We start from the raw sequence: 57671 nt of genomic DNA, 5'->3' as shown, positions 1-57671 counted from the left end.
GGTGCATAGTATACATTTTCTGCGGTATCTTTTTTAGCCAGGGCGGCTAATTGCGGAATTACCTTTACCACCAGGCTTTTAGGCAGTACATAGCCGGTAGCGATGCCCCTGCGCATATTGGCGATAGCGGTATCTGCCCATACGGAGAAGCATTCCATACGATGCATGAAGTGATGATAATCTTTTGCTGTTTTAAAAGGCTGGGTAGAAGAGCCGGAGCCGTACTGGGCCAATGTAAGGGGTACGCAGGTAAATTGTTGTACAGGCATCAGGTAGTCATGAAAGGTGAGGCCTTCCCGGTTGATGCTGAATTCCCGTTGCAGCATATCGTAGGTAATGCGGTCGTTGCCGGAAAGTACGGTACTATCTATCCCTTTCAAGGCTTGCTGATAGGCTGCGTAAAATGAATCTTCCCGCGCCCTGTACGCTTCGCTGATATCAATGGGCAGTTGATCGTTATATTGGCTTTCTCCATTTTGGGTAGCCTGTAATGGGTTCAGGGCCATGCTTTCATTATAGTAGCGGGCTGCCAGGCGGTGCAGGGAATCCTGCATAGCCGAAGGGAGCCCACTACTGCTTTTTTGCTTGCAGGCGCTTACCAGTAAGGTCCCTGCGAGAAAAAGGGATACCGTGTTTTTCATGTAATAACGTTGATTTTGATGCTTTGTACGATGTGCGAGGTGCTAATGTGTTGATTTGGTTTTACGTAACTAAGCTAATAAAATATCATCAGCCATTTTGTATGGCGGTTAAAATCCTTGGAAAATCCTCTGTAATCCGGTCGTGTTTAAAGAGGACAGGAGCAAATAGGTGTTTTGTCCATAAAAAAAGCATTCCGAAGAATCGGAATGCTTATTTAGAACAGTGAACAATGAAAAAAAAGATAAAAAAAATATGTTCGAAATACTTTTTAAAAACTATTATTAAGTACCTTTGTGTCTCACTTGAGTACTTTTATCCGGATGCTCTTGAAGGAAACTTCGTTTCCATGGTCCTGTAAAAGGATATGGCCTTCCGGCCACAAACCAAAGTTCTTCCAGTTTTTATATTTGCTGATGGCTATCAGGTCTTTAAAAGATTGGGAGCCGCGCTCATATTCCAACACTTTAAACCCATTTAGCCAATGCTCCACATGGTTATTTGGATACACAATAATACGACCTTTGTTCCATTCTCCAATAGGGGTAATAGCACGTTTTTCTTGTTTTCTTGTCATGAGGTCGTAAAGACTTGCTAATGTTCGGTTTCCATCGCGGCCTAATTTAGCGTCTGGATGTCTTTCGTCGTCTAATACTTGGTACTCCAGTCCGATGGCTGATTTACCGTTGGTTTCATATCCTTCTGTAACAAAGTATTTGACCCCGCTATTTGCTCCGGGCGTAAGTTTAAACATGAATTCCAATTCAAATGCGCTGTATTGTTTGTCGGTAATAATGTCGCCGCCGCTGCCTTCTTCATCTCCTGTAGAATTACCAATGGTAAGCACGCCGTTTTTAATGAACCAGCCTTCAGCCGGGAAGTCTTTTTGGTACACGCCTCTCCAGCCTTTGGTGGTTTTACCATCCCATAACAGTTGGTAACCGTTTTGTTTTTCCTGGCCGGAAATGGTGTTATCCACATTATTCACCACGTAGATGTTGTCGTAGGGGGAATATTGGGAAGGCGCCGGATTTTCTATGATACGGATATTTTTCCAGTAGATGTTTTTATTGTTATCGGTAGTGTTGTTGCCGATACTATGTACTTGCAGGGCAATAAAGCCTTTAGGTAATGCGGTATCCACCAAATGGGCGGCGGGTACGCCGTTTACCCAGGTACGCATTTCATTGCCCCGGCATTCGATCCGGTATTTATTCCAGCCATCTTTCTGAAAGGCTTGCTGGCCGGGAGGATTCAATTCCATAGGATATTGCCAGCCCCGGCGGCCTTCTTCGTATATGCCACCGCTCCATTTACGGTCGGATGGATCTATTTCCATCTGGTAACCGAAAACACGCCCGTTTTGGTAGTCTGCTTTGCTTTGGCTGCGGAATTGTATCCCGGAATTAAATTCTTTTCCGAGCTTAAATTCCAGTTCCAGGATAAAGTCGCCGTAGTCTTTCTCTGTGGCCAGGAAAGAGTTAGGGGTATTTAACACGGTGGTGCCAACCATTTCACCGTTTTCTACATGATATTGGGCTGCGCCTCCCAGTTGTTTCCAGCCTTTCAGGTCCTTCCCGTTAAAAAGTGGATGCCATGGGGTTTTCTGGGCAGAAATACCTCCATATAAACATAGTAGCGCGCTACATAAAAGAATTGTTTTTTTCATAAAAAAACGGAATAAGATGTCCAAAATAATCAATGAAAATGATTTGTACAACCGATTGCATATGATGTACTGTAATTTTTAATAGAAGCTAATTTTTTCAATTAGCTGAAAGCCATTTTCCGGAAGTACTATCCGGGATATAGGAAACGTGGGCGGTGGTAAGCTACCCGCTAAATGCCTATCTTTATAAGGCTTTTTTAACTTAAAACTTTCATTCCAATGGCACAGCAAAAAATTTTGTTACTAACAGGAGATTATGCGGAAGACTATGAAACCATGGTTCCTTTCCAGATGTTGCAGATGGTTGGTCATGAGGTACATGCCGTATGCCCCGACAAGGCAGCCGGCGATAAAATTAAAACAGCTATCCACGATTTTGAAGGCGACCAAACTTACAGCGAGAAGCCGGGACATGGTTTTGTGCTCAACGCTACCTTTAATGATATCTCTGGAGCAGATTATGATGCATTGGTAATGGCTGGTGGCCGCGCCCCGGAATACCTCCGGCTCAATAAAAATGTAATTGAACTGGTGAAGCATTTTTTTGCGGAAAATAAACCGGTAGCTGCTGTTTGTCATGCTATCCAGATCCTCACTGCCGCTGATGTGGTAAGAGGCAAAAAACTAACGGCTTATCCGGCGGTAGCTCCGGAAGTAACAGCTGCTGGCGGCACCTATGTAAACGTAAATGTATATGAAGCAGTGGTAGATGGTAAATTGGTAACAGCGCCTGCCTGGCCTGCCCATCCACAGTGGATAGCTGCATTCTTGCAGGTATTGGGAACTACTATTACGCTTTAAATTTTAGTTATTTGTAACTAATTGATTGATAATGTTATAAAGAAAATTTAAATTATCTTTCCACGGATTATTTAAATTAACGGGCCATTGCTTACCTTTGCAGCCAAATTCAGGAGGCTATCCCTGCATTTTAATTGATAATTCGTAATTCGTAATTGATTTTTATATATGTCCGGACAGCTTAAAGAAGTTCGTAACCGAATCAAATCTATTCAATCTGGTCAGCAGATCACTAAAGCCATGAAAATGGTAAGTGCTGCTAAATTAAGACGTGCACAGGATGCAATCCTGTTGATGCGCCCCTATGCGGTAAAACTCCAGGAAATGTTGCAGAATATTGTTTCCAACAGCGAAGGCAATATCGACACGCCACTGGCTGCACACCGCCAGGTTGAAAAGGTATTGATTGTGGTAGTTACTTCCGATAGAGGTTTATGCGGCGCTTTCAACTCTAACCTGATCAAAACTACTAAACGCCTTATCCGCGAAAAGTACCAAGAACAGTTTGAACAAGGCAATGTAGAACTGCTGCCTATCGGTAAAAAAGGATACGATCACTTCGTACAGAACGGATATAAAGTAAATAGCGCATTCTGGCAGCTCTTCTCCAACCTCACTTTTGAACAGGTGAAAGAAGCCGCCAGCATAGCCCTCAACGGCTTTATCAATGGCACTTATGACGCAGTGGACATTGTATACAGCGAATTCAAAAATGCAGCTACCCAGGTATATGTAACTGAACAGTTTCTGCCTATCGCTAAAGTGGAAAATCAGGATAAATCTAGTCTGAAAGCAGACTTTATTTTTGAACCGGAAAAAGATACGCTGATCGGCGAACTGATGCCTAAGATCCTGAATACCCAATTCTTTAAAGCCGTGCTGGATAACCACGCTTCTGAGCATGGCGCCCGTATGACTGCTATGGATAAGGCTACAGAGAATGCAAGTGAACTGCTGCGTAACCTGAAGATCTCCTACAACCGTGCCCGTCAGGCGGCTATCACTACCGAACTGACAGAAATCGTGAGCGGCGCTGCTGCATTGGCTAACTAAGCATTTTAAGTCAATTTTAACACTAAGTCAACAACTGAATAATATTTTCAAATTAGGGTCAAAGACTGTATTTTCGGTCTTTGACCTTTTTTGTAAATTGGAACTTCTATTATCGTATGGAAATATCACAGATCATCCCACACGTGGAAGCATTAATTTTTGCAGCCGACAGGCCCTTGCCTTTGCAGGAAATAGTGGATCTGCTTAATAATGCATTGGCATTCCTGGAAGACCGGACTACTCTGGACCAGGTAGAAGCCGCTATAGAAGCTATTAAAGAAAAATACAGTTCCGAATTTTACGCTTTTGAAATACGTAACAGCGGCGGCGGATACCAGTTCCTGACCAAGAGGGAATATTATCAGACGGTAGCCCAACTGAATGGCGATAAATTCCTGAAACGCCTGTCTACTGCTGCATTGGAAACCCTGGCTATTATCGCTTACCGGCAACCTATTTCTAAAGGCGAAATTGAATATATCCGTGGGGTTAGCACCGACTATTCTATCCAGAAACTACTGGAAAAGGAATTGATCGTTATTTCCGGCCGGAGTGAAGATCAACCTGGTAAGCCGCTCCTGTATGCTGTGTCCCGCGCTTTTATGGACTATTTCGGTATCAACTCTGTGGCAGACCTACCCAAGCTCAAAGAGCTCTTTGATGAGGAAATGGTACAGCCTACCCTTATCAACGACGATACAGCTACCCTGGGCCGCGGAGAGCTTAGTGCGGATGCGCCGGAAGATCCTCCCTCCCTCATGGTATCAGAAGATGGAGAACTCCTCGATCCAGACCACCAACTGGATCATATCGCCGGTTCTGTAGAGGATATAGAATATCCTGCTTCAGAAGATGAAGAAGTAGAACCAGACGATGAAATTGTAAATTTCGACGGCTTCATAGAATCTACCAGCGGAATAGAAGACGAAGATCTATATAGCAATCTTCCGCAAAATTTGGTGGGCAATGTTATAAATGAGAATGAGAAAGAAGAAGATGGGGAAAAAGACGAAGACCCGGATGATATTGTAGAAGATGCCATCACACCGGCATCGGAAGATGATGAGATAGGGGATGAAAATGATGATGAAAATGAAGAGGATAGCGATAAAGAAAATAATGATATTTAAAAAAGGGGCATCTGCGGATGCCCCTTTTTATTAGTTGCCTTACGGGCAATTATTTATGGTTCCAGTGTTACCAACTGGATGTTTTTCCACCTTACTTTAATGCCTCCGCCGGAATGTATCTGTAAGGCAATCTGTCCGTTGGCAGCACCTATTTTGTCATCTTTCAGGGTAATCATTTCATGGCCATTCAGCCAGGTGGCCACGCTATCGCCCGAAACACGTATTTTCATAGTGTTCCATTCTCCCATTTTCAGGTATTGTTCTTTTTCTTTACCGGGTTGTACCAGCCATCCCCGGCCGTAAGATTCATAGATACCACCGGTATGTAGTCCCGGGGGAGCTACTTCTGCCTGCCATCCGGTAATTTTAGTGCCTTCCAAGGAAGAGTGGAAGAACACCCCGCTGTTGCCATTGGCCTCCTGTTTAAATTGCAGGGTGAGTTCAAAATCTTTATATTGTCCGTTTGTACCAAGATAGCCGTATGCTTTATCTGGTCCGCTTTCACATACTAATTCTCCGTGGTCTGCATACCATTTTTCGGTACCATAGATTTTCCAGCCATCCAGGTTTTTTCCATTGAATAAAGCGGATACTTTTTGGGCAGAGGTACTGTTGGTGTTCAGTAACAGGGTGCTGCCCAGCAGGCAGGCGAATAAGGTTTTTTTCATAACACTGTTTGAAGTTGATTGATGAACAGGCGGGAAAAGCCTTCACAAAAAAGTCCCCTGGTATATCAACCAGGGGACTCGAATATAAGGTCTAATTGCGGGATTTTTTTACCGCCGGTAATTATCTTGCAATGTTGACCGCTCTCTTTTCACGGATTACGGTTACTTTAATCTGACCAGGATACTGCATTTCTGTTTGTATCTTATTGGCGATTTCGAACGACAAGCGGTCGGCGTCTCCATCGGATACTTTATCACTTTCTACAATGATACGCAGCTCTCGGCCGGCCTGTATAGCATAGGCTTTTTCAACCCCTTCATGAGATAAGGCCAGGTTTTCCAGGTCTTTGATACGTTGCAGGTAGCTCTGCATAATTTCACGGCGGGCGCCAGGACGGGCACCGCTGATCGCATCACAGGCCTGAACAATCGGAGAGATCACATATTGCATTTCCATTTCGTCGTGGTGCGCACCAATGGCGTTCACTACAGCAGCATGTTCACCGTATTTTTCAGCGAGCTTGGCGCCCAGCAAGGCGTGGCTTAGTTCAGTTTCTTCGTCGGGCACTTTACCAATATCGTGTAACAGGCCGGCACGTTTGGCCAGTTTAGGGTTGAGTCCTAATTCTGCTGCCATTACCGCGCAAAGATTGGCGGTTTCTTTGGAGTGCATCAGGAGGTTTTGTCCGTAGGAAGAGCGGAAACGCATTTTACCTACCAGGCGTACCAGTTCTTTATGCAAGCCATGGATACCCAGTTCAATCACGGTACGTTCACCGATATCCATTACCTGTTCTTCCAGTTGTTTCTTGGTTTTTTCTACCACTTCCTCAATACGTGCCGGGTGTATACGTCCGTCTTGTACCAGGCGCTGCAGTGACAGGCGCGCAATTTCACGGCGCAATGGGTCGAAGGAAGACAATACAATTGCCTCAGGGGTATCGTCCACAATCAGGTCTACACCGGTAGCTGCTTCGATGGCCCGGATATTACGACCTTCACGGCCAATGATCTGGCCTTTGATTTCATCGCTTTCCAGGGTAAATACGGTAATGGTATTTTCGATGGTTTGCTCTGCGGCGGTACGTTGGATAGATTGTATGATGATTTTCTTGGCTTCCTTGTTGGCCTTTAGTTTAGCGTCCTCAACAATTTCTTGTATGTGGGAAAGTGCCTGGGAACGGGCTTCTTCTTTTAAGCTTTCCACCAGTTGGTGTTTCGCTTCTTCTGCGGTTAAACCAGCTACTTTTTCCAGACGGCGGATATGTTCTTCCTGGTGTTTTTCCAGTTCGGTCCGCTTAATGGTTACCAGCTCCATCTGACGGTTCAAAGTATCCTTGATGGCTTCGTTTTCGTTTAGCTGTTTCTGGAGCTGTTCGTTTTTCTGGTTTAAAGCTTGTTCTTTTTGTTTGATGCGGTTTTCTGATTCCGCCAGTTTCTGGTTACGTTGCAGTACTTCTTTGTCGTACTCACTTTTTAATTGCAGGTATTTTTCTTTTGCTTCCAGCAACCGGTCTTTCTTGAGATTTTCTGCACTTATCTGTGCATCCGCAACGATCTTTTTAGCTTGTAGTTCAGCTTCATCTATTTTATGCTGCGTGCTTTTGGCAAAAATCACTTTACCTAGCAAAATCCCAACGATCAGTGCCAATAATGCTGCAGCTATTGTTAGTGTAACATCCATATGAATTATTTATACTTTATTTATGTGGTATCCTCCTACCCTGGTTGCTGCTAAAACATAACAGGGGCGAGAACTGACCCGCGAAAATACAAAAAAATAGCAGTTAAAGCGTCTTTGATACGTGATAATTAGCCAATTAGCTAATCCTTAACTAATCTGTTGTTAAGCAATGGGTAACGTGGTCAACCCAGTGCCTGGTTGATAATTTCTTCCAGTTTTTCCAGTTTCTCCTGTAAAAAAGGAGCGGTATTGGCTTGTGCCTTTCCGCCACTGGTAACGGGGTGTGTTGCATACATGATCAGGGCCATAGCGATATAGTCCTGCAGGTCTTTGCCTGCATAGGATGCTTTAAAATCGACAATCTTCTCATTCACTTCTTTCATAATACGGCGTACTTCTGCCTCTTCTTCCGGTTTTATTTTTATACGGTAAGAACGGTCAGAAACGACTATATTAATAGGAATGAGGTGCTCCATACATATGATTTTTATATCAACTGTTTAGTAAAGCAATGCAGCGGTCAATTTCTTTGATATAGTCGTTGATCTTGCTGCGGATCTCTTTCTTGAAAGCGTCATCTTCTGCTATAGCAGTACCTCCCTGGGTGGTGGCTGCAATTTTCATCAGTTGCAATCTTTCTTCCAGTCCCAGGATCGACTGCTGCTGTTGTTGCAGTGCCTGCTGTTGTGCTTTTACTTCTTCTTTCAGCAATACATTCTCCGCCTGCACCTGTTGTAGCTTTTTCACCAACAGATGCAGTTTTTCTTCTACGCGTTGAATGTATTGCTCTAAGACCATTAAATGTGATATATTTTTATTGCCGGAAAAACCAGTACCAGCGACGTTTTATTTTCTTATTTCCGCTTGTAGCTGGGTTTCAAACGTTTTGATAAGTTTGTCCATTACACCATCGATCTCTTTGTCGGTAAGGGTTTTTTGCGGGTCCTGGAAAGTGAAGCTTACAGCGTAAGACTTTTTCTGATGTCCCAGTTTTTCGCTCTCGAATACGTCAAACAGATTTACTTGTTGTAACAGACCGGATTTCACGTTGCGGGCGGCTGCTTCTACGGCGGCGAACTTTACCTGTTTGTCAAGTATCAGTGCCAGGTCTCTGCGAACTGCCGGGAAACGTGGGATTTCTTTGTAAAAGTTATCACTTTTTTGCAAGAGTCCCAGTATTTTATCCCAGTTAAAGGTAGCATACCATACTGGCTGACGGATATCAAACTGCTTCAACTTAGTAGGGACAACGCCTCCGAGGGTTACTACCACCTGGTTTTTTATTTTGATTTCCCAGGATGGTTGCAAGCCCGGTGCTGTACTTTCGGCCCAGGTAAGTTGGGTATAGCCTAGCTGACGGAGTATATTGATGACAAAGCCTTTCAGGAAGTAAAAATCAACAGGGCTGGATTTATGCATCCAGGTTTCCGCTGTTTGTTTACCGGTGAGGTATAATGCCAGATGGTTGTTTTCTCCATAACCTTTTTCCAGTATGCGGTAGGTTTTCCCGAATTCAAAGAACAGCAGGTCTTCGTTTTTCCTGTTCAGGTTATGCGCAATGCTTTCCAGGCCGGTTTCCAGCATGGAGGGGCGCATAATGTCCAGTTCCACAGTAAGGCTGTTGATCATTTTCACCGTATATTCCAGTACTTCCGGCGTGTAGTATTTACTGTTGGTAATGGAATTGGTGAAAATTTCGTTGAAACCATTACCAGCCAGGTAACTGGCTATTTTCTCCTTGATGCTTTCTGCATCTGGCTGGGCTGCCAGGGCAGGGGAGATGGCCACTTTGGAAGGGATTTCGATGTTATCCAGGCCATCGATACGCATTACTTCTTCCACCAGATCGGCCGGCAGACTGATATCCGGTTTACTGAAAGGTACGGATACGGTAAAGCCTTCCGCTGATTCGGATAAAACATCGAAGCCCAGGCTGCGCAATATATTCAGGATCTTATTTTCCGGGTAATTGCTGCCGCTGAGTTTGCGTATATAGCTGTAGGTGGTTGTTACCTCTGTTTTTCTTTTTACAGAAGGATATACATCGATGATAGCTGAGGCCACTTTTCCGCCACCGATCTCACAGATCAGTGCTGCAGCGCGTTGCAGCGCAAATACCACATTGGAGATATCCACTCCCTTTTCGAAACGGACAGCTGCGTCTGTACGCAGTCCATGGCGGAAAGAGGTGGTACGGATAACGCCAGCGTTGAAAAAGGCGCTTTCCAGGAAAATATTTTGTGTAGTATCGGATACGCCGGAGTGCAGACCGCCGAATACGCCGGCAATGCACATGCCTTCGCCGGCGCCATTACAGATCATCAGATCGGTGGCGTCCAGCTTTCTTTCTTTTTCGTCTAGGGTAACAAAAGGCGTATCCTGGGGCAGACTTTTCACCACAATGGCATTGCCCTGTACTGCTGCTGCGTCGAAGGCATGCAGCGGTTGGCCGGTTTCATGCAGCACAAAATTGGTGATATCCACAATATTATTGATCGGGCGTACTCCAATAGCTGTGAGCTTAGCTTTTAGCCATTCCGGGGAAGGGGCTACCTGCACGCCGGTAATGGAAATACCACTGTACCGTGGACAGGCGTCTGTATTTTCGATGGTAACGCTGATGGCTAAGGGGGTGGCTGCCTGCGGCAACGCCTCTATTGCTGGCAGCTGTACCTGGTATTTGTGCGTATGCTCAATATTATTCAGGAAAGCGCAAACATCTTTGGCAACGCCAATATGGCTCATGGCGTCCATCCGGTTAGGGGTAAGGCCTATTTCAAAGATGTAGTCCTGCGCAGGTTTAAACACTTCGCTGGCAGGAGTGCCTGGTTGCAGGGAAGCAGCTAATACCATGATGCCGTCGTGACTGTTGCCTAAGCCTATTTCATCTTCAGCGCAGATCATTCCCTGGCTTTCTTCTCCACGGATCTTGGCCTTTTTCATGGTTAGCGGCTCACCGCCTGCGGGGTAAATGATGGTGCCAATGGGCGCCACTACTACTTTCTGCCCTACTGCTACGTTGGGAGCGCCGCATACAATGTGCAGGGGCTCGCCCGCGCCAATGTTTACAGTAGTCAGTCTTAACTTGTCTGCATTGGGGTGTTTTTCTGCCGTCAGTACTTCACCAATCACTAATCCGGCCAGACTTCCCTTCACAGCTTCAAATTTCTCCAGGCTTTCTACTTCCAGGCCAATTCTGGTTAATATAGTAGATAGTTCCTCCGGTGTAGGCTTTACCGGTAAATAATCACATAGCCAGTTGTATGAAATCGTCATTTATCTGCTCGGTTTATATAAGTGCGTAAAGTTAAGAACTATTTTCTCTCAAAGAAGCAAAGAGGCGGCGCCTATAGCGGATTTTGTTTTGCTGCAAGGTTGTGGTACGGTGAAAGTCTGGCTGGGAAAGGTTTTTCTTTATAAAGTACACTTTGTCACTGTACAACGCCCCTTCGTATATGGGCGTAAGCGTACTTTTATTGGTTGTGAATAAAATATCGGCTGAAACTATTGTTAATGCGGTGTTTTTTATTTTGTGGAAAAACTTTTTACACAATGTGTGTGAATAATCAGACCTTTGCTTGGGAATTCTGGTTTTTCGGTGGATAACTATGTTTTTTCGGTGGATAACTGACGTTGTGCTTGTGGATAACCTGTGTGTGAAGCTTAATAAATTTAGTGACGAAAGGGAAGTGGTTAATCGAAAAAATGCCTTTACCTTAGTTTGTACGGCTTGCAAAAGTTTACAATTTCATAAAAGTAGCTATCACTCCCTGGTTGAATGCGGGAAAATGCAGATATCGATTGTAAAAAGAACTGGAAAGGCCCATTGACAGTAACCTTTTATTAATTTTATTTAATACACTAACCATAAATGGATCTCAATCTTAAGAAAGACCGCAATGTGCGTAGGAAACCGTCCATTGATGTGTCATCCTTGGTGTATGGCAAGATACCGCCACAGGCTAAAGAGTTGGAAGAAGCTGTTTTGGGAGCCGTAATGCTGGAAAAAGGTGCATTTGACACCGTTATTGAGATATTAAAAGGAGAGTGTTTTTATGTAGAAGCACACCAGATTATATTTAATGCCATGACCCGGCTGGCAGGTAAATCTATGCCAGTAGACATCCTCACTGTTACGGAAGAATTGAAGTCCATGGGTTCTCTGGAGCAGATTGGAGGGCCCTTTACGGTGATGAAGCTTACCAATATGGTGGTGTCGTCTGCCAATATTGAGGCGCACGCCCGTATTATCCTTCAGAAATTTATTCAGCGGGAACTGATCCGCATTTCAGGGGAGATTCTCTCCGAATCTTATGAAGACACGGCCGATGTATTTGACCTGTTAGACAGTGCTGAATCCAAATTATTTGAAGTTACCAATAACCATCTTCGTAAAAACTACGATTCTATCGATCGCGTATTGGTGAATACCATGAAGCGTATTGAAGACCTGCGTAATAAAGGCGATGATATTACCGGCGTGCCTTCCGGTTTCCCATCGCTAGACAAAGTCACCTATGGCTGGCAATCTACTGATCTGATCATTATAGCTGCCCGTCCTTCTGTGGGTAAAACCGCTTTTGCACTTAACCTGGCGCGTAATGCCGCCCTGCATCCCCGTTTTCCCAAAGGAGCAGCGGTATTTTCATTGGAAATGTCTGCCGGCCAGATCGTACAACGTATCCTCTCGGCCGAGTCAGAAATAAAGTTGGAAAAAATTTCCCGCGGTAAGCTAGAAGAATATGAGATGAAGAAGCTGATGACCCACGGTATTGAACGCCTGGCCAAAGCGCCTATTTTCATCGACGATACGCCAGCCCTCAACATTTTTGAATTGCGCGCCAAGTGCCGCCGCCTGGTGCATAACCATGGTGTAGGCGTTATCATCATCGACTACCTTCAGCTGATGAGCGGTAGCGGCGATGGAAAAGGTACCAATCGTGAGCAAGAGATCAGTAAGATCTCCCGGGATCTGAAAGGATTGGCAAAAGAGCTGCAGGTACCGGTAATCGCCCTCTCCCAGTTGAGCCGTGATGTGGAAAAGCGTAAAGATGGCAACAAAATGCCGCAATTGAGCGATCTCCGTGAATCCGGCGCTATCGAGCAAGATGCCGATATGGTAATGTTCCTCTACCGTCCTGAATACTACGAAATCAATACCAATGAAATGGGTGAGTCCAATAAAGGAGAAACCCATGTTCGTATAGCCAAGCACCGTAATGGTCAGCTGGATACCATCAAACTTAGGGCCGTACTGGAATTCCAGCGCTTCGAAGACGATGGTAGCCTCGAAAATCCCGGTGGTGGCAACCCATTTGCAGGTATGCGCCCACAACAAGGTGGCGGCGGTGGCAATGATGAAGCCAAGCTGTATATCCAGAAAGGGTCCAGGATGAACGATATGAATTTTGATGAAGGATTTGAAGACGCTCCTTTTTAACTTTTAGCTACTGGCTAAAAAATTAAAAGGCAAAAAGACCTAGCGGGATAGCCTGCGCCAGCCGCTAAAATGCCAACAATAATTAGTCAGGCGGTTAACCTTTAGCCGCCAATAGCTTATGAGGTATCTGTACTTAAAATATAAAGCCCATTACAAAGATAATTTCCAGTTAGCCTATCCTGTAGTGATTTCCCAGCTAGGACACACCCTGGTGGCATTATCTGATAGTATTATTATTGGCCATACCGGTAAGGTGCCGCTGGCAGCGGTATCATTGGGTAATGGCTTATTCTCTATTTTTATGGTGACCGGCATTGGTATGTCGTACGGACTTACTCCGCTTATTGCCCAGGAAAACGGGCGAGGCAACAAAAAAGCCATTGGGCATCTATTGAGCCATAGCCTGGTTATTAATATAATATTGGGCGTATTGTTATCCACAGCCATTTACTTTGGCAGTAATTATTTATCCTTCCTGCATCAGGAAGGAGATGTAGCCACGCAAGCGCGGCCTTTCCTGCGTTATCTTGGCCTGTCTTTTATTCCGATGATGTTGTTTTTGTCATTTAAGCAGTTTGCAGAAGGGCTTGGATTTACCCGGCAGGCGATGAATATTAGCATTATCGGTAATGTGATTAATGTGTTTCTTGGCATTACCCTGGTATATGGTTTATTTGGCTTGCCCCGCATGGGAGTGGTGGGCGTAGGTATTGCCACTTTTACCGACCGTTTTATTATGGGCATTACGATGGCCATATATGTATTGCGGGCGCCCCGTTTTAAACCTTATCTGCAAGCCTTTGGGTTTAAACAGCTGCAGGCGGCTACCATCAGGAAAATATTAGGTATTGGTACGCCGGTAGCTTTACAATATATTTTTGAAGTGAGCGCCTTCAGCGGTGCAGCCATTATGGTAGGTTGGATGGGAGCGGCAGAACTGGCGGCACATCAGATCGCATTAAGCCTGGCAGCCATGACTTATATGATGGCCAGCGGTATTTCCGCGGCCGCCGGTATTAAAAGCGGTAATTATTTTGGCCGTAAAGATTTTCATCAACTACGTTTTTCCGCTATCGCCAGTTATCATATGGTGCTCTTGTTAATGGGAACTACTGCGGTGTTGTTTACTTTAGGGAACCACTTGCTTCCATCGTTCTATATTCAGGATACTCAGGTGATCGGGATTGCTGCCCGGTTGCTCATTATCGCTGCCTTTTTCCAGTTATTTGATGGTATGCAGGTAGTAGGTCTTGGTGTTCTCCGTGGCCTGGGAGATGTACGTATACCTACCCTCATTACTCTACTGGCCTATTGGGTGTTGGGTATTCCGCTAGGTTACCTGCTCGGTATTAAAATGGGCTATGGGGTGGAAGGCATATGGTGGGGGCTGTCGATAGGCCTGGTGGTGGCTGCTTTGTTACTGTTTTTACGTTTCCATAAATATGATTTACGGGATTTATCCGATAAGGCTGATGAGGGAAGGCATTTGTGATCTTTGCTTATATCTTTGCACATCAGGATAACTAAACAATCAAAATAATCACGTTTATTAATGAGCTACATACTCTTTTATGCATCCAATATACAGCCAGATGCAGTTAGCTACACGATGAATGAGGATACTTCCAAGTATTGTATCCAGGTATTACGTCATGAGCGTGGCGACCAGGTTTGGCTAACAGATGGCAAGGGGCATAAGTTTGTTACGGAGATTACGGACGATAACCGGAAAAAATGCGTAGTGAAAGTGCTTTCCTGTGAAATGGTGCCGCCGCCGGTTTGTGCGCATCGTTTAGCCATTTCCTTTACCAAAAATGCTTCCCGGATAGAGTGGTTATTGGAGAAAGCAACGGAAATAGGTATTCAAACTATTATTCCATTGGTAAGTCAGCGTACGGAAAAAGAAAAAATAAAAGCCGAACGGTTACATAATATATTGGTATCTGCTATGTTGCAATCGCAGCAGTTTTATTTGCCCGATCTGCAGGAACCGCAGGCGTTTGATAGGCTGGTAAAACAGAATAGAGATGCCCAGAAGCTGATTGCCCATTGTTTACCGGAAGAGAAAAGGGATATGTTGCAGGTAATGGAGCCTGGGAAAGACACGATTATTTTAATTGGCCCCGAAGGCGATTTTACGCCTGATGAAATAAAATGGGCACTAGACCATGGATTTGAACCGGTATCCCTCGGCAATACCCGTTTGCGTACAGAAACAGCGGGATTAGTAGCGGTAACCATTATGCAGCTAAAGGCCAATAGTTAAGTAGATGGACGGGTAACAAGCCGTTGGCGGATGGCAATTAACGGCTTGTTACCTGTGCCGGCTAGTTGCTGGCTATAAGTCCTTCGCAAATGTTCTTCACGATAGTAGGTCCTTCATATACAAAACCAGTATATACCTGTACCAGGGAAGCGCCGGCATCCAGTTTTTCCTGTGCATCTGCTGCTGTGAAAATACCGCCAACAGCGATAATAGGAATAGTGCCCTGGCTATTGGTGTGGATATAGCGGATCACTTCTGTGGCTTTCCGTTTTACAGGCAAGCCGCTTAGTCCTCCGGCGCCGATATCGGTTACTTCTGTAGCAGGCGTTTTGAGCCCGCTTCGGCTGATAGTGGTGTTAGTAGCCACAATGCCTGCTAGCTGGGTTGCTTTTACAATTTCTATGATATCGTCTAGTTGCTCCGTAGTAAGATCGGGTGCAATTTTGAGTAAAATAGGTTTAGGCGATGGTTTTTGCTGATTAAGCACCTGTAGGTGGTGCAGCAATTGCTTTAAAGGCTCTTTTTCCTGTAGGGCACGAAGATTAGGTGTATTGGGCGAGCTTACATTTACTACAAAGTAATCTACTACTTCGTATAGCGCATGAAAGCATTTTTCATAATCGCTCACTGCTTCTTCATTCGGTGTTATTTTGTTTTTCCCGATGTTACCGCCAACAATAATATTGGATTTTTTCCGTCGCAGCCGTTTAGCTGCGGCAGACGCCCCTTCGTTATTAAAACCCATGCGGTTAATCAGGGCTTTATCGGCTGGAAGACGGAATAGCCGCGGTTGTTCGTTTCCGGGTTGTGCCAGCGGTGTTACCGTACCTATTTCTACAAATCCGAATCCCAGGCAGGCCAGTTCATCAATATATCTGGCATCTTTATCGAAACCGGCAGCCAATCCTACGGGATTGGAGAATTTCAGGCCAAACACTTCCCGTTCGAGCCTTTTATCCTTTACACCGCAAAAAGCGGTCAGCACAGTTTTGCCCAGTGGCAGGGAACAAATTGTCTTTAAACCACGCATAACGCTGTGGTGAATGTTTTCCGGCGGATACCGGAAAAGGAAATTTTTGATCAGGTTGTACATTGCGCCCACAAAAGTAAGGTGATTTAAGTAATTTTTTTGATTGTCATAATGAAGTGTTGTGGTAAAAAGAATGAAACATTCACGCTATCCATAAATAATAAAAATCAGCCATAAGTGTTAACAAATACCCAAAATTCATCATTCATCTATCAAAAAAATCATCTTGCACAATCATTTTTAAAAATATCCGTTCATGAGGCAATCAAAAAATCAACAAATCATATTACTAAATCACATTACTTTTGTGACTCATCATGCTTGAGCTCCAAACATTTGAAGCATTATTCAGGGAAAACCACGCTCATTGCCTGGCCTTTGCCACTCACTACACGGGAGATGCCCATGTAGCAGAGGAGATTGTACAACAGGTATTCCTGCGCCTTTGGGAGAAACGGGATACCATTACGATCACAGGTCCGGTGAAAGCATATTTGTTTTCAGCCGTCCGTAATACCGCCATTAGTCAATGGAGGAAGGATGCCGTGCGCTCGGAAAAGGAGACAGGCTACAGCAGGATGAAAGATATAACGCTACCGGCCGGCGAAGAGGCGAAAGAACTGGAACGGCTGTATCACCAGGCGTTGGAAATATTGCCCGAACGTTGCCGGGAAGTATTTGTGCTGAGTCGCCAGCAGCATATGAAATATGCGGAAATAGCCGCTGTGATGAATATTTCTGTTAAAACTGTGGAGAACCAGATGGGGAAGGCGCTGAAGATACTGCACCAGGAGTTGAAGGAGTACCTGCCTTTAATGGCTGGGTGGCTGTTTTAAAAATATTGATGGCCGCATGGGGGCATCAGGGTTTTCCATGCGTCTTAATTATATATACCGCTTTGGGCGGTGACTGTAAAACTTACAACAACGGATGATACCATCTTTTCCCAACGAGGCAATGCCTGAGGAGGCACTGTATACATTGCTCTGCAAGTACCTGCTTAATGAAGCGGATGCGCAGGAGCGTGCATGGGTGGAAGATTGGAAAGGTATAGATCCTGGCAATATTGCATTGCTTAACTCTTTGGGTGAAGTACTGCATACGGTGGAGGCAGAGGAAAAGGTAGCCGTAGCCAATACGGATGCGGCCTGGCTACAGCTCTATGAAAAAATGGGTTGCCCGGAAGATAATCATGCCAGCCATTCTATAACAACTACTTTGCCCGTAGCTATACCTGCCAGAACGCCGGTACGCTTTACCTGGCTAAAGGTGGCGGCTATGCTATTAGTGGTATTGGGCGCCGGATGGTGGTACTTGCATGCTAACCGTCCGCAGGCCATATATACCGGACCAATAGCAGCTACCTTGCTAGATGGCAGTAGCGTACAGCTGCTGGCAGCTTCCCGGCTGGAAGTGGCTCACGGCTTTAACGAAAAGAACAGGAAGGTGAGCCTGAGCGGTACCGCCTCATTTGATGTGCGTAACAATCCGGCCCATCCTTTTATCATTGTGTTGGGGCATACTGAGGTAAAGGTATTGGGTACCCGCTTTACGATAGCCTACCAACCTGGGGGAGCGGCGCTCAAAGTACATGTTAGCAGCGGTAAGGTAATAGTAATTGATCATGCGCAAGCCGATAGTGTAGTGCTCACAGAAGGGATGCTGCTACAAGAAGATAATAACAGGCCTGTATTCCGTATAGCCGCATATGTAACCGATATGGATAAAAAATCACTGTCGTTTCACGATGTGTCTCTGGAAGAAGTATTACATACGGTGACCGAGGTATATGATATAAAAGTGGAAGTAACCGATACCGACCTATTGAAATTGCCTGTTCATGCCGATTTCGCCGGGGAATCTACTGAAGATGTTATCAAATCGCTGGCGCTTATGTTGAATGCCAACTACGAGAAGATAAATGAAAGGCAATACAAATTAAACCGGCCAGCTGATTACTAGTTCCGTTACTAGTAGCTAACTGTAAAATGCTTAATTATATAAAGGTCACTGTTTTTAGCTGCTGTTAGCCAGCCGCTGAAGCCTGTTACCAAAGTCGCACTTCAATTTAATTATATTATGTCGTTAGCCGGAAAACTGCTGACGGGAATATTAATATTATGTTTCCCACTGAATGTTTTGGCGTGGGATTGGCAAACAAGAGTAACAATAGCCGTGAAAGACCAGCCTATATCGGCGGTTTGCACGCTACTGGAAAAGGAATATGGCATCCATTTTTCATATAGTAACGAGCTTGTTAGCCTGTCACGGAGAGTTACGTTAACCGCCCAGCATCAGCGATTAAAAAAAATATTGGATGAACTGTTCGCACCTGATGAAATAAAATATATCCGGGTGGGCGACCAGGTTGTGCTATTACCTGCCCAGCATGTAAGCCATACTATTAGCGGTTATGTGAAAGATGCTAACAGCGGAGAGAATTTGATTGGCGCTACCGTATATGCCCCTGCGTTAAAAGAGGGCACTACCACTAATCAATATGGTTTTTTTAGTTTAACCACTGCAAAAGATACCGGTCGCCTGCTGATTTCTTATATAGGTTATCAGCCTCAGTGGCAATCGCTGTCAGGTAATGGGAACCAGTTCCTGAATATTACTTTGCAACCTGTAGGCAGCTTAAAGGAAGTGGTAGTGAGCGCCCGTGAAAACACAAAGCTGCAGGAGCAAACCCAAATGAGTAAGGTATCGCTTTCTCCTTCCGAACTACAGGCTATGCCGAGGTTGCTCGGAGAAGTAGATGTAATGCGCACTTTACAGGCAATGCCAGGAGTAAGCAGCGGTATGGATGGCGCCGGCGGATTATATGTTCGGGGAGGTGGCCCGGATCAGAACCTGATCCTGATGGATGGAACTCCGGTGTTTAACTGCTCACATTTCTTTGGCGTGTATTCTTTGCTGAACGCCGACGTAGTAAAAAATACCGATCTGTATAAAGGTGCTTTCCCTGCCCGTTTTGGGGGAAGATTATCGTCTGTGGTAGATATAGCCATGAAAGAAGGCGATATGAAAGCCTTCCATGGCAACGCCTCTATTGGGCTTATTTCTACCAAGTTTAATATAGAAGGGCCTATTATAAAAGATAAAACCTCTTTTATATTTTCTGCCCGCCGTTCCTATCCTGATCTGTTGCTGAATGCTGCTTTACAGGCCCATAACACTTTGGGCGTCGGTGGGGAATTTCAAGCCTATTTCTATGATGTGAATGTAAAAGTGAATCATATTTTTTCTCAGAAAGACCGCATTTTCCTGAGTTTTTATAAGGGAGAAGATAACCTGTTGCTGAAGCAAATGGCGAACGACAGCACCAGTACTACCCAACCGGCCAAATATTATGGAGAAAGTAGCAAGTTCCAGTTAGGGTGGGGGAATACAATTGCTGCCCTGCGGTGGAACCATATTTATGGGCCACAGTTATTTTCCAATGTTACGCTCAACTTTTCCCAATATGCCTTTTCTACCCAGTATGAGCATAAATATATGATCCCCATTTCTGGGGAGAGATCGGATGTATATGGAACGTATCGCTCGCGGATGGAAAACAGCGGAGGAAGGATCGATTTTGACTATCGCCCTGATCCCCGGCATTCGATACGTTTTGGTGGCATTATTACCATGCATTATTTTAAGCCGGGCGGTTCTTCTTTTGAAGATAAAGATAGCCCGGTGAAGCCTTTGGATACCCTGGGCTATCCGGTGCGGATTACCGGCGCGGAGGTATCCTTGTATGCAGAAGACGATTGGCAGGTAAACACTAACTTATATGCCAACTTGGGCGTACATGCGTCAGCGTTTATGGTGGAAGGAAGGTGCTATTATTCCCTGCAGCCCAGGTTGGGGCTGCGTTACCTGTTGCCTCACCATTGGGCCGTGAAAGCGTCTTACACGCACATGAACCAGTATATTCATCTGTTGTCCAGCAATGGCACCACCTTGCCTACAGACATCTGGGTGCCTTCTACCCAACGGGTAGCGCCTATGTTTTCTAAACAGGTTGCTGTGGGCATAGGTAAAACTTCCCTGAATGGGAAATACGAGTTTACCCTGGAAGGTTATCTCAAATCTATGTACAACATGATCGAAAACAAGGAAAGCAATATGTTGGTGAACCAGGATGTAGGACGGTGGGACGAAAAAGTAACCGTAGGAAAGGGTTGGAGCTATGGTTCGGAACTGATGTTACAGAAGAAAAAAGGCAATACCACCGGATGGATAGGTTATACCCTGTCGTGGTCTACCAGGCGTTTTCCGGGCATCAACAACGGAGAGATTTTTCCTTATAAATACGATCACCGCCACGATATAGAAGTGATATTGATGCAACGGTTGGGCAAGCACTGGGATATTTCCGCATCCTGGCACTATACTTCCGGGATGCCTATTACCTTACCGGTGTCGAGTTACAACGGTACCGATAATGCTTCGCCCTATGAGCCTGGCACAGGTAATACAGCGATAGACCGTTTTGATAATTGGTATAACTACCGTACCAGCGATGTACACCGGTTGGATATGGGCATTACTTACAGCAAACAGAAAAAACATTGGGTGAAAAGCTGGAACCTCAGCGTGTTCAATGTATATAACCGGAAAAATCCTTTCTTTTATTATATAGGAGAAGATCCGGAGGCAAAACAAAGGTACCTTACCCAGGTAACCATTTTGCCTATTTTACCAAGTATTACTTATGCTATTAAATTTTAACGGCAAAACCGATGAAAAGGAAGTTTGTAGGTATGATATGGCTAGGGCTTTTTCTCTTTGCATGTGAAAAGCATATGGATATCCATTTGCCGTATGAAGGCGATAAAATAGTGGTGAATACACTAATACAGCCGGATAGTGTGATCTATATCCGGGTAACGCGTAGTGTGCCTACCAATGTGTATGATGAAAGTGGCTATAAAGATATCCGGAAGGCTTCAGTAACCCTGTTGGAAGATAGCTTGCCCATAGCGCCTCTGCAGGTACAGGAAATAAGCGGCCTTTTTTATTTTGTAACTACTCAGAAGGCTATACGTGGAAAAAGGTATACTGTAGAGGTGGCAGCGCCGGGATTACAGGCTATAACGGCTACGGATACACTTCCTTTGCTGCCGGAAGTAAATAATGCTACTGCGCAAAAGAACAGCAACCGGGTACAGTTCACTTTACGCGACCGCCCCGGCGCTGCGGATTACTATCGTATACGTATTATGGTTACCCATACAGATGAAACAATATCCTGGTTGCTTTTCCGTTTAGATCCTGCCTTCAATAATAACCTGGTAGACTTCTTTACCAGTGGTACTTACAATAGCCTTGTCATGAGTGATGAGCGTTTCAACGGTAAGGAAATTAACTTTGTATTACAAACAGCAGATCTTCTTACCGACGTTACAAGGGTAACTGTAGAGGTAAGCTCCCTAACACATGATACCTATCAATATTTTAGCACAGTGTTAGCTCAAAAGGAAAATACGGGCATCATCATAGGTGCTCCGGTACGCGTTTTCACAAACGTGGTAAATGGATATGGTATAGTTGGTGGTATCAACACAAAGAAGATGTCTTTTAAGTTAGAATGAGAGCCAATACCTAAAAAGCGACATAGCTGTTATTATACCCCCCCCAAATGTGGTTCATTGAATAGTGAACTAATGCCTTAGAATTTCCCGGTTTGTCATAAAATTTCCCGATTTGATTATTTGATTACATTTTTATGACGTAAGTTTGTTCAGCAAAATTACTCCGCTAAAAAAATAATTGCATAGTCTCTTCATTAGCCATGATGCAGATTGTGTTTTCGTCACCTTATTAACATTATCTGATAAAAAGATATGGGTAGCCGCTTTTTAAAACAGCGTATACCCGGAGGGATACTTGTGTCCTTCCCAGCTTAACCTGCAGGAGCATGGCGGAGTAAAGATTGTTCCTGCGGGCCATAGTTGCCCTATCCCGGGTAGGGCAACTATTTTTTAGTACCATCTCTTTGCTTGTTGGCGACAACAGGACTACTACAAAAAAATACAGCTATTTATGCAACTTAATTTACGGTGGAGCACCGTACTGCTCTTGTTATGTTTTCAGGTAAGCGTTTGCGTTAGTGCGCAGTCTTACAAAAGGATTGTGTCTTTAAATGGCACTGTTACAGAAATAGTGTGTGATCTGGGCTTTCAGCAACAGATTGTAGGCGTGGATGTAACCAGTACCTGGCCGGCAGACATGGATAAAGTGCCTAAAGTTGGCCACAACCGCAATATTACTGCAGAACCGGTGTTAACCCTGCAACCAGACCTCATCCTGTCTACCACCAATTTTCTGAGTCCTCCTGTTATAGCGCAGTTCAAGAATGTAGGTGTAAAGCAGGTGATGGTAGACCAGGAGTATTCTATAGCTGGTACCAAAAAACTGATTACAGAGATAGCCGCTGTTTTACAGGTGCCTGAAAAGGGTGCTGCGCTTTGTAAGCGGTTAGATGAAGAGCAACAGGCATTGCATATTGCTTCTCAGCATAAAAAGGTTTTGTTTATATACGCCCGTGGTGCCGGCACTATGATGGTAGCAGGAGAAGCTACACCAATGGATAAAATGATCAACCTGGCGGGGGCCAAGAATGCTGTTAGTGGTTTCAATGATTTTAAACCGTTGACGGCTGAGTCATTAGTAGCAGCAAATCCGGATGTGATCCTACTGTTTGATACCGGTTTACAAAGTGTGGGAGGGATAGACGGCCTGCTGAAAATACCTGGTGTAGCGCAAACAACAGCGGGTAAAAACAGGAAAGTGATCGTAATGGATGGGCAGTTGCTGTCTGGTTTCAGTCCACGTGTAATCGGTGCTGTGAAAGAACTATCGCAAAAGATTAATGGATAAAGGAGCGGCCTTGAAGAAGATATTAACATATGCCGGGGCGCCGGCGCTATTAACTGTTATTTTGATAGTAGTAGTGCTGGTGGCCACTGGTACTGGCGCGATGCACGTTTCACCCTTACAGGTATTGGCCATCCTGTTGCAAAAAGTACATATTCATTTACCGGTAGTCTGGAACGGGAATGCGGAAGCAGTATTGTTGGTGATACGTTTGCCGAGGGTGGTGTTGAGCGTGCTCATTGGCGCCGGCCTGGCATTGGCGGGAGCTGCTTTGCAGGGCTTATTCCGCAATCCTATGGCCGATCCCGGATTAATAGGGATTAGTGGGGGCGCCTCGCTGGCGGCGGTACTGGTTATTGTTTTCCAGGCAGCCTTGCCTGTATGGTTCAGTGTAGGCTGGATACATTACTATGCAATGAACATCGCTGCATTTGCCGGCGCTTTTATTGCCGCCTGGCTGGTAATTCGTATAGCCCATACAGATAGTGGATCGGCAGTAGCTGTTATGTTGCTGGGGGGTATTGCTATCAATGCTTTGTGCATGGCTTTTACCTGGTTACTGGCTTATATATCCACCAACGAACAGTTGCGCAGCATTGTTTTTTGGACAATGGGAAGTTTGGGTGGCGCCACCTGGCAAACAGTATTGGCGGTATTACCTTTTATATTGATACCGATAATATGGCTACCCCGTTTATCTGCTGCACTAGACGTATTCTCTCTGGGAGAACAGGAAGCAAGGCAAATGGGAGTGCCTGTACAAAGCCTGAAAATAAAGCTGTTATTATTGTCTACCATGGCCATTGCCGCCGGAGTGGCAGTAGCTGGCGTTATTGGTTTTGTAGGTTTAATTATACCACATATAGTACGGCAGTTTACCGGACCTTCTTATACGATATTGTTTCCCTGTGCAGCACTGGCAGGAGCCATTTTGCTTACTGTTGCTGATCTCTTTTCCAGAACAATAATAGCTCCAGCAGAATTGCCTGTGGGGGTGGTAACGGCTTTATTGGGAGCGCCATTTTTTATATGGTTGATCCTGAAAGAAAAAAGTGCTATCAGGATATAGTACACAAAAGATTACACGAAAAGAATACCCATGCTGGAAATACATCATTTGTCGTTGTCATTGTCTGGACGGCCGATACTGGAAGATATTCATTTGCAGGCGTCTCCGGGTGAACTATGTGTGTTGATGGGTGCTAATGGCGCAGGAAAGTCATCTTTGCTACAAGTAGTAGCGGGGAACTATACCCATTATACAGGGCAAGTTCGTATGGCTGGCAAATCTTTGCGGCAGCTCACTATATCTGAACAGGCGCATTGCCGTGCCGTGCTCTCGCAACGGGTAAACCTGCACCTGCCTTTTACAGTAGCAGAAATTGTAGCTATGGGGCGTTATGTGCATACCCGGTCCTTATTAACAGACAAGCATATTGTAGAGTATGCCATGCAAGTGATGGAGGTAGATGCCTTTAAAGACCGTAGCTGGCTCACTTTATCGGGTGGGCAACAGCAACGGGTACACCTGGCCAGGGTATTGGCGCAACTGCTAGATGCCCCAATGCTGGAAGATTATACCGGTAAGAAAATGTTACTGCTAGATGAGCCTGTAACGGGTATGGATATACGGTATCAGCAACTGGCATTACAACTGGCTAGGGAACTAACGCGGTATGGCATATTAGTAATAGCCGTACTCCACGATTTTCAACTGGCTGCAGCCTGGGCCGACCGCATCTTTATGCTACACCGCGGGCAACTTTTCGCAACCGGCACGCCGGAAGCAGTATTAACAGTGGAGGGCATCCATCACTGTTTTGGCATCCATGTACAGGTACTGGATCATCCATCTTGTAATTACCCGATCGTTGTTACCGCTAATCATCATCATCATTCAAAAAAAATACTTACTGATGGAAACAATTATTTCTCCGCTTAAATCTCAATGGATAAACTATCAACAACAGCATCCTAAAGTGCGTATACGGGATGCAGCTAAAGCATTACAGGTAAGTGAAGCCCAGCTGGTAACCGCTTGTGTTGGGCCGTTGGTAAAGCACCTGCGTAAAGATTTCCGTACTCTCTTGCACCGCTTACCAGCACTAGGCCGGGTAATGGTACTCACCCGTAATGAAAGTTGCGTGATAGAAAGAAAAGGAATATTTGAAAATATAAATACAGATAATCACCATGTAGCCCTGGCGGTAGGCAAGGATATCGATCTGCGTATGTTCATCAATAAGTGGGCAATGGGTTTTGCCCTGGAAGAAGATGAAGCAACTGGCTTTAAAAAATCTTTGCAAATATTTGATGCGGCAGGCGATGCCATCATCAAAATATATGCACAGCCAGAAACGGCTTTGCATGCCTGGGATCTGTTGGTGCAAGAATATACGGATACAATGCAACCAGATGAGATCACTGTAACGGCTACACCAGTGGCTCCTCCTGCCGTATCGCATATCAACAAGGAGCAGTTCCTGGCCGATTGGGCTGCATTAAAGGATACCCACGATTTCTATCCTATGCTCATGAAACACCGCGCTGGCCGTATACAGGCGCTGGAAACTGCAGAGGGTTCGTATACCCGGCGGGTGCCTAATAGCTGTGTAAAAACTATCCTGGAAAGTGCAGCTGCTACCGGACTTGAAATAATGGTATTTGTAAGCAATCCGGGAAATATAGAAATTCATACCGGACCTGTGCATAAGATATTGGAAATTCCAGGTTGGATCAATGTAATGGATACTGATTTTAACCTGCACCTGAAAACAACGGATATTGCCCAATGTTGGGTAGTAAATAAACCTGCAGAAGGCGGTGTTAACTCCATAGAAGTGTTTGATGCAAATGGGGAGATGATTGTACAGCTGTTTGGAAAACGCAAGCCTGGTATACCAGAACAGGAAGCTTGGCGCCATTTATTACAACAATTGTAATTACGGATTGCGTAATATTTTTTCCCGATCCGATCTGTTTGTTTGTAAAGGTAATTTTATTTTTGCCTTGCTTTTTTACTCCGCTCGTAAATAAACTCGAATCAAGTTTTTACTTAAAAACTGTAGGCAATACCGTATGATAAATCGGATCGGGAAAGTATTGCCTAGTTTATCACTTTAACTATCATACGAAATATGAAATGTATGCTATCCCCTATTCAATCACTTTTATTAGTGGTAACAGGCGCTATGTTGCTGCATGCCTGTAAGAAAACAGCAGATGCGCCACCATTGCCGGAGAACCGGGTGTTGCAGTTTACGGTGACCAACGTAGCAGATGGCCCTGTACAAGGGGTGATCAACGATAAAGACACCTCTATTACCTTATATATCCCTTACTATACTGCTTTATTGTCGCTATTGCCGGTTATTGAAGTGCCGGCTGGAGCTATCGTAACGCCGGCCAGTAATACCTTATTGGAAAATTGGCTGGTAAAACAAGCGATGGACACGCCTATGATCTATACTGTAAAAGCAAAGAACGGTAGCATCGCTAACTATCATTTACATATAAATGGTCAGCAGCCAGATATTACCGTGAGTGAATTTTCTGCCAATGCAGAGAATCCGGTAGTAGTAACCCACAAATCTAAATCAGAAAGTGTGAGTATGGGCATAAAAGGTGACAACCTTGTGCCGAATGAAAAAATAAATTTTGTTACCCTGGTTAACCAGGCAGGCAAAGGATATGTATTGCCAGCTAAAGCGATTTATCCGATGACCTACAAAAATTTTTCGGTAGCCATTCCGCCAGATACAATGGACCTGCCTTCAGGTAAATACCAGATCCGCGTAACCTGTTTCAGTCAGACCGTAAAGTTGAAAAACCCGGTGATCATACAACAAATTCCCTGAGTATCCAATATGCCTGTAGCGGCTTGTTCGTAACAGCATTTATCATATAATAAAATTCCTTGAAAACATGACTAATTTATTAAAAACAATAGCAGGCGTAGCCCTGGTTGCCCTCATTGCTACTTCCTGTCAAAAAGAAAATACGCCGCAACCTGTCGGTAATAATGTTGAGAATTCTATGGACAATAAAGCGGGAGGGGTTTCACCTTTGCTCAATGTAGGAATAGGAGAAGTTAGGCAGATACGTAACCTCGAAAGCGACAGTATTATTCCGCCAGCTACGCCGGTGCCGTTTTATTTTAGCTTAAGTACTGCCACTACTGTAACTGCTAGCAGCCCTTCCCGCGCATTGCTGTTAGATGGATATTTTAATGCAGATATAAGCGGTGTAAATGGATTCACTATTAAATACATTGATACCATTGCTTATAGTAATATTACAGCTGCCAATGCGGTATCTGCTTCTACTGCAGCAGTAAATAATAAAGTAGGTTATAACGCTACCAGTCCGGGTTGGTATAACTACTTCTTTAACGATAACCATAAGGTATTACCAGTGCCAGACAGAACGATCATTGTCTACAAAACGTCTGGTGGTGCAGTGACTGAAATCTATAAGATTAACATGTTGAGCATTTATAAAGATATGCCGGCTAATCCCACAGGCACTGAGCCCATTCCTTATCTCTCATTCGATTATCAACGGTTACAATAAAAAAGTACCGGTCCCTTTTTTAACCACATCACACCCTCGGAACGTGTAATGTAAAAGGCAGGCCGGTACAGGTATTTTGGATAAAAATATTATAAAATGAACACATTATTGAAGTATTTTTTATTCGCTGTCGGCATGCTATTGTTACATGCCTGTACAAAAGAGGAGGCAAAGCTTCCTTATAGCAGTATTACTTCTTTTACCTTCACCGATGCTAATGGCGCTCCTTTGAGCGCTGCCATCAGCGGACAGGATATTATTATTTACTGGCCTTTTGAGCAGCCTTTACCTACAGGTATTACGCCACAGATAGCAGTTTCAGACGAGGCGGTTATTAAGCCAGCCAGTGGCGCAAAAGTAGCTTTAAGTGCCGCTACTTCCTACACAGTAACTGCCCAGAGTGGGAGTACCACTATCTACCACCTAAAAATAGTTGCTGTGCAACCCAGCCCGGATGTGAAGTTTTTACAGGCAGATGGCTATACGTTCTTTTATACCAACGAAGAAACTTCCTTCCCGGCGTTATTCCTGATACAGGATACTGTCCGTACCCATTTGTCGTTGCTTTCTTGCAACGGTAAGAAGATACCGGTAGCCATTAAAAGCATTACCCGTGATAACATCATGTATAAATATCCTGCTGCGTTGGATAGTGGCCGTTATAAACTGGTGCTGGAAACCGGTAAGTATACTATCACCGGGAAAACAGATTATTATTACCGCCCTAACGAACCTGAGTTTGAAATAGTGCAAAACCTGCAGTTAAAGCGTGGACAAACTTTTACCCTGAAAGGTAAATACCTGGATGAAATAACCTCCGCCATCATGTATAGTGATGTGGAAGCCGCCATTACTGTAGTGAGCAATACCGGTACGGAAGCCACTTTCCGTATTCCCGACAATATGCCCACTGGCACTTACGATGGTATAGCGATATTAGACCGTTATTACCGTTACGATAATTATTATTATATGGATGCCCCGCTGGAAATAATTCCCTAATAAATGAAGTGTTATTCGATCTATATCAGTAGCTTGTTATTCCTGGGTAGTACGAGTGCCTGGTGTCAGGCCGACAGTAGTCGAAGCCTCCATCTGCTCAAGGGTGTGGAAGTTACGGCTAATAAAGTAGAGATGGAGAGCCTGGTTAGTAAAACCACCATGCCCGTTACCGTTATTTCCCGGCAAACCATTGAAATGATGGGCAGTCGACGGTTAGATGAGGTGCTACGGGAACAAACCGGTTTGGCGGTGGTGAACGATATCAAAGGCGGGAGCCGTGCAGTTGGTCTGCAGATGCAAGGATTCAGCTCGGCCTATACCATGATCTTGATAGATGGCCAACCTATGGTGGGACGCAACGCCGGAGATTTCGACCTATCCCGTATAACCGTTTCCGATATAGAACGCATAGAAATCATTAAAGGGGCTTCTTCCAGTTTATTTGGTAGTGAGGCATTGGCGGGCGTTGTTAATATTATAACCAGGCAGGGTATTAAAAAGCCCCAGGGGCTGGTGTCTGTTCGTTATGGTTCCTTCAATAATACAGATATAACCCTGGAAGGGGAAACACCTATCAGCAAAGGGAAAGGATCGGCCTATCTTTCCGGTAACTATTACCATACTGATGGTTTTAGTGTAAATCCTTACCTCACCTATGGCGCTACGGCGCCTCCTTATAATAGCTTTACACTGCAGGGACGGGCTAAGTATGCTGTAAGCGCCACTACGGCGCTTAGTTTAACCGGCCGCTATGCAGGCCGCCACTCTGTATCTGAAAATAGTTATGGGAGCAATGATTGGCATAATAACCGTGATGTACTGGATGAAGGAGATATGAACCTGTCGTTGTTGATGAATCATCATCTTCACAATGGCATGGAACTTAAAACGCAGTATTACCTTACCCGTTATACATCCGATCAGCGAACTGTGCTAACGGAAGCGGATATACTGAATGCACAGTACATTTTTACCCAATACCTGCACCGGGTAGAGGTATTGGGTACAAAAAACTGGGATGAGGCCTGGACGCTTACCGCTGGCGGTGGTGCTACTCTGGAAACCATGAATAATATAAGTTATAAAGGAGTGGGTAATATGACCGGGACGTTTGGTTATGCGCAAGTGGATTGGAAGCCCCATCCTAAATTTAATGCCTTGGCCGGAATCCGGTACGACCATCATAATAACTTTGGTGGCAGATTAAATCCCAGTGTTGGCATCCGCTATTCCCCTATAGCTGCCATTACCCTGAAAGCATCTTTGGGTACGGGTTTTAAAACGCCGGATTTTAAGGAACGTTACCAGATATTTACTAATCCGCAACAGGGCTATACCGTATTAGGAGCCACCGTATTGCCATTGGCATTGAAGGAAATGCAGGCCAGCGGCCAAATCAGTGAAATAAGACCGGTGGCCGACCGTATTGCCGCCAATTTAAAAGCAGAAACATCTGTTTCTTATAATATAGGGATTACCGTAAAACTACCCGCTGCTATTAAATTGGATGTAAATGGTTTTTACCATGATGTGCATCACCTTATTAATACTGTGCAGGTAGCCACTAAAACTAATTTCCAGCAAGTATTTTCCTATATGAACCTTAACCGGGTATATATGACCGGTTTGGAAACCTGTATTGCCTGGAGGCCATTCAATGGCCTGGATATCAGTGTGGGCTATCAGTTGTTGTATGCAAAAGACCGGAGTGTAATAGCGGCTATCAGAGCGGAAGCATGGCCCTATAAAACCATCCGGAACAATAATACCGGTGAATCCAGGGCCTCGGTAGTAGCTGATTATTTTGGGCTGGAAAACAGGTCGCGGCATATGTTGAACCTGAAAGTGCTCTATGAATATGTGCCATCGGGTATTACAGCTACCTTCCGGACGAATTACCGCGGTAAATATGGTTTCGATGATGCTAACGGTAACCGGTATATTGACCAATATGATACCTATGTGAATGGATACTACCTTTTATTTGCTTCCATAGAAAAGAAATTATTCAGCAGGCATTTATCAGCGCAGATTACGGTTGATAACCTGTTGAACTACACAGATATGCTTATGCCAGCGCAGCCTGGCCGTATTATCATGGGCGGTCTTAGCTGGCGTTTTTTCCATGAGAATAAATTGTCATCGTTATGAATGTAAGATTAATGGCCATCGCCTTCCTGGCAGCAGGAATGGCTGCCTGTAAAAAAGAAGGTAATACCTCTCCCAAACGCACCTACGAAGATGGTAAAAGTACAGTGATATACGATATGGCTGGCGATACCCGCGCTTCTGTAAGTGATGGGATAGACGGCAAGGAGAAAAAGCCTTTTGCTACCTTCCTGTTCAGTTTAAAGACTGGCCGCCAGTCGTGGGATACCTCCATTGTAAACCGGCAGCGCAACAGTTGGGACCTGGCGTTCACAGATCTTTATAATGCCCTCGTTATTGTTAATAACGGTACTAATGCTAAAAGTCTGGGTGCAGGTGGCAGCGGCCAGGGCGCCATTTTGCTGTATGATAAACCATACAGCAGTATCACCACAGCGCCTGACGATGACTATTTTAAGTCTAACAGCCTGGTAAGCATAGGCTGGGATGGATACCCTTTGCCAGCCGATAAGGGTTGGTACTTTTATAGTTTAACTACCCACCTGGCAAGGGCTATTCCTAACCGCACTTTTATTATCCGTACGGCAGATGGTAAATATGCCAAGTTGGAACTGATTAGCATGTATAAGGGAAATCCGCCTGCAGTAACGGACCTGTTATGGCCGGCGCCTTATTTCACTATCCGTTATTTTTTGCAGGAAGATGGAAGCAGAAATCTGTATACCCCCACCAACTAATTTATTCAATAAATAAAAAAGTATGAAACTGATTTTTCCTATGGCTGTTGCGGTGATATGCCTGGCTGCCTGTTCAAAAAGTAAGGACGATAAAGTTACACCGGAAGAACCTGCTGGTGAGAATGTAAAAACGGGTGTATATGTGATCAACAACATGGTGGCAGATACCTCGGCCTCTTCTGCTATCAGTGCTGCTACTATTTATTATAGTCTTGAGCAAAATAGAATCATACCCGCTTCACAGGCCCAAACGAGTAACTGGGATATTGCTTTTACAGGCATTTATAATAGCAGTATTGCTCCTAATAATGGTAAGGCCGCTAATAGCCCTGGTTTTGGCGGTCCTGGAAAGGGAGCGGTGTACTTACTGCGTGATGGAGGCGTGGAAACGCAGTATTTTGACAATAGCAATTATAAACCATTGAAAGCGCCTATTCCACAAACCTTGTTTGAGACTGCTTTTGTAAATGTAAAATCAGTAACAGTGGCAGAAACAGATTTTGTGACCAACGATTACATAGGCCTCGACCATTTTATGGGTACTGGTTATGGATATGCTTTTTATGATTTTTATGGCGCACTATTTCCAGATAATGTGAAAAAGACACATATCGTATACACATTACCTCGTACTATTATTGTAAAAACAGCGAAAGGTAAGTATGCCAAACTGCTGATCACCAGTGTATATAAAGATAGTCCGCAAGACCCCACAAGAGATAATAAAACAGGCTATCTGTCATTTAAATTTGCGATCCAGACGGATGGCTCAAAAAATCTTGATATCCACTAAAGCCCTAGTTACAACGGCTTATGCTGTATATAACGGATGGCCGTTGTAACGCCTGTATTAATACTTCGCTATATTTTTGTTACCTCGTTTTTTGTTTCAAAATCTACTATATTTTTAGGGGTATATATTTTTATATGCCCGAAACAATTCCTGTTGATTTTGCAGAACGGCTGCGTGCCGGTGATTTCAAACTGTTTGAGTTGATTTTCAATACTTACTGGGAAGAACTATATGCCTATGCAACGAAGGTAACCGGTAGTGAAGACGATGCACAGGATATTGTGCAGGATCTCTTCACCAGTATATGGGAACGACGGGAGCAGTTGGAATTGCACACCCATATCCGCTATTATCTCTTTAGTGCGGTGAGAAAACAAATATTGAGGAAGTTCAGAGACGACGGATTAAAAGAAAAACATCTTGAGAAATTTATTACCCATAGTGAACTTCGTGCAGAGCTTACCCTCAATGTAATTATTAATAAAGATATACTGAATCAGTTGCAACAAGACTTACAGCAATTACCGGAAAAGGAACGCCAGGTATTTGAATGGTACCATTTTGATGAGCTTAGTATCCGCGAAATTGCCATGATGCGTGGTACGGCAGAACAAACCATCCGCAACCAGCTAGGTAGCGCCTATAAGAAAGCCCGCCCCCTCTTGAATCGCCTGTTAATGTTGCTATAATATTCCCTTCCAGTGTTATCATAATGTTAAGCCCTGTTTTTCAATGGTTAAAAGCAACTGTACGTGCAACTTAGCCAGATAAACACCACATTTTGATTCGGTTAAAGATTAAAGCGCTTATAGATAAATACCTTGAGGATACAGCTACCGCAGGGGAGGCAAAAATGCTCGACCACTGGCTGGATGCGCTGGCAGAAGAAGCGGCTCCGCTCAATAGGAATAACCGTAGTATGGAACAGCTACGCCGCAATATGTTGCAAACTATCAAACAGCGTACAGGCCAATCTGCGGTGATTTATCCGATGTGGAAAAAAGTAGCAGTAGCCGCTGCTGTGCTATTGATGGGTGGTATGGCCACCTGGTGGGCTACCGGCAGCTATAGCACTGCCCGCCCGGTAGCCTGGAACGAATTGCGCACAGCTATCGGAGAAAAGAAAATGTTATTATTGCCCGATAGTAGCCGTATATGGCTGGGCGCTAATTCAGTATTAAAATACCCGGATCATTTTACAGATACCAGGCAAATACAACTGCTTACCGGAGAAGCTTTTTTTGATATTGCTCCAGCTATCAACCAACCATTTCTCGTAAATGCCGATAGCCTGCAGGTGCAGGTACTAGGTACCAGCTTCCACATCAGGGCTTACCCGCGCCAACAACTGGAGGTTGCTGTAAGTAGTGGTAAAATAAGCGTAAACAAAAATGGACAGGTAATGGATATCTTAACGGCCAACCAGTTACTGGTCGTTAACAGAAACGGTTATACGTTCACCCACTTGTCTGTAGATCCTCCTGATATTGAAGGATGGATGCAGGAAAAAGTTGTTTTCGATAATATGCCGGTAACAGAGGCACTGTTGTTACTGGAGAACTACTACCCAGTGAAATTTCATGTACAACAACCGCTGGAAAAACAGATTACAGGCTCACTTAGTATGCACTTAACAATTACGCAGATCATAAATGTACTCGAAGATCTGACAGATCATCAATTGAAAATTAAAGCTGCAGGTGCAGGCAATTATACAGTAGACCAATAAATATTATATCCCTGAACTGAAATTAAAAAATCATAGATTATGAATGTACGTAGTACCCACTTGCGTACAAGAATATTTGGTAAACAAATATTTCTTGTAGCGCTCCTGCTATCCCTTTATGGTAGCATGATGGCACAACAAAAAGCGGCAGTTGTACAGCAGTTGCACGTATCTGCCGGCCCACTGGCAGATGCGCTGAAGTTATTGCAGAAACAAAGCGGCGCTGATATTGTATACGATGGCGCCCTGATTAAAAATCTTACTGTACACGAACAGGATTTCCGTGGACAATCCGTTGAAGATGTATTACGCACTTTACTGAAGGGTAGTGGATTCCAGGTATCTGCGACTGAAGGCGTATACGTGATCAAGAAAGAAAAAAATAAAACGACCATCACCGGCACCATAGCTGATGAAGAAACCGGCACTCCTATTCCAGGCGTAAGTGTAGTGGTAAAGGGATATCCACAGGGTAGCATCTCCGATGTAAAAGGTGCTTTTGCTGTACAGGCAGATGCCGCCAGCGATACATTAATGTTTAGCTTTCTGGGTTATAAATCATCCCGTATAATATTAAACGGTCAGCAGAAAGTAACCGTACGCCTCAAGTCTGATGCCAGCATGCTGAACAGCGTAGTGGTAGTAGGTTATGGCCAAACTACCAAAGGCGACCTGACAGGCGCTATTTCACATGTAGGATCAGAAAATTTCAATAACGGTGTATTTAGCTCCCCGGAGCAGTTACTCCAGGGCAAAGTGCCCGGACTTAATGTAACCCGTAGCGGTGATCCCAATGCTAAATCTGCGGTGATCCTGAGAGGGCCTTCTACCTTCCGTGAAGGAGAAGCGCAACAGCCTTTTTATGTGATAGATGGAGTGCCTGGCGCCAACATCCAGTTGGTAGCACCTTCTGATATCGTATCTATGGATGTATTGAAAGATGCGGCATCTACAGCTATTTATGGCGCCCGTGCAGCCAACGGTGTGATCATGATTACCACCCGTCGTGCTAAACCCGGACAAAGCTGGTTGAGCTATAATGCTTATGCAGCTACCGAGCATATCTCCAACAAAATAGATATGCTTTCCGGCGATGAGCTGCGCAAATACCTGGCTGATAATGGTAAAAGCCTGGCGCCTTCTTACGATGATAAAGTAAACACCGACTGGCAGAAGGAAGTAACCCGTAACGGCATGTCGCAGAATCATAACCTCTCTTTTGGCGGTGGTAATGAAAAAACTGTTTTCGACGGTAGCGTAAACTATCTGCAGAATAACGGTATTATGAAAACATCCTCACTGGAACGGTTAAACGTAAGAGCTAATCTGGAACAACGCGCTTTTAATGACTTGCTGAAACTGAATCTCTCTATCAGCAACAGCATTAGTACGCAACACCAGATTCCTGACTTGGTGTTCATGAATATGCTGAACTATGTACCTACTGTGAATATCTTTAACGCGGATGGTACTTATAAAGAAGATTTTTCCCGTACCCGTAACTACCTGAACCCGGTATCACTGATTGATAATAACAGCGACCGTACCAAGGATAAAATTATGTTGGGTAATGCCAGGGCAGAATTGAAGTTGCTACCAGGCTTGCGTTATACCCTGAACGTTTCTATGCAGGATGAGCAGGTAAACCGCGATATCTACAATAACCGTGCTTCCGGTTTGGCACAGAACACAAAAGGACAGGCTACCCGCAGTGCTTTTACCAACACCCGTAAAGTACTCGAAACTTATTTCAACTACGATAAAGTATTTGGTTTACACGACCTGCGTTTACTGGCTGGTTATTCCTGGCAGGAAGAACGCGCCGGCGATGGTTTCCAGACCTCTACCCAAGGTTTTATCAGTGATGCCACCCAGGGAGATAACCTTGGATTGGGCAACCCTAAAGACGGTTTTCAGCCTAACTACGGCACTGCACGTATTAAAACATTGCGTTTTATCTCCTTCTATGCACGCGCCAACTACCAGTATGCTGATAAATACCTGTTACAGGTATCTGCCAGAAGGGACGGCTCATCTGCATTTGGCGCCAACAACCGTTGGGGTATATTCCCTGCTTTTTCTGCCGCCTGGAAGATTAGCAAGGAAAACTTCATGGCATCAGCTACCTGGATAGAAGATCTTAAACTGCGTGCAGGCTATGGCGTTACCGGTAACTCACTTGGTTTCGATCCATTAATCTCTATACTCAGATACGACATTACCGGTAAGTTCTATTCAGATGGCCGCTTATTAAATGCGATCGGTCCTGTACAGAACGATAATCCGAACTTGAAATGGGAGCGTACCGGCATGGCTAATATCGGAGTGGACCTCACCGTGTTAAAAGGCCGCTTAGGTATTACCGCCGATATATACGACAAGCGCACTACAGACCTGATCTATTCCTACAGTGTACCTACTACCCAATACTTTGTATCTTCTATGCTGGCTAACGTAGGTGCTATGAGCAATAAAGGGGTGGAGCTGCAGATCAATGCGGTGCCGGTAAAAACAGGTAAATTCACCTGGAATACTTCCGTTAACGTAGCCCACAACAAGAATAGGATAGAATCACTTTCTAACGATATCTTCTCTGTAAAATATATTGAAACTGCCGATCTGGGCGGTAAAGGACAGTCTGGTAACAAATCACAGTTGATAAAGGCGGGTTATGCACTTGGCGCTTTCTACCTGTGGGATTACATGGGTAAAGATAAAGATGGTTTGTCTCAGTTCCGTGCAGCCAATGGCGGTATTACTACCTCTCCCAGTTCTACCGACCGCATTTATGCCGGTGACGCCCAACCTACTGTTACTTATGGCTGGAGCAATACCTTCACTTATGGCCACTTTGACGCCAGCATCTTCGTAAGAGGCGTTTACGGTAATAAAATACTGAATGCTACCCTGGCTAATCTGAACAGCCCTTCTGATGCTACCAACATTAATATACCACGGTATTCCCTGCACGAATCTGCTGCAGATGCCAAAGCGCCTTTCATCTCTACCCGCTATCTGGAAAATGGCTCTTACCTGAGACTGGATAATGCTACTATCGGTTATAACGTACCCATGAATAACAGGTATATGCACAAACTGCGTGTATACGTTACCGGTAATAACCTGTTTGTTATCACCAAATATCAAGGTATTGATCCGGAAATTAATATGGGAGGACTTACACCAGGTATCGATAATAATAACTTTTATCCTAAAACCCGTTCTTTCCTGCTCGGTTTAAATGCTACTTTCTAATAAAGAATGCTAAAAAATTATTGATATGAAGAATATTTTTATCACTGGTCTGGCTGCAGGTTTAACCTTGTTCACCGCGTGTACGAAGCTGGATGTGAATGTTGAATCGGAGTACAATAAGGATAATTTTCCTACTACCGTAGATGGCTTTATTGCAGCTGCCGGGCCTATTTATACACAATTGAGCAGCTTATATGCAGTGGATTACTGGCGTATGCAGGAATTGTCTACTGATGAAGCGATTATACCTGCCCGTGATGGTAACTACGATGATGGTGGCCAATACAGGTTCCTTCACTTACATACCTGGACAAAAGATCACCCAACCGTTAAGAGCGTTTGGCAATGGGCTTTCGGAGGTGTGAACACCTGTAACCGTATCATAGCGATTTTTGAAAAAGCACAAGATCCAGTACTGAGAAGTTCTGCTCTGGCGGAAGCAAGAGCAATGCGCGCCCTGTACTACTACTACCTGATGGACCTGTATGGTAAAGTGCCTATTATTACCTCATTCGGAAGCATTACACAGCCGGAGCAGGCTTCCCGTGAAGAAGTGTTTAATTTTATTGAAAAGGAACTGAAAGAAGTATTGCCGCTGCTGAAAACAACCACTGGTCAGGTAAGCTATTCTAAACCTACCAAATGGTTTGCTTTCGCCTTGCTGGAGAAAATGTATCTCAATTCGGTAGTGTATACCGGTAAGCCAAGATATGTTGAAACAGTGGCTATGGCAGACAGCGTGTTGGCTGGTGGAAAGTATCAGCTGGATGGAGACTATATAAGCATTTTTGCTCCGGATAATGGTCCACAGATCACTGAAACCATTTTCGCCATTCCTTACGATGGTAATGCTATCAGAGGAAATCAATTCTCCCGGTTCGGTTTGCATCCTAATCTGGTGAATAAATACTCCCTGCCTTTCCGTCCGAGTATCGCAATGAGCACCATTGGTTCTTTCTATGATAAATTCAACTTGCCAGGCGACGTGCGTAACAATACCTGGTTGGAAGGTCCACAGCTCGAAAAGGATGGAACACCTATCCTGATTGCGACCACCAATAAAGGTTTGGATAATGATTACAGTGGTTCAGAACCCGATAAGAAGATTAACTGGCAGCTTACCTTCTCTAAAGAATTAAAGTTGAAAAAGGCGGCTACTATGGACATTGGCAATGATGAATTGGCTAAAGCTGCCGGTGTAAGGTCCATTAAGTATTATCCTGATAAAAATACAGAGCCGATAGATCGTAACTCTAATAACGATGTACCGGTACTTCGTTTGGCTGATGTGCTGATGATGAAAGCTGAAGCTATTCTCAGAGGTGCAACGCCTACTGCTGTAAACGGAGAGTTGCAAACTGCTGATGTATTGGTAAACAAGATCCGTACAAGAGTACATGCGCCTGCTGTAAGTAACATTACCCTGGATGAGCTGTTAGAAGAACGTGCCCGTGAATTTGCCTGGGAAGCTTGGCGCAGAAATGACCTGATCCGTTATGATAAATTTGAATCCAGCTGGGGCTTCAAAACTGATAACAGGACTTTTAATCGTATTTACCCCATCCCAGTAGATGAGTTAACCCTGAATCCAAAGCTGGTGCAAAATCCCGGCTATTAATCGCTGTCGTTTTTTTCATGGCTGGCTGTTGGCTTTAACAAAATGCTAACAGCCAGCTTTTTTTATTTAGTTTTCCCTTTTGCGTAACTCGTTTTCCTGATCTGAGCATGCCCTCCATTTTTTGTACTTTATTTTTGTGTCATGTCATTCATCAACCTCCCCTGATATTTTTAAACTACATCTCTTGTTTGGATCACCAATCATATCAATAGTAAAGAATGATAAATAAGACCTGATAGCGGCCTATAGGGCCGCTCCAGGCACAAATCCACTGCATATGTGTAATTATCAGACCTTGTATCACGGCGCTGCAGGATATGTAATCCGCTGCCCACATTGTAAAGGAATCCAGTTGGCTTTTGGCACCACTGTAGTTAACCTAGACATTGCCGAATTTGAATGCTTCAAAAAAATGGTGGCCCGGTTGGCGGATGACCATTATCATTCAGCAGAAAATGAGAAACTGATTTGTTTGCCATTGCCGTCAGAGCATGTGATGATGTTGGTAACTCCTGCTGAAATCGCCCGGTTGGCGGAGATGACAGCAGAAGTACAGGCGCTGTTGGAAACATATGAAATCTTGGAAACTTCCGGTGGATTTCAGAATGCCGCAGGAACGGATCTCGTTTGATAGGGGACCATACTACCCCGCTCCTCACCGGATATTTAGGGAAATAATCCTTTGGTTTGCATTGAGTAATCGATGAATAGCACCAGTGGTCTGGTTGCTCTGTGCATCAATTATTTTTTCGCTGTTAATTCGTAAATTCATAAAACAAGTTGTCACTCTAACATGTTTTAGTGCTATGGATGTAAAGGACTATTACAAGGTGCTGGGAATTGAGAAAACGGCTACAGCGGAGCAGATCAAAAAAGCATACCGTAAATTGGCGGTAAAGTACCATCCGGATAAAAATCCGGATGATAAAGCTGCAGAAGATAAATTCAAAGAGATCAACGAGGCATATGAAGTACTGAGTGATGAAGAAAAACGTAAGAAGTACGATCAGTTCGGCGAAAATTATAAATACTACGAACAACATGGTGGCCGGCCGGAAGATTTTGACTGGTCGCAGTACGGTGGCGGGCAGGGCCATACTTATTCTTACGGAGGAAGTTATGAAGACATATTTGGTGGCGGTGGTGAAGGGCATTTTTCAGATTTCTTTGAACAGCTTTTTGGCGGCCGTTTCTCCGGAGGCAGCCGCAGGCAGCAACAGGGCCCAGGTCGTGGCCGCGATGTACAGGCTACCATGGAGGTATCCCTGGAAGATGCCTATACCGGCGCTACCAGGCAGGTAGAAGTAGGAGGGAGCCGGTTAAATATTAAATTAAAACCAGGCCTCTACGAAGGACAGGTGATCCGTTTGAAAGGAAAGGGCCATCCTGGCCGTAAAGGTGGTGAAAACGGAGATCTGCTGATCAGTATACAATTAGCCCCTCATCCGCAGTACGAACTGAAAGGACAAGACATTTACACCGACCTGGCGGTATCCTTGTATACAGCAGTATTGGGAGGAAAGCTGACTGTAAATACGCCAGGCGCCTCTCTGAATATGAATATTCCGGCGGGAACAGACAGTGGCAAGGTATTCCGCCTCAAAGGCAAGGGAATGCCTGCCTACGATAATAAAGGAGTAGCAGGAGATCTTTACATTAAAGCAATTGTACATATTCCAACAAATCTTTCTGAGGAGGAAATGAATTTGTTCCGGCAACTTTCACAATTAAATGAAAATGGCCATGCTTAAACTTTTTGATTACCTGGAGGAAGTGATTTCAACAGAAAGAATTTCCCAACTGAATACTCCCCGGCTGTTGTATACTACCAGTGAAATCATGCAGGAACTGGGCTATGGCCAGGCTGGTATGGAACAGGAACCGCTAGACAGGGCTATGCATGCCTGCGCAGCCTTGAATATTCCTGTAGACTACAACTTCAAAAAAGTATATACGTTTAAAGACGGCGAATTGATCACAGATTGGCAACTGTCTGAGCTGGCCACTTATCTGTTTATGATCAATTGCAATCCGTTGAACCCATTTGTTGCCAAAGCCCAGCTGATCTTTATGATGAAAGACCGCGTATGAAAGATATCAACCGGACCGGTATCCTGATAGTGGTCATTATGGGCACTATTATGGCCGGTATAGATTCCAGCATTGTTAATATATCCCTTCCCGTTATGAGCAAACAGTTTAATTGTACGCTCGACGAAATTGAATGGGTAATTACGGTGTATATGCTCAGTTTTTCTGTGTTGATGCCACTAACCAATTGGCTGAAGAACAGAATAGGTTTCTTTAATCTTTATGTAGGGGCAATCTCCCTTTTCACCTTAGGCTCCCTGTTATGCGCTTTGTCTACCAATCTGGACTCCCTGCTCACTGCAAGGGTGATTCAGGCATTGGGAGGTGGCGCCATGGCCCCTACTTCCATGGCTATTATCTCTTATATATTTCCTGCCAGGGTACGTGGCACCGTATTGGGCTGGTGGGGATTGGGCAACCTGGTAGGTCCGGCACTAGGCCCTACTTTGGGCGGATTGCTCACCGAAAGGTTTGGCTGGCCCTCTATTTTTTACATCAACCTGCCTATAGGCGCGCTTACAGTGGTATTGGCCTTCCAGTACCTGGGTGTATTGCGTAAACAATCAAAAATAAAGCTGCCCTTTGACTTTACCGGTTTTATAGCCCTCACCATTTTCCTGGTGTGTTTGCAATACGGTATTGCCCGGGCGGAAGTAACCGGCATTACTTCACCAGAAATATTAGTTACCCTGTCGGTAGCAGTAGCGGCTTTGGCGTATTTTATCTGGATAGACAGGCGCAAGCAAGAGCCACTTATGGACCTGAGCCTTTTCACCAACTATTCCTTTGTGAGTTGTATACTGGTCACCATCTCCCGTTCGGCTGCCCTGTTTGGAGGATTGTTTCTAATGCCTTTTCTGTTACAGGAGCAGATGGGCTTTTCCGAAGGTATTTCTGGCTTGCTGATATTACCCAACTCCGTTTTTATGGCTGTATTAATGCCATTTGCCGGCCATTGGTCCGATAAACATGGCTCCCGGGAAATATCTATCGCTGGTATTGTGCTGCTGGCTATGTCCATGTACCTTTTTGCCCAACTGGATCAGAACAGTACCACCATAGGCGTAATAGTGGCGATGATTGTAAGGGGGATCGGTATGGGATTGCTCCTGGCGCCGCTTAATGCTGCTACCCTCAGCGCGGTACAGCCCAGTGAAGTTACTATGGCATCTTCTATCAGCACCCTCATGCAACAGGTAGGTGGCGCCATTGGTATTGCTGTGCTGGCCATCATTACCCAGGCTGCTTATAATAAACATGTGCTGGCTGGTATGTCTAGTCAGTTGGCTCATCACCTGGCCCTTCAGGAAGGCTTTCATATTTCTATGATCGTACTGATGGTAACCCTGGTTCCAGCCTGGTTCCTGCCCCGCCGGAATGTAGTGGTGAAAGATACTGCTGCACATATAGACACCTGACCTGGTTTTACAGCATGATTATTGGAGCGGAAACAGGAACTTTATGGCGCTTATGGCAACAAATGGTAAAAAGCATATCCTGATGATCGATGATGACGAAGATGACTTTTTTCTTGTAAATTCTTTGCTGCAGGATATTTCCCCCGATCAATATGTATTACAGTGGGTATCTTCTTATAAAGAAGGATTGTTGGCAATTGAAACCCGCACCCATGACCTTTACCTGGTGGATTATCGTTTAGGCGTTCATACAGGTATAGATGTGTTGCATCATTTCCGCAACCTGGGATATAAAGCCCCCGTTATTTTATTTACGGGTAAAGGAGATTACTATATTGATAAAGAAGCCATGTTGGCTGGTGCTGCAGACTATCTCGTAAAAAGTGAGATCAATGCTGCCTTGCTGGAGCGTGCCATTCGTTATACGCTCGATAAGTTCAGCCATCTGTTAGCCATCGAAAAAAGTGAAAAACGCTATTTCAGTATCTTCGAAAAGTCTAATGATCTGATCTTGTTAGCCGACTGCGAGCATAAAATAGTAGCGGCTAACCCGGCAGCTTTGCAGGTATTAAATTATGAAGAAGATGAGCTATATAGCAGCCATTTGCAACGTCTGTTTGCAGAAGATAGCGTAGTAGCTGATTTCCTGGCCCAGCTTTGTACAGAAGAAGGGGTGGTACAGAAAGAATACATGTTTCTCAGTAAAACCGGCCAACAGTTGGATGTGACGATCAATGCCTCCCTGTTGGATGAAAAAAAACAGCTCTATTTGTGTATCATACAAGATATTACCGCCCGTAAACGGAAGGAACGGGAGAAACAACAACAGGAGAAATTTGTGATTACCGGCCGTATTGCCCGCCTGATTGCCCATGAAGTACGTAATCCGCTTACCAATATCTTGTTGGCGGTATCCCAGTTAAAAATGGAGCCGGTGTCGAAAACAGAAGAGGCTCCTCTATATCTGGATATTATGGAGCGTAATTGTCACCGGATCAACCATTTGGTAACAGAGCTGTTGCAATCTACCCGTATGTCGGAGCTGAACATGCTACCTATGGAGGTGAATCCGCTTATAGAAAAAGCCTTGCAGTTATCGGCCGACCGCCTGCAGCTACATAATGTAACCGTAGAAAAAGAACTATGCCGGCCAGATGGGAAGATATTGGCAGATGAAGATAAAATATTGATTGCTTTCCTGAATATTATCATCAATGGAATTGAAGCCATGAAGGCTGGCGAAGGCCGGCTGAGCATACAAGCCCGCTGTGAAGCAGATAAAGTGCTGATCCGTATTACCGACAATGGTAGCGGGATTTCTCCCCAGAACCAGGCTAAATTATTTGAGCCTTTTTTTACCAATAAAACCAAGGGTACTGGCTTGGGATTAACCGCCACCCAGAACATTATTCTGCAACATAAAGGGACTATTGCCGTAGAAAGCGCACTGGGAGAAGGGACCAGTTTCCTAATCACCTTCCCGCTGGTAGCATAAAGCTTAGGCTTCTTCCAGTTTAATGCCCGTTTGGGTAAACGTGATCTTATGTTGTTTGTACAAATTGCCGACAGTCATCTTAAAGGTTTTCTTGCTCATGCCAAAGAATTCCTGGATTTCTTCCGGTGTAGACTTATCATGATAGGGTAGGTAGCCATCATTTTCCTGCAGGAGCCGCAGAATTTTGCCGGCTTCATCTTCCACTTTTTCGAATCCGGGTTTGCCCAGCATTACATCAATTTTGTCTTCTTTGATCTGCCGGATATATCCTTTGAATTTGTCGCCTATTTCAATAGGGCGGAATATTTCATTATGATGGAGGATACCAGTATGGAGGTTGTTGATGATCATTACGTAGCCGATGTCGGTACGGCGGTATACGAGTAGGTCTACCGGATCTTTTTCTTGTACGGTGAGCGATTCATTGCTAAGGAAGCGGGATATTTTTTCTGTAGCAGCGAGGCGGCCGGTGCGTTCGTCGATATAGATCTTTACCAGGTATTCCTGTCCTGGTGCCATGTGCGTTAATTGCTGCGACTGGGCTACAAAGAGGTCTTTCATAAGGCCCCAGTCGAGGAATGCGCCTTGTTTGGTAACACTCACTGCTTTTAGTAATACGATATCTCCTACAATGCCATAAGGGCGTTGGGTAGTAGCAATTAACCGGTTTTCAGAATCATGATACAGGAATACTTCGAGTTCGTCGCCTACACGTGTACCTTCCGGTACAAATCTTGATGGAAGCAATATTTCCTGGTCTATGCCTTCGAGGTATACACCAAAATCAGCTTCTTTTTTTACCCTTAACAGGTTGTATTCACCCACTTTTATCATATGATCTGATTAATTATCCGCCTGCAAGTTACTGATAGATTGCCGGATTGCAGGAATCATATTCTGCTTACTTTTGTAAATATCACCAGATATAAACCCACCAAAGCATCTTATGACTATTTTATTATTTACCCTGATTCTTTTTTTGGGGGCCGTAATGGCTGGTTTTCTTGGGTCGCTGACTGGCCTGGGTGGCGGCGTGGTCATTATCCCTTTACTTAGCCTGGGATTTCATACTGATATCCGCTATGCCATTGGTACTGCCCTGGTAGCTGCTATTGCCACATCTTCGGGTTCCGCTTCCGCTTATGTAAAGGAGGGTATTACCAATATCCGGCTGGGTATGTTCCTGGAAATTGCTACTACCACAGGTGCGGTAATAGGTGCACTGATTGCGGTGTATATGCCTACTAATGTGGTGGCTATTATTTTCGGCGCTGTGCTCATTTTTTCTTCGCTAATGTCTTTGCGGAAAAAGCTGGAATATACCACCAGCGAAGATAACAGCCGGCTGGCAGCGCAGTTGCGGCTCAACAGTACTTATCCTACTGCCAACGGTCCGGTAAGCTATAAGGTGCATCATGTGCCGGGAGGTTATCTGATGATGATGTTTGCCGGTATTATGTCGGGGTTGTTGGGGATTGGATCAGGGGCTTTAAAGGTACTTGCCATGGATAATATTATGCGTATACCTTTTAAAGTATCTACTACTACCAGCAATTTTATGATTGGCGTAACGGCGGCAGCCAGTGCAGTAGTGTACCTGCAACGGGGGTATATATCCCCCGGATTATGTATGCCGGTGGTGCTGGGTGTATTGGCGGGCGCTTTTGCGGGTTCACGATTGCTTACCCGCGCCAATGTGAAAGAATTACGTATAGTCTTTAGCGTAGTTATTAGCTTATTGGCCTTGCAAATGATTTATAATGGTATTACTGGTAAACTGTAAGGGATGAAACAGTTCTTTTCAAAATTACGGGACCGGGATGTAGCGCAGCTGATAGGTAAGCAATTGCGTATAGGCGTGATCGTTTCCAGTGCTATCGTGTTAACCGGCGGTATTATTTACCTTAGCCGGCATGGGCACGAGCAGCCGTTCTATCACGATTTTACTGGGGTGCTGGAAGGTTTGAACAACTTCAAAGGCATTTGGCAAGGCGTGTTGAAAAACAGGGGTATGAATATTATACAACTCGGTGTAGTGTTGCTCATTGCTACGCCTATTCTTCGTGTGGCCCTTTCCGTAATTACTTTTTTGATAGAAAAAGACTATCTGTATGTAGGGATTACCCTATTGGTATTGGGTATTATTATGTTCAGTATGTTGGGTGGTTTGGTGGGATAAGGCAGTGTGTAGTTTCTTGTCCGGTGGGGGAATGAACAAGAAACTACACCGGGATGCGTTTATACGGTTTGCAGTTCCTGCAATTCGAGTGCTTGTGTAGTCCATGCCCGGAGCTCATCGCAGAGGGCGGGATTATTAAGTAAGGACTGTCCGTAGGAAGGGATCATTTTCTTTAATTTGATCTGCCAGGCTTCGGTATTCACGGCATCCTTAAAGCAGCGTTTCAGCAGGTTTAGCATAATGGAAACAGCGGTAGAGGCCCCAGGGGAAGCGCCCAGCAGCGCAGCGATAGAGCCATCGGCAGCGTTTACCACTTCAGTACCAAATTCCAGGACGCCGCCATGTTCGGGATCTTTTTTAATCACCTGCACACGTTGTCCGGCAATTTCCAGTTCCCAATCTTCCATTTTAGCTTCAGGGAAATATTCACGTAAAGCTTCCAGTCTGTCTTCCGGTTTTTGTCTTACCTGTGCAATGAGGTATTTCGTTAATGGAATATTATCCAGGCCGGCAGACACCATTGGGTGAATGTTGTTGGCCTTAATAGATAAAGGGAGATCGAATATAGAGCCGTTTTTCAGGAACTTGGTGGAAAAACCTGCATAAGGACCAAATAGCAAAGCCTTCTGGCCGTCTATCATGCGGGTATCCAGATGGGGCACCGACATAGGAGGCGCGCCAACAGAGGCTTTACCATATACTTTAGCACGGTGTTGTGCAATAATTTCGGGATTGGTGCAACGCAGCCACTGTCCGCTTACCGGGAAGCCGCCGAAACCTTTGCCTTCCGGGATATCTGATTTTTCCAGTAAAGGGAGGGAACCGCCGCCAGCACCGATGAACACGAATTTCGTGTTAACAGACCGTTTTTCACGGGTTTCACGATTTTTTACTTTAATAGACCAGCTTCCGTCGGCTTCTTTTTTCAGATCACGAACATCGTGATTGAAGTGCAGGCTAATGCCATCCATTTTTTCGAGGTGGTTGAACAGCGAACGGCTGAGCGCGCCGAAGTTAACATCTGTACCAAACTCCATGCGGGTAGCTGCTACTGGCTGAGAAGCATTGCGACCTTCCATGACCAGCGGCATCCAGGATTTCAGTTGTTGCTGATCTTCAGAATATTCCATGGTCTTGAAAAGATGACATTGCTGTAAGGCATTGTATCTTTTTTTGAGATAATCCACATTTTCTTCTCCCCAAACAAAGCTCATATGGGGAACGCTCTGAATAAAGTGTTGCGGATTGGAAAGGATATTATTTTCAACCAGATAGGACCAGAACTGGCGCGACACTTCAAACTGCTCTGCAATGTTCACCGCTTTTTTGATATCTACTGAGCCATCTGGCTTTTGCGGCGTATAGTTCAACTCACAAAATGCAGAGTGACCCGTGCCTGCATTGTTCCACGCATCAGAACTTTCTGCGGCAGCCACATCCAGTCGTTCAAAAATTGCAATGGTTAACTCTGGTTCTAACTCTTTCAGGAGTATCCCAAGTGTGGCGCTCATAATGCCAGCGCCTATTAAAACCACATCCGGACCTGTTCCAGCTGTACTCTTGCTTCTAAACATAACCCCATTTTTATTCGAGGTGCAAAGTTACAATCTAAACGTTTATGCAGGGAGAATAAATTGCTCGTTTTGGGCACAATTAACAAACTTATTACAATTCTTTCTGAATGGATTGAAAGTTTTGAATACATATTATTTTATCTTTTGGTTAAGCATTTGGTTCTGAAATAATTGACATACCCTATATCTTATTTTTAGCGCATGATGAACAGAAGAACATTTTTCAAAGGTGTATCAGCTGCCGTAGTGATCACAGCAGCAGGCAAAATAGCAGCCGCAGTAACGCCCCGGCATTTTAACAGCAAAACCATTTTCCGCTTTGCAGTAGCATCTGATTGGCACTTTGGGGAACCCAACACTCCCTCTGAGCAAAATTTTCAGGACCTGAAAACGGCTTTTGATCGTTACCAGCAGCATAATCACTGCGAATTCCTGGTATTCAACGGAGATATTATTCACAACGATCCGGCGCTGCTCCCAGGAGCCGTAACCAGGTTAAAACAATTGCATCCCCGTTTATTTGTTACCCATGGCAATCATGACATGGTAGCCCCTGAAATTTGGGAGCAAGCCTGGGGCCACCCACTTCATCACGATGTGGTAATAGGCAACCAGGTATTATTATTGGGCAATACTGCCGATGAAAAAGGTACCTACCTCTGCCCTGATGTAGATTGGTTTGCCCGTAAACTTGAACAATATAAGACCGCCGATAATATATTTATCTTCTTACATATTACTCCTGTAAAATGGACTGATAATGGCTTGGATTGTCCCGAATTCAAGGCCCTGATCCAGAAATATCCCAATATCCGCGCAATCTTTAATGGTCACGACCATGATCAGGATAACGTAAAAATGTTGGAAGGCAGCAAAATACCTTTCCTGTTCGACGGACACGTGGGCGGAAGCTGGGGTGTTGGCTATCATGGCTTCCGGGTAGTGGAGCTCAAGGAAGATGGCAGCATCCTTTCTTTTATTATGAACCCTTTAAGTCGGCAAGGAGAAAAAGTTTTTTCGAAAGTTTGAGTACTTTCGGGATGTTAAAAGAATGCTATGCTGGAGGAATTTGAAAAAGAGTATGGATTTACCTATCCAACACTATATAAACAACTGTACAAAGACGGTATGCTTAATTGGGGCGAGTTTGGAGAAAACTGGCTGGATAAGGTGTATCCCGCTATCCGGACGGCGCCGCCTTTGTTACTGTATGCCAACGACCTGGAAATAATGGACCTGGCCACCGTAAGTGAAGAAATGGAAGACGGATTCCTGTTTGCTGATCCGGTGCACCGCTTTGTGCCTTTTGCCGTAAGTAGCGGGGGTGACTGGTTTGCCTTTTATTTTAACCTGCAGCAGGAGGAAGATGTGCCTATTGTACAGGTATATCGTGATGCGAATGAAGCCTGTATCCTGGCAAAGAACCTGCAAGACTTCATATTCCTGCAGATGTTGGAAGCCATTACAGATCTTGGTCCGGAATCTCCGTCGCTGATTACTTATGGTGATTTGAAAGAGAATTGCGGTAATTTCCTGCGAACCCATAGTCCTTATCTCACCCCTCATCAGGCAACGGTAGTGGCCACTGTGTATGAAACAGGTAAACTAACCAATGTGAAACTGCATGAAATAGTAGAGCAGGAAATGAATTTTCAATGGCTGGATAGCAGCTTCCCGTATCAATTACGTGATTAAGTTTTTAGGCAGGGGCATTACGCCCCTGCTATATTATTCTTTATAGAAATCAATTAACGCCCCGAAATATTGGTCGTTCCAACCTTCTACTATATCTTCATAAGCTTCGTCGGGGATATTGGTATGTTTTAGCTCTACATCTGTTCCTTTAGGGGAAGGATGTAGCTTAATGGTTACAATAGAAGGATTTTCTTCATCTTCCTCCCCAAAGTACCATTGCTGTACTATTTTTTTTCCTTCTTCAAACTCCAGGTTCATCCCCACAATACTTTCTTCCCACAGTGCAAATTCAGAGCCCGGTTCTGTAGACATTTCTGCTACTTCGCCCGTCCACAATTGAATGGTAGCCGGATTGGTGAGCGCGGCATACACTTCTTCGGGTGGCGCATTCAGGATAAAATGTTTTTTATAATCTTTCATGTGTTCAAAGCTACAGAATTGGTGAATTATTACTTAATTTTCTATAAAATATTGAGCATATGCAGTTCACTAAGTTGATCCCGAATGTTTTTTACTCGGATATGAAGGTGGGGTTACAACTCTTTGTGGACACACTGGGTTTTGTGGTGGCTTATCGCGATGATAGAGGTGAGCAACCTTTCTGCATTGTTAAACGGGATAACCTTGTTATCCATCTCATCGAAAGCCTGGAATGGGCCATTAAAGACCGGCCCGAAATAAGGCTGGAAACAGATAATATCCAGGAAGCTTACGAGTTGGTAAAGAAGAGTCACCCGGAATTGCTTCATCCCAATTCCCCTGAGATAAAACTACAACCCTGGGGAGCGCTGGAATTTGCCCTGAGAGATCAGGAAGATGTATGTATTATCGTGCAACAGCCGGTATAGGCGTATTCTTTTTGATAATGTTGGGTCAGTAGGATGCTGCCGCCCAGCCCTGGTAAGGTTGATTTTTGAATCCCTTATTGCAATATATGATACGAGATCATTTCTTTAAATGCAGTAGCTTTTTCAAGGGAAGTAAATCGCTTCTTTGAAATAGCATTCACATGCTGGATATTGTCCATCCCAGCATAGAGAATAAAAAAAGACTTGCTTTCTTCTATCTTTTGAAAATTGCGCCAAGGTATCTTTACCATGATATCCAGTCCGGTTTTTTCCATTCCCCAGTGCGTAAAACGCAGCGTAATATGTTGAATAAAATGTGGTTTATACCTAAAGATATACATTGCTGTTAGTAAGGAAGTTACCAGGAAGAACAAGGCTAAAAGTACAGGTGCATAAATAAAATTTGCATAGTCCTGTGCATGCTGTAGCGGTGTAGCAGACGGTAGTAGTTGCTTGCATCCGGCATTTATAACACTCAAACAGGTAATATAGATAAATATCTTCCGGATTATTTTATTTCTGGGTAACATGTAAAGTGTAAACCGTATGTATTCGTACAGGGTCATGTGTAATTGGATGGTAATGGTATCTTGCATAGGTATAGAATGGGAGGCCGAAAGTAGTAAAAAGATTACCGTTGTGCAAGGCTCGCCGTTATAAAAAAATGAACTTATCTACTTTAAACAGGAATGGAGCAACTGATTCCTATTCCCGGTACATAAGGAATACCACCCCGTTCTTTTCCGGTAGATTGGTGATGGCTGTATCCAGGCTTATAAATATGCTGGAAAATTTCACGTTGCGTTTTAAAAATGCAGATGGAATCCGATTGGATAACTTTTTCCTGAACGAAGGGAACGGTTCACAGGCGTTTGAACGTTGGCCCCTTTATGGCTCCTTTATGACCCCTTTATGGCCCCTTTAGCCTTGATATGTAAAGACGTAAGTAGTTCCTTTGCCGGTTGTGCCAACTTTTTGGATGACCCCCTGTTTAATTAATTCCTGTAGATCTCTTGTTGCTGTTCTTTTGGAGATATTATTGAGCTCCTGATATTGCATATTCGTGATACTTGTGTGTTCTTTTATATATTTGATAGCCTGGGCCTGCCGTTCATTATGAGGTTGTGGTACATCAACCCATTCAATTGCACGATTCTCTTTGAAAAGAGTAATTCCGAAGCCCCCTTGCTCTTCTTCAATTAAAGGTGCAGGGAGGCCCCCTTCAATACAACTATCAATTATTTTATTAATGCCTCTTCCCCATGATTCAATATAGCCTGCTTTGAAAAATACGTTGGCAATGTTTCTATTGCGTGGATAGGAGGAGTGGTCTGTCCTTAATTTTTCAAGGCTTAGTTCTTCTGGCAAATTTCCAGGATTCCAAAGGTGTAGCCGGTCATCGTAAACCTTTAGAAAAATGTAGGTGCTTGAATAATCTTTATGTATAATAGCATTCAATATGGCTTCACGTAAAGCTGATTCTGGATATTCTAACGGTTCTAATCTCTCTATGCCTTTGTAGGAAATTGGTCGGATAAGGTATTTCATCTTTAAGATCTCAATAACCCTGTCAGCCATGTCAAAAATATTTGTTTCGATTATATCCTGATATAACAGGTCGTGGCTGGATGTGCCAAATCTGCCTATTTTGAAACTTGCAGTTACTGTAACTTTTGCGGGATTCTTTCCAAATAACAGGATTGAAGCATTGGTTAATTGTCCATCTTCCGTCATTAAATTGAGATTCTTTAAGAGTAGCCCTATTTCCATTTTTTCTGAATTAGTAGGTATCCTATCTTTTTGAATAGATTTAATGATAAATGATCGAACAGTAGTTTCATTAATATCACTTATTGAAGTGTTTTCTAGTGGTATGTTTTCCCATTTTTTTCCGATCTTTTTCAATAGTAAGTTTTGTAATGCAATGCCTTTCAGTTCTTGTTTGGTGCTACCGCTACGATAATGATAGATGCCATGATAGGCAATTGGAACGCTACTAACTGGTACTTTGATTTCGATATAGTGTTTGCCCTCACTTTTATGTAAGTTAACATCTACCACTAATCCTAAATGATTAACGGCTTTATTGGGAATGTCATCCATTAGTTTTTTATGATCGTCCACTCCAACAATCATACTATTATCGTCGATGCCTATAAATATTTGTCCTCCTTGTGCATTAGCAAAACCGCATATCCATTTTAGATATTCATCTCTCCAGGAAAGTTTGTATTCTATATTGTGTTGTTCCGGCATAAGATATCTGATAGTGAATAAATATGGAGTGTAAAATTAGCAGTGTATTTAGCCGTGTGTTACATGCATTTGCGAAGCAAATAGGATTAACAAAGGGTATTACGGAGCATGGCTGTTAACTCTACTGCCTACATGGGCAGTGATCTTCTTTGAGATACCACATGGCATTAGCAATGCTAATAAGATACACATTTAGCTTTGGGTTGGATAATTAAATGTATAAGAAGCTAAAAGTGAGGAAGCGGAGAGTGGTAAAAAGTCCACCAGAGATTTTAAGTAAGCCCATCAAAGGGATGAAAAATTGTTAAAACCGCATTCCAATTTAAAATGGGTCTTATTTGGTGTCTCAAATAAAAAGGGTTTCAGCGTCAATCGGCTGAAACCCTTTACTAGTCTGTGACCCCCCTGGGGCTCGAACCCAGGACCTACTGATTAAGAGTCAGTAGCTCTAACCAACTGAGCTAGGGAGTCAATTTTATGTTTCTGTTAAAAAACGTGGACGCAAATCTAATAGTTCTTCTCAATATTTGTGTGATTTTTTTTGATTAAATTTGAAAATAGGGGCGAAATGTGGATAAATCGCCTTTATGTTAATAAACTAAGTGTTAGCTCATTATAAAAATTTTAGTTATGCAGGAAGCATATATAGTAGCTGGATACCGCACTGCGGTAGGTAAGGCCAAAAGGGGAGGATTTCGCTTTTACAGACCCGATGATCTGGCTGTAGATGTAATCAAAGGTTTATTGGCATCTGTACCTCAGTTGGACCCTGAACGGGTCGATGATCTTATTGTAGGTAATGCAGTACCGGAGGCGGAGCAAGGCTTACAAATAGGTCGTATGATTTCGGTGAGGGCTTTAGGTATTGGTGTGCCAGGTATGACGGTGAATCGTTATTGCGCGTCGGGCCTGGAAACCATTGCTATTGCTACTGCCAAAATCCGGATGGGCATGGCAGATTGTATTATAGCTGGGGGAACGGAAAGCATGAGTTTGGTACCATTGGCGGGTTGGAAAACAGTACCTAACTATACTGTAGCCAGTAGCCACCCCGATTATTACCTGGGTATGGGGCTTACGGCAGAAGCGGTTGCAAAAGAATTTAAAGTAAGTCGCGAAGACCAGGACGAATTCTCTTATAAATCACATATGAAAGCGCTGAATGCCATTCAGCAAGGGTATTTCAAACAAGGCATCCTGCCGGTTACCATTGACGAAATTTATGTGGATAACAAGGGCAAGAAAGCCAAACGGTCTTTTACTGTAGATACAGATGAAGGCCCCCGTGCAGATACTTCTATGGAGGCGCTCGCCAGGTTAAAACCTGTATTTGCGGCAGGAGGCTCGGTTACAGCAGGAAATTCTTCCCAAACTTCTGATGGTGCTGCCTTTGTGGTAGTAATGAGTGAGAAGATGGTGAATGAATTGGGGTTAAAGCCCATTGGCCGTTTGGTAGGTTGTGTATCTGCCGGCGTGCACCCGCGTATCATGGGTATTGGACCAGTGGCTGCCGTTCCTAAAGTGCTGCAGCGTACCGGTAAAACCTTGCAGGATATCGATCTGATAGAATTGAACGAAGCTTTTGCTTCCCAGTCGCTCACCGTGATCCGTGAATTGGGATTGAATCCTGATATTGTTAATATCAACGGAGGCGCCATTGCCCTGGGCCATCCGCTGGGGTGTACCGGTGCTAAATTAACCGTACAGATACTGGGCGATTTAAAGCGGCTCAACAAAAAATACGGTATTGTAACTGCCTGTGTAGGCGGCGGACAAGGAATTGCAGGTGTAATAGAAAATATTAATTAATTACTGGTCAACTCAATTATACACAAAAGAGGCTGTATGTAGGTACAGCCTCTTTTTTATTTGATTACTCGTATACTTCTACCTGACTCAGATATTGGTAAGCTGCCACGGGTATTTTACCGGTATCGGTAAATACAATTTTATGGAAGTGGGGTGGCTGCCGAAGGTCAATGCCAAATAGTTCAATCATTCTGAGGTGAAAAAAAAGACTACCGGGCGATCTGCCAGATTCGTAACCTGCAAAGCAACTACGTTGGATGCCTATGAGGTTGCTCATTTCTTGTTGGGTGAGGTGAAGGGTTTTCCTTATCAATTTGATAAAGCGTTTATTATAGTAAGTCATTGTTTTATAAGGTTAAAATTTCACAAAATCGCACGGCTGTAATAATTATTACCTATATTTGTAGCTAATATATAAGTCATTGATCTTAATTTGATTGAATTAATACAGCCGTATCTTTTTTGATAAAAAAGATCTCATTTTCAAACAAAGGACTCCCATTACCAGTTACTGGTAAAAAATTGAGAGGGAGGTAAAGCAGGAATATCAACGGCTAACGGCTATTGAAAAAAGTAGGGCGCTTTTTAATTGCTCGGGAAGGTAACGCGGAATACCTAACGAAAAACTGTAAGTGGCAAATGCCCGATACCAAAATTTTCATAAACTCTTTTTTGTGTAAACAAAAAACCAAAGGGGCTGTCTTTCTTACCAGGAAACCGGCAGCTCCCTTTTGGCTTGTCTGATATCTGCTATCAAACATTTTCAAAAATAAGTATTTTATGAAGCCAAGCCAAATAAATTACTTTATAACTTATTGATTTGCATAATGATACATCTGGTGTCATTATTGAATAAATATTATTAATTTGATAAAATAATTATCATTTAATCCATTTAAATTAAAGTTTTTATTAATTTGGCATTATAATCGGCCTCCTAAGCCATCAACCATATCGATTTATGGATCGTAGACAATTCCTGACTTTATCGTCTGACCGCAGCCAGGCGAAACTTACTGCCAGCGTTGCCCGTACCGATACCGGTATTTTTCCCTATTCGGGCGCCTGGGACTCGCTACAGCTTATCCACCTGTTGAAACGTACCCTCTTCGGCGTTACTCCGGCTAACATCAACGCGTTCAGTGGTATGACCCTGCAACAGGCAGTAGATGCCTTGCTCACTCCCCAGCCCGATCCAGCCCCTCCTGTTAATAACTATGGAGTGGATAGTACCGGCGTTACGCCCGGCGCTACCTGGGTAAAAGCGCCTTTAGGAGATGAAATGCTGGAAAGAAAAAGGATGGCTTCCTATAAAGCCTGGTGGACCGGTCAAATGATTAACCAACAGATGAGCATACACGAAAAAATGGTGCTCTTCTGGCATAATCACTTTGTAACAGAAACCGGTATGGTAAACGATAGCCGGTTTATCTACCAATATAACCTTACCCTGCGTAAACATGCGTTGGGCAACTTTAAAGCACTTACCAAAGCCATTACCCTCGATCCTGCCATGTTGGTGTATCTTAATGGATACCTGAACTCTAAAGGCGCTGCCGACGAAAACTACGCCAGGGAATTGCATGAGCTTTTTACGGTAGGAAAAGGACCCGACTCGCATTATACAGAAGATGACGTAAGAGCAACTGCCCGTGTACTTACCGGTTTCCGGGTAGACCGTACCAATATTGTCAGCCTCTTCGATACCACTCAGCATGATATCACCAACAAACAATTTTCCGGCTTTTATAACAATAAGGTGATCTCCGGCAAAACCGGCCAGGACGGAGCCGGGGAACTGGATGACCTGCTGAATATCATCTTCGCCCAGCCCGAAGTGGCCAAGTTCATCTGCCGTAAATTGTACCGCTTCTTTGTATACTATGATATAGACCAGTTTACGGAAGACAACGTGATCACCCCGCTCGCAGATATTTTCCGCAGCAGTGGTTACGATATCAAAACAACGCTTAACGCCCTCTTTATCAGTGAGCATTTTTTTGACCCCCTGAATATGGCCTGCCTCATTAAAAGTCCGGCTGATTTCTGCGTGGGCATTTGCCGTGAATATGGTATCACTTTCCCTACAGATTATAATAACCAGTATAAAGCATGGGCGGTAATCCAAGACCAGGCGGCCGCTATGCTGCAAAACTTCGGCGACCCTCCCCTGGTGGCAGGTTGGGATGCTTATTACCAGGAACCTTCTTTCCATGAATTGTGGATTAATACAGACACGCTGCCTAAACGTAATAAGCTGAGCGATGGACTGATCAGCAGCGCGGGCTTTAATGGGCTTAAAATAGATAGTCTCGCTTTTGCCAGCCAGTTGCCGAATCCGGAAGATCCGGTAGCCTTGGTAGCCGATTCTTTAGATGTATTATATCGTGTAGGCGTTTCCGATAATGTGAAGGATTTCCTTAAAAATACTATCCTCCTCAGTGGCCAAAGTCCCAATAGCAATTACTATTGGACCCAGGCCTGGACGGCCTGGAAAGCAGCTCCCACAGATCCGGCCCTGAAAGACAACGTGGAAACCCGCCTGCAGGCCCTGTATAAATACATCATGGACTTGTCGGAATACCAATTATCCTGATCGCTGAAAAACCTATTTATGAAAAGAAGAGATTTCCTTAAATATACTGCGCCGGCGGCTATCCTGCCAACGCTCATCAACGGCTTCTCCGTTAAAGCCTTTGCCACTTCTCCTATGCTCAACGCTATGAGAAAGGCGGAAGATAATGATCACGTGCTGGTGATGATACAGTTGACCGGCGGTAACGATGGCCTCAACATGGTGATTCCGCTTGATGTATACAGTAAGTACCAGGCGGCACGTACCAATATTGCTATTCAGGAAAGTAAGGTGCTGCGGTTGGATAACTACCTGAAATCAGGCTTGCACCCGGCTATGACAGGCGTGCAACAGCTTTATAACGAAGGAAAAGTAAGCATTGTGCAGAGCGTGGGATATCCTTCTCCCAATTTCTCCCACTTCCGGGCTACCGACATCTGGCTCACCGGCGCCAATTCGGATGAAGTACTGACAACCGGTTGGGGCGGACGTTACCTGGAAACCCAATATCAAGGTTTCCCTGATGGTTATCCCAATACGGATCATCCCGATCCGCTGGCCATACAAATAGGCTCTATTGTGTCGCCGGCTTTTCAGGGAACCAATGCCAGCATGGGGATTGCCATTACCAGTGCCACGGATTTTTATAACCTGATAGATGGGGTA

General features: G+C 44.3%; 51 protein-coding genes and 1 tRNA gene (2 of these 52 running past the window's edge). 37 read left to right on the top strand and 15 right to left on the bottom strand.

Going from position 1 to position 57671, the window contains the following annotated elements:
- On the bottom strand, window positions 1-641 hold the 5' portion of the coding sequence (locus tag ACDQ55_RS00980; protein WP_420979140.1) for a DUF885 domain-containing protein. It extends 1141 nt beyond the left edge of the window; only the first 641 of its 1782 coding nucleotides appear in the window; the start codon lies at window positions 639-641; its stop codon lies off the left edge, out of view.
- A gap of 299 nt (window positions 642-940) precedes the next feature.
- The gene (locus ACDQ55_RS00975; protein WP_420979138.1) at window positions 941-2308 is read right to left on the bottom strand and encodes a 3-keto-disaccharide hydrolase; all 1368 of its coding nucleotides are present in this window, start codon (window positions 2306-2308) and stop codon (window positions 941-943) included.
- Window positions 2309-2527: 219 nt separating this feature from the next.
- Between ACDQ55_RS00975 and ACDQ55_RS00970 the strand changes: the two genes are divergently transcribed.
- The 3 genes from ACDQ55_RS00970 (at window position 2528) to scpB (ending at window position 5292) form a co-directional block, all read left to right on the top strand.
- Window positions 2528-3109 carry a DJ-1/PfpI family protein gene (locus ACDQ55_RS00970; RefSeq protein ID WP_420979137.1) on the top strand — a complete coding sequence of 194 codons (582 nt, stop codon included), beginning with the start codon at window positions 2528-2530 and terminating at the stop codon, window positions 3107-3109.
- A 168-nt stretch (window positions 3110-3277) separates the two neighbouring features.
- Window positions 3278-4162, top strand: a complete 885-nt coding sequence (gene atpG, locus ACDQ55_RS00965) for an ATP synthase F1 subunit gamma (RefSeq protein ID WP_420979136.1) — start codon at window positions 3278-3280, stop codon at window positions 4160-4162.
- Between the two features lie 116 nt (window positions 4163-4278).
- Window positions 4279-5292, top strand: a complete 1014-nt coding sequence (gene scpB / locus ACDQ55_RS00960; protein ID WP_420979135.1) for an SMC-Scp complex subunit ScpB — start codon at window positions 4279-4281, stop codon at window positions 5290-5292.
- A 53-nt stretch (window positions 5293-5345) separates the two neighbouring features.
- Here the strand turns inward: scpB and ACDQ55_RS00955 are convergent, their stop codons facing one another.
- The 5 genes from ACDQ55_RS00955 to pheT form a co-directional block, all read right to left on the bottom strand.
- On the bottom strand, window positions 5346-5960 hold the full coding sequence (locus ACDQ55_RS00955) for a 3-keto-disaccharide hydrolase (protein WP_420979133.1): 615 nt from the start codon (window positions 5958-5960) through the stop codon (window positions 5346-5348).
- Window positions 5961-6081: 121 nt separating this feature from the next.
- The gene (gene rny, locus ACDQ55_RS00950; protein ID WP_420979131.1) at window positions 6082-7644 is read right to left on the bottom strand and encodes a ribonuclease Y; all 1563 of its coding nucleotides are present in this window, start codon (window positions 7642-7644) and stop codon (window positions 6082-6084) included.
- A gap of 182 nt (window positions 7645-7826) precedes the next feature.
- Entirely contained in the window at window positions 7827-8120 is a 294-nt protein-coding gene (locus ACDQ55_RS00945) for a cell division protein ZapA (RefSeq protein WP_420979130.1), read from the bottom strand.
- 16 nt (window positions 8121-8136) lie between these two features.
- On the bottom strand, window positions 8137-8442 hold the full coding sequence (locus ACDQ55_RS00940) for a hypothetical protein (protein WP_420979128.1): 306 nt from the start codon (window positions 8440-8442) through the stop codon (window positions 8137-8139).
- A gap of 48 nt (window positions 8443-8490) precedes the next feature.
- Window positions 8491-10920 (bottom strand): phenylalanine--tRNA ligase subunit beta, encoded by a 2430-nt coding sequence (gene pheT / locus ACDQ55_RS00935; protein WP_420979127.1) that lies wholly within the window; start codon window positions 10918-10920, stop codon window positions 8491-8493.
- A 595-nt stretch (window positions 10921-11515) separates the two neighbouring features.
- On the opposite strand from pheT, the gene dnaB reads away from it, so the two are divergent.
- From dnaB to ACDQ55_RS00920, 3 genes are all read left to right on the top strand, one after another.
- Complete coding sequence (gene dnaB, locus ACDQ55_RS00930) at window positions 11516-13084, top strand: replicative DNA helicase (protein ID WP_420979126.1); 1569 nt, start codon at window positions 11516-11518, stop codon at window positions 13082-13084.
- Between the two features lie 118 nt (window positions 13085-13202).
- The gene (locus ACDQ55_RS00925) at window positions 13203-14576 is read left to right on the top strand and encodes an MATE family efflux transporter (protein ID WP_420979124.1); all 1374 of its coding nucleotides are present in this window, start codon (window positions 13203-13205) and stop codon (window positions 14574-14576) included.
- Window positions 14577-14636: 60 nt separating this feature from the next.
- Window positions 14637-15350, top strand: a complete 714-nt coding sequence (locus ACDQ55_RS00920) for an RsmE family RNA methyltransferase (protein WP_420979122.1) — start codon at window positions 14637-14639, stop codon at window positions 15348-15350.
- Window positions 15351-15411: 61 nt separating this feature from the next.
- Here the strand turns inward: ACDQ55_RS00920 and ACDQ55_RS00915 are convergent, their stop codons facing one another.
- Entirely contained in the window at window positions 15412-16443 is a 1032-nt protein-coding gene (locus ACDQ55_RS00915; RefSeq protein ID WP_420980421.1) for a quinone-dependent dihydroorotate dehydrogenase, read from the bottom strand.
- Window positions 16444-16697: 254 nt separating this feature from the next.
- Between ACDQ55_RS00915 and ACDQ55_RS00910 the strand changes: the two genes are divergently transcribed.
- From ACDQ55_RS00910 to ACDQ55_RS00800, 23 genes are all read left to right on the top strand, one after another.
- Window positions 16698-17216 (top strand): RNA polymerase sigma-70 factor, encoded by a 519-nt coding sequence (locus ACDQ55_RS00910; RefSeq protein WP_420979121.1) that lies wholly within the window; start codon window positions 16698-16700, stop codon window positions 17214-17216.
- 94 nt (window positions 17217-17310) lie between these two features.
- The gene (locus tag ACDQ55_RS00905) at window positions 17311-18342 is read left to right on the top strand and encodes a FecR family protein (RefSeq protein ID WP_420979119.1); all 1032 of its coding nucleotides are present in this window, start codon (window positions 17311-17313) and stop codon (window positions 18340-18342) included.
- 117 nt (window positions 18343-18459) lie between these two features.
- Window positions 18460-21102 (top strand): TonB-dependent receptor domain-containing protein, encoded by a 2643-nt coding sequence (locus tag ACDQ55_RS00900; RefSeq protein WP_420979117.1) that lies wholly within the window; start codon window positions 18460-18462, stop codon window positions 21100-21102.
- 11 nt (window positions 21103-21113) lie between these two features.
- Window positions 21114-21965, top strand: a complete 852-nt coding sequence (locus ACDQ55_RS00895) for a DUF4249 domain-containing protein (RefSeq protein WP_420979116.1) — start codon at window positions 21114-21116, stop codon at window positions 21963-21965.
- Between the two features lie 451 nt (window positions 21966-22416).
- Window positions 22417-23253 carry a heme/hemin ABC transporter substrate-binding protein gene (locus tag ACDQ55_RS00890; protein WP_420979114.1) on the top strand — a complete coding sequence of 279 codons (837 nt, stop codon included), beginning with the start codon at window positions 22417-22419 and terminating at the stop codon, window positions 23251-23253.
- 10 nt (window positions 23254-23263) lie between these two features.
- A complete protein-coding gene (locus ACDQ55_RS00885; protein WP_420979113.1) occupies window positions 23264-24319 on the top strand; it encodes a FecCD family ABC transporter permease in 1056 nt (351 codons plus the stop codon).
- 30 nt (window positions 24320-24349) lie between these two features.
- Window positions 24350-25192, top strand: a complete 843-nt coding sequence (locus tag ACDQ55_RS00880; RefSeq protein ID WP_420979112.1) for a heme ABC transporter ATP-binding protein — start codon at window positions 24350-24352, stop codon at window positions 25190-25192.
- Window positions 25167-26192: a hemin-degrading factor gene (locus tag ACDQ55_RS00875; protein WP_420979111.1), complete on the top strand. Its 1026-nt coding sequence runs from the start codon at window positions 25167-25169 to the stop codon at window positions 26190-26192. The genes ACDQ55_RS00880 and ACDQ55_RS00875 overlap by 26 nt, the downstream gene beginning before the upstream one ends.
- A gap of 204 nt (window positions 26193-26396) precedes the next feature.
- Window positions 26397-27107 carry a hypothetical protein gene (locus tag ACDQ55_RS00870; protein WP_420979110.1) on the top strand — a complete coding sequence of 237 codons (711 nt, stop codon included), beginning with the start codon at window positions 26397-26399 and terminating at the stop codon, window positions 27105-27107.
- 67 nt (window positions 27108-27174) lie between these two features.
- Window positions 27175-27822, top strand: a complete 648-nt coding sequence (locus ACDQ55_RS00865) for a hypothetical protein (RefSeq protein ID WP_420979109.1) — start codon at window positions 27175-27177, stop codon at window positions 27820-27822.
- Window positions 27823-27918: 96 nt separating this feature from the next.
- Window positions 27919-28824: a hypothetical protein gene (locus ACDQ55_RS00860; RefSeq protein WP_420979108.1), complete on the top strand. Its 906-nt coding sequence runs from the start codon at window positions 27919-27921 to the stop codon at window positions 28822-28824.
- Between the two features lie 3 nt (window positions 28825-28827).
- Complete coding sequence (locus ACDQ55_RS00855; RefSeq protein ID WP_420979107.1) at window positions 28828-30975, top strand: TonB-dependent receptor plug domain-containing protein; 2148 nt, start codon at window positions 28828-28830, stop codon at window positions 30973-30975.
- On the top strand, window positions 30972-31670 hold the full coding sequence (locus tag ACDQ55_RS00850; protein WP_420979106.1) for an HmuY family protein: 699 nt from the start codon (window positions 30972-30974) through the stop codon (window positions 31668-31670). Before ACDQ55_RS00855 ends, ACDQ55_RS00850 begins: the two co-directional genes overlap by 4 nt.
- A 22-nt stretch (window positions 31671-31692) precedes the next feature.
- Entirely contained in the window at window positions 31693-32463 is a 771-nt protein-coding gene (locus tag ACDQ55_RS00845) for an HmuY family protein (protein ID WP_420979105.1), read from the top strand.
- Window positions 32464-32597: 134 nt separating this feature from the next.
- Window positions 32598-33152: an RNA polymerase sigma-70 factor gene (locus ACDQ55_RS00840; protein ID WP_420979104.1), complete on the top strand. Its 555-nt coding sequence runs from the start codon at window positions 32598-32600 to the stop codon at window positions 33150-33152.
- A 92-nt stretch (window positions 33153-33244) separates the two neighbouring features.
- Window positions 33245-34192: a FecR family protein gene (locus ACDQ55_RS00835; protein ID WP_420979103.1), complete on the top strand. Its 948-nt coding sequence runs from the start codon at window positions 33245-33247 to the stop codon at window positions 34190-34192.
- Between the two features lie 39 nt (window positions 34193-34231).
- A complete protein-coding gene (locus tag ACDQ55_RS00830) occupies window positions 34232-37447 on the top strand; it encodes a SusC/RagA family TonB-linked outer membrane protein (protein WP_420979102.1) in 3216 nt (1071 codons plus the stop codon).
- A 25-nt stretch (window positions 37448-37472) separates the two neighbouring features.
- Window positions 37473-39065: a RagB/SusD family nutrient uptake outer membrane protein gene (locus tag ACDQ55_RS00825; RefSeq protein ID WP_420979101.1), complete on the top strand. Its 1593-nt coding sequence runs from the start codon at window positions 37473-37475 to the stop codon at window positions 39063-39065.
- 277 nt (window positions 39066-39342) lie between these two features.
- Window positions 39343-39696 (top strand): DUF6686 family protein, encoded by a 354-nt coding sequence (locus tag ACDQ55_RS00820; RefSeq protein WP_420979100.1) that lies wholly within the window; start codon window positions 39343-39345, stop codon window positions 39694-39696.
- A gap of 175 nt (window positions 39697-39871) precedes the next feature.
- A complete protein-coding gene (locus ACDQ55_RS00815) occupies window positions 39872-40816 on the top strand; it encodes a DnaJ C-terminal domain-containing protein (protein WP_420979099.1) in 945 nt (314 codons plus the stop codon).
- Entirely contained in the window at window positions 40809-41156 is a 348-nt protein-coding gene (locus tag ACDQ55_RS00810) for a hypothetical protein (protein ID WP_420979098.1), read from the top strand. Before ACDQ55_RS00815 ends, ACDQ55_RS00810 begins: the two co-directional genes overlap by 8 nt.
- Window positions 41153-42574, top strand: coding sequence for a DHA2 family efflux MFS transporter permease subunit (locus tag ACDQ55_RS00805; protein WP_420979097.1), 1422 nt, complete (start codon window positions 41153-41155; stop codon window positions 42572-42574). The genes ACDQ55_RS00810 and ACDQ55_RS00805 overlap by 4 nt, the downstream gene beginning before the upstream one ends.
- A gap of 43 nt (window positions 42575-42617) precedes the next feature.
- Window positions 42618-44069 carry an ATP-binding protein gene (locus tag ACDQ55_RS00800; protein WP_420979096.1) on the top strand — a complete coding sequence of 484 codons (1452 nt, stop codon included), beginning with the start codon at window positions 42618-42620 and terminating at the stop codon, window positions 44067-44069.
- A 3-nt stretch (window positions 44070-44072) separates the two neighbouring features.
- Here the strand turns inward: ACDQ55_RS00800 and ACDQ55_RS00795 are convergent, their stop codons facing one another.
- Entirely contained in the window at window positions 44073-44903 is an 831-nt protein-coding gene (locus ACDQ55_RS00795) for a S1 RNA-binding domain-containing protein (protein WP_420979095.1), read from the bottom strand.
- 112 nt (window positions 44904-45015) lie between these two features.
- On the opposite strand from ACDQ55_RS00795, the gene ACDQ55_RS00790 reads away from it, so the two are divergent.
- Window positions 45016-45852 carry a sulfite exporter TauE/SafE family protein gene (locus ACDQ55_RS00790; protein ID WP_420979094.1) on the top strand — a complete coding sequence of 279 codons (837 nt, stop codon included), beginning with the start codon at window positions 45016-45018 and terminating at the stop codon, window positions 45850-45852.
- A gap of 3 nt (window positions 45853-45855) precedes the next feature.
- Window positions 45856-46248, top strand: coding sequence for a DUF1634 domain-containing protein (locus ACDQ55_RS00785; protein ID WP_420979093.1), 393 nt, complete (start codon window positions 45856-45858; stop codon window positions 46246-46248).
- Between the two features lie 59 nt (window positions 46249-46307).
- Here the strand turns inward: ACDQ55_RS00785 and ACDQ55_RS00780 are convergent, their stop codons facing one another.
- Window positions 46308-47822: a malate:quinone oxidoreductase gene (locus ACDQ55_RS00780; RefSeq protein ID WP_420979092.1), complete on the bottom strand. Its 1515-nt coding sequence runs from the start codon at window positions 47820-47822 to the stop codon at window positions 46308-46310.
- 201 nt (window positions 47823-48023) lie between these two features.
- Between ACDQ55_RS00780 and ACDQ55_RS00775 the strand changes: the two genes are divergently transcribed.
- The gene (locus ACDQ55_RS00775; RefSeq protein WP_420979091.1) at window positions 48024-48851 is read left to right on the top strand and encodes a metallophosphoesterase family protein; all 828 of its coding nucleotides are present in this window, start codon (window positions 48024-48026) and stop codon (window positions 48849-48851) included.
- 27 nt (window positions 48852-48878) lie between these two features.
- Window positions 48879-49517 carry an SMI1/KNR4 family protein gene (locus tag ACDQ55_RS00770; RefSeq protein ID WP_420979090.1) on the top strand — a complete coding sequence of 213 codons (639 nt, stop codon included), beginning with the start codon at window positions 48879-48881 and terminating at the stop codon, window positions 49515-49517.
- A gap of 33 nt (window positions 49518-49550) precedes the next feature.
- Here the strand turns inward: ACDQ55_RS00770 and ACDQ55_RS00765 are convergent, their stop codons facing one another.
- On the bottom strand, window positions 49551-49937 hold the full coding sequence (locus ACDQ55_RS00765) for an SRPBCC domain-containing protein (RefSeq protein WP_420979089.1): 387 nt from the start codon (window positions 49935-49937) through the stop codon (window positions 49551-49553).
- A gap of 59 nt (window positions 49938-49996) precedes the next feature.
- On the opposite strand from ACDQ55_RS00765, the gene ACDQ55_RS00760 reads away from it, so the two are divergent.
- The gene (locus ACDQ55_RS00760; protein ID WP_420979088.1) at window positions 49997-50365 is read left to right on the top strand and encodes a hypothetical protein; all 369 of its coding nucleotides are present in this window, start codon (window positions 49997-49999) and stop codon (window positions 50363-50365) included.
- 74 nt (window positions 50366-50439) lie between these two features.
- Here ACDQ55_RS00760 and ACDQ55_RS00755 read toward each other — a convergent pair whose 3' ends face one another.
- The 3 genes from ACDQ55_RS00755 to ACDQ55_RS00745 form a co-directional block, all read right to left on the bottom strand.
- Window positions 50440-50961 carry a hypothetical protein gene (locus ACDQ55_RS00755; protein WP_420979087.1) on the bottom strand — a complete coding sequence of 174 codons (522 nt, stop codon included), beginning with the start codon at window positions 50959-50961 and terminating at the stop codon, window positions 50440-50442.
- A 325-nt stretch (window positions 50962-51286) separates the two neighbouring features.
- A complete protein-coding gene (locus tag ACDQ55_RS00750; RefSeq protein ID WP_420979086.1) occupies window positions 51287-52621 on the bottom strand; it encodes an ATP-binding protein in 1335 nt (444 codons plus the stop codon).
- 397 nt (window positions 52622-53018) lie between these two features.
- Window positions 53019-53092 (bottom strand) — tRNA-Lys (locus tag ACDQ55_RS00745).
- 159 nt (window positions 53093-53251) lie between these two features.
- Here ACDQ55_RS00745 and ACDQ55_RS00740 point away from each other — a divergent pair.
- Window positions 53252-54430: a thiolase family protein gene (locus tag ACDQ55_RS00740; protein ID WP_420979085.1), complete on the top strand. Its 1179-nt coding sequence runs from the start codon at window positions 53252-53254 to the stop codon at window positions 54428-54430.
- A gap of 64 nt (window positions 54431-54494) precedes the next feature.
- On the opposite strand, the gene ACDQ55_RS00735 is transcribed toward ACDQ55_RS00740, so the two are convergent.
- On the bottom strand, window positions 54495-54773 hold the full coding sequence (locus ACDQ55_RS00735; RefSeq protein WP_420979084.1) for a helix-turn-helix domain-containing protein: 279 nt from the start codon (window positions 54771-54773) through the stop codon (window positions 54495-54497).
- Between the two features lie 618 nt (window positions 54774-55391).
- Here ACDQ55_RS00735 and ACDQ55_RS00730 point away from each other — a divergent pair.
- Window positions 55392-57026 carry a DUF1800 domain-containing protein gene (locus ACDQ55_RS00730; protein ID WP_420979083.1) on the top strand — a complete coding sequence of 545 codons (1635 nt, stop codon included), beginning with the start codon at window positions 55392-55394 and terminating at the stop codon, window positions 57024-57026.
- An 18-nt stretch (window positions 57027-57044) separates the two neighbouring features.
- Window positions 57045-57671, top strand: partial view of a DUF1501 domain-containing protein gene (locus tag ACDQ55_RS00725; RefSeq protein ID WP_420979082.1) — the 5' end (the start) only. 954 nt of this gene lie beyond the right edge of the window; 627 of the gene's 1581 nt are visible here — the first part of the coding sequence; the start codon lies at window positions 57045-57047; its stop codon lies beyond the right edge, outside the window.

This window comes from Chitinophaga sp. 30R24, from assembly GCF_049056765.1.
Taxonomy (GTDB): domain Bacteria; phylum Bacteroidota; class Bacteroidia; order Chitinophagales; family Chitinophagaceae; genus Chitinophaga.
The sequence above is the reverse complement of the archived record's forward strand: the minus strand, read 5'-3'. Positions and strand labels throughout refer to the sequence as shown.

What these genes read in the sequence shown, in the direction of transcription:
- ACDQ55_RS00865 (WP_420979109.1), top strand. Translation starts at nt 27,175, where the DNA reads ATGACTAATTTATTAAAAACAATAGCAGGCGTAGCCCTGGTTGCCCTC.
- ACDQ55_RS00905 (WP_420979119.1), top strand. Translation starts at nt 17,311, where the DNA reads ATGATACCATCTTTTCCCAACGAGGCAATGCCTGAGGAGGCACTGTAT.
- ACDQ55_RS00920 (WP_420979122.1), top strand. Translation starts at nt 14,637, where the DNA reads ATGAGCTACATACTCTTTTATGCATCCAATATACAGCCAGATGCAGTT.
- ACDQ55_RS00925 (WP_420979124.1), top strand. Translation starts at nt 13,203, where the DNA reads ATGAGGTATCTGTACTTAAAATATAAAGCCCATTACAAAGATAATTTC.
- ACDQ55_RS00850 (WP_420979106.1), top strand. Translation starts at nt 30,972, where the DNA reads ATGAATGTAAGATTAATGGCCATCGCCTTCCTGGCAGCAGGAATGGCT.
- ACDQ55_RS00730 (WP_420979083.1), top strand. Translation starts at nt 55,392, where the DNA reads ATGGATCGTAGACAATTCCTGACTTTATCGTCTGACCGCAGCCAGGCG.
- dnaB (WP_420979126.1), top strand. Translation starts at nt 11,516, where the DNA reads ATGGATCTCAATCTTAAGAAAGACCGCAATGTGCGTAGGAAACCGTCC.
- ACDQ55_RS00915 (WP_420980421.1), bottom strand. Translation starts at nt 16,443, where the DNA reads ATGTACAACCTGATCAAAAATTTCCTTTTCCGGTATCCGCCGGAAAAC.
- ACDQ55_RS00845 (WP_420979105.1), top strand. Translation starts at nt 31,693, where the DNA reads ATGAAACTGATTTTTCCTATGGCTGTTGCGGTGATATGCCTGGCTGCC.
- ACDQ55_RS00860 (WP_420979108.1), top strand. Translation starts at nt 27,919, where the DNA reads ATGAACACATTATTGAAGTATTTTTTATTCGCTGTCGGCATGCTATTG.
- ACDQ55_RS00815 (WP_420979099.1), top strand. Translation starts at nt 39,872, where the DNA reads ATGGATGTAAAGGACTATTACAAGGTGCTGGGAATTGAGAAAACGGCT.
- rny (WP_420979131.1), bottom strand. Translation starts at nt 7,644, where the DNA reads ATGGATGTTACACTAACAATAGCTGCAGCATTATTGGCACTGATCGTT.
- ACDQ55_RS00780 (WP_420979092.1), bottom strand. Translation starts at nt 47,822, where the DNA reads ATGTTTAGAAGCAAGAGTACAGCTGGAACAGGTCCGGATGTGGTTTTA.
- ACDQ55_RS00800 (WP_420979096.1), top strand. Translation starts at nt 42,618, where the DNA reads ATGGCGCTTATGGCAACAAATGGTAAAAAGCATATCCTGATGATCGAT.
- ACDQ55_RS00895 (WP_420979116.1), top strand. Translation starts at nt 21,114, where the DNA reads ATGAAAAGGAAGTTTGTAGGTATGATATGGCTAGGGCTTTTTCTCTTT.
- ACDQ55_RS00810 (WP_420979098.1), top strand. Translation starts at nt 40,809, where the DNA reads ATGCTTAAACTTTTTGATTACCTGGAGGAAGTGATTTCAACAGAAAGA.
- ACDQ55_RS00820 (WP_420979100.1), top strand. Translation starts at nt 39,343, where the DNA reads ATGTGTAATTATCAGACCTTGTATCACGGCGCTGCAGGATATGTAATC.
- ACDQ55_RS00830 (WP_420979102.1), top strand. Translation starts at nt 34,232, where the DNA reads ATGAATGTACGTAGTACCCACTTGCGTACAAGAATATTTGGTAAACAA.
- ACDQ55_RS00890 (WP_420979114.1), top strand. Translation starts at nt 22,417, where the DNA reads ATGCAACTTAATTTACGGTGGAGCACCGTACTGCTCTTGTTATGTTTT.
- ACDQ55_RS00870 (WP_420979110.1), top strand. Translation starts at nt 26,397, where the DNA reads ATGCTATCCCCTATTCAATCACTTTTATTAGTGGTAACAGGCGCTATG.
- pheT (WP_420979127.1), bottom strand. Translation starts at nt 10,920, where the DNA reads ATGACGATTTCATACAACTGGCTATGTGATTATTTACCGGTAAAGCCT.
- ACDQ55_RS00855 (WP_420979107.1), top strand. Translation starts at nt 28,828, where the DNA reads ATGAAGTGTTATTCGATCTATATCAGTAGCTTGTTATTCCTGGGTAGT.
- ACDQ55_RS00770 (WP_420979090.1), top strand. Translation starts at nt 48,879, where the DNA reads ATGCTGGAGGAATTTGAAAAAGAGTATGGATTTACCTATCCAACACTA.
- atpG (WP_420979136.1), top strand. Translation starts at nt 3,278, where the DNA reads ATGTCCGGACAGCTTAAAGAAGTTCGTAACCGAATCAAATCTATTCAA.
- ACDQ55_RS00740 (WP_420979085.1), top strand. Translation starts at nt 53,252, where the DNA reads ATGCAGGAAGCATATATAGTAGCTGGATACCGCACTGCGGTAGGTAAG.
- ACDQ55_RS00765 (WP_420979089.1), bottom strand. Translation starts at nt 49,937, where the DNA reads ATGAAAGATTATAAAAAACATTTTATCCTGAATGCGCCACCCGAAGAA.
- ACDQ55_RS00940 (WP_420979128.1), bottom strand. Translation starts at nt 8,442, where the DNA reads ATGGTCTTAGAGCAATACATTCAACGCGTAGAAGAAAAACTGCATCTG.
- ACDQ55_RS00975 (WP_420979138.1), bottom strand. Translation starts at nt 2,308, where the DNA reads ATGAAAAAAACAATTCTTTTATGTAGCGCGCTACTATGTTTATATGGA.
- ACDQ55_RS00825 (WP_420979101.1), top strand. Translation starts at nt 37,473, where the DNA reads ATGAAGAATATTTTTATCACTGGTCTGGCTGCAGGTTTAACCTTGTTC.
- ACDQ55_RS00755 (WP_420979087.1), bottom strand. Translation starts at nt 50,961, where the DNA reads ATGCAAGATACCATTACCATCCAATTACACATGACCCTGTACGAATAC.
- ACDQ55_RS00775 (WP_420979091.1), top strand. Translation starts at nt 48,024, where the DNA reads ATGATGAACAGAAGAACATTTTTCAAAGGTGTATCAGCTGCCGTAGTG.
- ACDQ55_RS00760 (WP_420979088.1), top strand. Translation starts at nt 49,997, where the DNA reads ATGCAGTTCACTAAGTTGATCCCGAATGTTTTTTACTCGGATATGAAG.
- ACDQ55_RS00945 (WP_420979130.1), bottom strand. Translation starts at nt 8,120, where the DNA reads ATGGAGCACCTCATTCCTATTAATATAGTCGTTTCTGACCGTTCTTAC.
- ACDQ55_RS00805 (WP_420979097.1), top strand. Translation starts at nt 41,153, where the DNA reads ATGAAAGATATCAACCGGACCGGTATCCTGATAGTGGTCATTATGGGC.
- ACDQ55_RS00750 (WP_420979086.1), bottom strand. Translation starts at nt 52,621, where the DNA reads ATGCCGGAACAACACAATATAGAATACAAACTTTCCTGGAGAGATGAA.
- ACDQ55_RS00880 (WP_420979112.1), top strand. Translation starts at nt 24,350, where the DNA reads ATGCTGGAAATACATCATTTGTCGTTGTCATTGTCTGGACGGCCGATA.
- ACDQ55_RS00910 (WP_420979121.1), top strand. Translation starts at nt 16,698, where the DNA reads ATGCTTGAGCTCCAAACATTTGAAGCATTATTCAGGGAAAACCACGCT.
- ACDQ55_RS00970 (WP_420979137.1), top strand. Translation starts at nt 2,528, where the DNA reads ATGGCACAGCAAAAAATTTTGTTACTAACAGGAGATTATGCGGAAGAC.
- ACDQ55_RS00790 (WP_420979094.1), top strand. Translation starts at nt 45,016, where the DNA reads ATGACTATTTTATTATTTACCCTGATTCTTTTTTTGGGGGCCGTAATG.
- ACDQ55_RS00795 (WP_420979095.1), bottom strand. Translation starts at nt 44,903, where the DNA reads ATGATAAAAGTGGGTGAATACAACCTGTTAAGGGTAAAAAAAGAAGCT.
- ACDQ55_RS00785 (WP_420979093.1), top strand. Translation starts at nt 45,856, where the DNA reads ATGAAACAGTTCTTTTCAAAATTACGGGACCGGGATGTAGCGCAGCTG.
- ACDQ55_RS00955 (WP_420979133.1), bottom strand. Translation starts at nt 5,960, where the DNA reads ATGAAAAAAACCTTATTCGCCTGCCTGCTGGGCAGCACCCTGTTACTG.
- ACDQ55_RS00900 (WP_420979117.1), top strand. Translation starts at nt 18,460, where the DNA reads ATGTCGTTAGCCGGAAAACTGCTGACGGGAATATTAATATTATGTTTC.
- ACDQ55_RS00840 (WP_420979104.1), top strand. Translation starts at nt 32,598, where the DNA reads ATGCCCGAAACAATTCCTGTTGATTTTGCAGAACGGCTGCGTGCCGGT.
- ACDQ55_RS00735 (WP_420979084.1), bottom strand. Translation starts at nt 54,773, where the DNA reads ATGACTTACTATAATAAACGCTTTATCAAATTGATAAGGAAAACCCTT.
- ACDQ55_RS00875 (WP_420979111.1), top strand. Translation starts at nt 25,167, where the DNA reads ATGGAAACAATTATTTCTCCGCTTAAATCTCAATGGATAAACTATCAA.
- scpB (WP_420979135.1), top strand. Translation starts at nt 4,279, where the DNA reads ATGGAAATATCACAGATCATCCCACACGTGGAAGCATTAATTTTTGCA.